This window comes from Polaribacter pectinis, from assembly GCF_014352875.1.
Taxonomy (GTDB): domain Bacteria; phylum Bacteroidota; class Bacteroidia; order Flavobacteriales; family Flavobacteriaceae; genus Polaribacter; species Polaribacter pectinis.
The window spans coordinates 1,630,514-1,688,184 of record NZ_CP060695.1 but is presented as its reverse complement, the minus strand read 5'-3'; the positions used below and the strand labels follow the sequence as shown (position 1 = coordinate 1,688,184).

General features: G+C 28.9%; 61 protein-coding genes (2 of these 61 running past the window's edge). 27 read left to right on the top strand and 34 right to left on the bottom strand.

Annotated features, from left to right (window positions below):
- A protein-coding gene (locus tag H9W90_RS07665; protein WP_187483850.1) for a helix-turn-helix domain-containing protein crosses the window boundary here: on the bottom strand, positions 1–527 show its 5' portion. Its footprint begins 358 nt before the window's first position; only the first 527 of its 885 coding nucleotides appear in the window; the start codon lies at positions 525–527; the stop codon falls past the left edge of the window.
- 206 nt (positions 528–733) lie between these two features.
- On the opposite strand from H9W90_RS07665, the gene hemA reads away from it, so the two are divergent.
- The 12 genes from hemA to H9W90_RS07605 all read left to right on the top strand — a co-directional run bounded on the left by hemA (position 734) and on the right by H9W90_RS07605 (position 14,963).
- A complete protein-coding gene (gene hemA, locus H9W90_RS07660) occupies positions 734–1,969 on the top strand; it encodes a glutamyl-tRNA reductase (RefSeq protein ID WP_187483849.1) in 1,236 nt (411 codons plus the stop codon).
- A 10-nt stretch (positions 1,970–1,979) separates the two neighbouring features.
- On the top strand, positions 1,980–3,572 hold the full coding sequence (gene hemC, locus H9W90_RS07655) for a hydroxymethylbilane synthase (protein ID WP_187483848.1): 1,593 nt from the start codon (positions 1,980–1,982) through the stop codon (positions 3,570–3,572).
- A 138-nt stretch (positions 3,573–3,710) separates the two neighbouring features.
- Positions 3,711–4,673 carry a porphobilinogen synthase gene (gene hemB, locus H9W90_RS07650; protein WP_187483847.1) on the top strand — a complete coding sequence of 321 codons (963 nt, stop codon included), beginning with the start codon at positions 3,711–3,713 and terminating at the stop codon, positions 4,671–4,673.
- Positions 4,674–4,754: 81 nt separating this feature from the next.
- Positions 4,755–6,044 carry a glutamate-1-semialdehyde 2,1-aminomutase gene (hemL, locus tag H9W90_RS07645; RefSeq protein ID WP_187483846.1) on the top strand — a complete coding sequence of 430 codons (1,290 nt, stop codon included), beginning with the start codon at positions 4,755–4,757 and terminating at the stop codon, positions 6,042–6,044.
- Between the two features lie 3 nt (positions 6,045–6,047).
- Entirely contained in the window at positions 6,048–6,494 is a 447-nt protein-coding gene (locus H9W90_RS07640; protein ID WP_187483845.1) for a protease complex subunit PrcB family protein, read from the top strand.
- Between the two features lie 5 nt (positions 6,495–6,499).
- Positions 6,500–7,528: a uroporphyrinogen decarboxylase gene (gene hemE / locus H9W90_RS07635; RefSeq protein ID WP_187483844.1), complete on the top strand. Its 1,029-nt coding sequence runs from the start codon at positions 6,500–6,502 to the stop codon at positions 7,526–7,528.
- A gap of 113 nt (positions 7,529–7,641) precedes the next feature.
- Positions 7,642–8,547, top strand: coding sequence for an oxygen-dependent coproporphyrinogen oxidase (gene hemF / locus H9W90_RS07630; protein ID WP_187483843.1), 906 nt, complete (start codon positions 7,642–7,644; stop codon positions 8,545–8,547).
- A gap of 547 nt (positions 8,548–9,094) precedes the next feature.
- Positions 9,095–10,384 (top strand): S41 family peptidase, encoded by a 1,290-nt coding sequence (locus tag H9W90_RS07625; protein ID WP_187483842.1) that lies wholly within the window; start codon positions 9,095–9,097, stop codon positions 10,382–10,384.
- A gap of 99 nt (positions 10,385–10,483) precedes the next feature.
- On the top strand, positions 10,484–11,881 hold the full coding sequence (locus H9W90_RS07620; RefSeq protein WP_187483841.1) for a sensor histidine kinase: 1,398 nt from the start codon (positions 10,484–10,486) through the stop codon (positions 11,879–11,881).
- On the top strand, positions 11,881–12,582 hold the full coding sequence (locus H9W90_RS07615; RefSeq protein WP_187483840.1) for a response regulator transcription factor: 702 nt from the start codon (positions 11,881–11,883) through the stop codon (positions 12,580–12,582). Before H9W90_RS07620 ends, H9W90_RS07615 begins: the two co-directional genes overlap by 1 nt.
- 309 nt (positions 12,583–12,891) lie before the next feature.
- Complete coding sequence (locus H9W90_RS07610; RefSeq protein WP_187483839.1) at positions 12,892–13,467, top strand: hypothetical protein; 576 nt, start codon at positions 12,892–12,894, stop codon at positions 13,465–13,467.
- Positions 13,468–13,649: 182 nt separating this feature from the next.
- Positions 13,650–14,963, top strand: a complete 1,314-nt coding sequence (locus H9W90_RS07605; protein ID WP_187483838.1) for a dihydrolipoamide acetyltransferase family protein — start codon at positions 13,650–13,652, stop codon at positions 14,961–14,963.
- A 204-nt stretch (positions 14,964–15,167) separates the two neighbouring features.
- On the opposite strand, the gene H9W90_RS07600 is transcribed toward H9W90_RS07605, so the two are convergent.
- Entirely contained in the window at positions 15,168–16,133 is a 966-nt protein-coding gene (locus tag H9W90_RS07600) for a DUF3887 domain-containing protein (protein WP_187483837.1), read from the bottom strand.
- Between the two features lie 231 nt (positions 16,134–16,364).
- Between H9W90_RS07600 and H9W90_RS07595 the strand changes: the two genes are divergently transcribed.
- Positions 16,365–19,958 (top strand): TraB/GumN family protein, encoded by a 3,594-nt coding sequence (locus H9W90_RS07595; protein WP_187483836.1) that lies wholly within the window; start codon positions 16,365–16,367, stop codon positions 19,956–19,958.
- Between the two features lie 20 nt (positions 19,959–19,978).
- On the opposite strand, the gene H9W90_RS07590 is transcribed toward H9W90_RS07595, so the two are convergent.
- The 6 genes from H9W90_RS07590 to H9W90_RS07565 all read right to left on the bottom strand — a co-directional run bounded on the left by H9W90_RS07590 (position 19,979) and on the right by H9W90_RS07565 (position 25,724).
- The gene (locus tag H9W90_RS07590) at positions 19,979–20,668 is read right to left on the bottom strand and encodes a GNAT family N-acetyltransferase (RefSeq protein ID WP_187483835.1); all 690 of its coding nucleotides are present in this window, start codon (positions 20,666–20,668) and stop codon (positions 19,979–19,981) included.
- A gap of 66 nt (positions 20,669–20,734) precedes the next feature.
- Positions 20,735–22,387, bottom strand: coding sequence for a pyruvate dehydrogenase complex dihydrolipoamide acetyltransferase (locus H9W90_RS07585; protein ID WP_187483834.1), 1,653 nt, complete (start codon positions 22,385–22,387; stop codon positions 20,735–20,737).
- Between the two features lie 3 nt (positions 22,388–22,390).
- The gene (gene pdhA, locus H9W90_RS07580) at positions 22,391–23,380 is read right to left on the bottom strand and encodes a pyruvate dehydrogenase (acetyl-transferring) E1 component subunit alpha (RefSeq protein WP_187483833.1); all 990 of its coding nucleotides are present in this window, start codon (positions 23,378–23,380) and stop codon (positions 22,391–22,393) included.
- 129 nt (positions 23,381–23,509) lie between these two features.
- The gene (locus H9W90_RS07575) at positions 23,510–24,124 is read right to left on the bottom strand and encodes a hypothetical protein (protein ID WP_187483832.1); all 615 of its coding nucleotides are present in this window, start codon (positions 24,122–24,124) and stop codon (positions 23,510–23,512) included.
- A gap of 139 nt (positions 24,125–24,263) precedes the next feature.
- The gene (locus H9W90_RS07570; RefSeq protein ID WP_187483831.1) at positions 24,264–24,932 is read right to left on the bottom strand and encodes a M15 family metallopeptidase; all 669 of its coding nucleotides are present in this window, start codon (positions 24,930–24,932) and stop codon (positions 24,264–24,266) included.
- A 24-nt stretch (positions 24,933–24,956) separates the two neighbouring features.
- On the bottom strand, positions 24,957–25,724 hold the full coding sequence (locus H9W90_RS07565) for a DUF1206 domain-containing protein (protein WP_187483830.1): 768 nt from the start codon (positions 25,722–25,724) through the stop codon (positions 24,957–24,959).
- A 105-nt stretch (positions 25,725–25,829) separates the two neighbouring features.
- Here H9W90_RS07565 and H9W90_RS07560 point away from each other — a divergent pair, with 105 nt between their 5' ends.
- Positions 25,830–26,240: a DUF2721 domain-containing protein gene (locus H9W90_RS07560; protein WP_187483829.1), complete on the top strand. Its 411-nt coding sequence runs from the start codon at positions 25,830–25,832 to the stop codon at positions 26,238–26,240.
- Between the two features lie 4 nt (positions 26,241–26,244).
- On the opposite strand, the gene H9W90_RS07555 is transcribed toward H9W90_RS07560, so the two are convergent.
- The 7 genes from H9W90_RS07555 to H9W90_RS07530 all read right to left on the bottom strand — a co-directional run bounded on the left by H9W90_RS07555 (position 26,245) and on the right by H9W90_RS07530 (position 31,216).
- The gene (locus H9W90_RS07555) at positions 26,245–27,111 is read right to left on the bottom strand and encodes a YkgJ family cysteine cluster protein (RefSeq protein WP_187483828.1); all 867 of its coding nucleotides are present in this window, start codon (positions 27,109–27,111) and stop codon (positions 26,245–26,247) included.
- Between the two features lie 213 nt (positions 27,112–27,324).
- A complete protein-coding gene (locus H9W90_RS07550) occupies positions 27,325–27,849 on the bottom strand; it encodes a nuclear transport factor 2 family protein (protein WP_187483827.1) in 525 nt (174 codons plus the stop codon).
- Positions 27,850–27,935: 86 nt separating this feature from the next.
- A complete protein-coding gene (locus H9W90_RS07545) occupies positions 27,936–28,661 on the bottom strand; it encodes a head GIN domain-containing protein (RefSeq protein WP_187483826.1) in 726 nt (241 codons plus the stop codon).
- Positions 28,662–28,766: 105 nt separating this feature from the next.
- Positions 28,767–29,717 (bottom strand): hypothetical protein, encoded by a 951-nt coding sequence (locus tag H9W90_RS15405; RefSeq protein WP_437440071.1) that lies wholly within the window; start codon positions 29,715–29,717, stop codon positions 28,767–28,769.
- Positions 29,718–29,722: 5 nt separating this feature from the next.
- Positions 29,723–30,439, bottom strand: a complete 717-nt coding sequence (locus tag H9W90_RS15400) for a PspC domain-containing protein (RefSeq protein ID WP_254712542.1) — start codon at positions 30,437–30,439, stop codon at positions 29,723–29,725.
- A complete protein-coding gene (locus H9W90_RS07535) occupies positions 30,432–30,776 on the bottom strand; it encodes a PadR family transcriptional regulator (RefSeq protein ID WP_187483825.1) in 345 nt (114 codons plus the stop codon). The genes H9W90_RS15400 and H9W90_RS07535 overlap by 8 nt, the downstream gene beginning before the upstream one ends.
- A 5-nt stretch (positions 30,777–30,781) precedes the next feature.
- The gene (locus H9W90_RS07530; RefSeq protein ID WP_187483824.1) at positions 30,782–31,216 is read right to left on the bottom strand and encodes a DUF4870 domain-containing protein; all 435 of its coding nucleotides are present in this window, start codon (positions 31,214–31,216) and stop codon (positions 30,782–30,784) included.
- Between the two features lie 235 nt (positions 31,217–31,451).
- Here H9W90_RS07530 and H9W90_RS07525 point away from each other — a divergent pair, with 235 nt between their 5' ends.
- On the top strand, positions 31,452–31,907 hold the full coding sequence (locus tag H9W90_RS07525) for a DUF4442 domain-containing protein (RefSeq protein ID WP_187483823.1): 456 nt from the start codon (positions 31,452–31,454) through the stop codon (positions 31,905–31,907).
- A 16-nt stretch (positions 31,908–31,923) separates the two neighbouring features.
- On the opposite strand, the gene H9W90_RS07520 is transcribed toward H9W90_RS07525, so the two are convergent.
- From H9W90_RS07520 to H9W90_RS07510, 3 genes are read right to left on the bottom strand one after another with little or no spacing between them, the layout of a single operon-like run.
- Positions 31,924–32,826 carry a DUF5777 family beta-barrel protein gene (locus H9W90_RS07520; RefSeq protein ID WP_187483822.1) on the bottom strand — a complete coding sequence of 301 codons (903 nt, stop codon included), beginning with the start codon at positions 32,824–32,826 and terminating at the stop codon, positions 31,924–31,926.
- Positions 32,816–33,361: a YceI family protein gene (locus H9W90_RS07515; RefSeq protein WP_187483821.1), complete on the bottom strand. Its 546-nt coding sequence runs from the start codon at positions 33,359–33,361 to the stop codon at positions 32,816–32,818. Before H9W90_RS07515 ends, H9W90_RS07520 begins: the two co-directional genes overlap by 11 nt.
- Entirely contained in the window at positions 33,354–33,785 is a 432-nt protein-coding gene (locus tag H9W90_RS07510) for an OB-fold protein (protein ID WP_187483820.1), read from the bottom strand. Before H9W90_RS07510 ends, H9W90_RS07515 begins: the two co-directional genes overlap by 8 nt.
- Before the next feature lie 154 nt (positions 33,786–33,939).
- On the opposite strand from H9W90_RS07510, the gene H9W90_RS07505 reads away from it, so the two are divergent.
- The 6 genes from H9W90_RS07505 to H9W90_RS07480 all read left to right on the top strand — a co-directional run bounded on the left by H9W90_RS07505 (position 33,940) and on the right by H9W90_RS07480 (position 37,940).
- Entirely contained in the window at positions 33,940–35,037 is a 1,098-nt protein-coding gene (locus tag H9W90_RS07505) for a LytR/AlgR family response regulator transcription factor (protein WP_187483819.1), read from the top strand.
- Between the two features lie 139 nt (positions 35,038–35,176).
- Positions 35,177–35,524 (top strand): c-type cytochrome, encoded by a 348-nt coding sequence (locus H9W90_RS07500; protein WP_187483818.1) that lies wholly within the window; start codon positions 35,177–35,179, stop codon positions 35,522–35,524.
- A 12-nt stretch (positions 35,525–35,536) separates the two neighbouring features.
- A complete protein-coding gene (locus tag H9W90_RS07495; RefSeq protein ID WP_187483817.1) occupies positions 35,537–35,953 on the top strand; it encodes an OB-fold protein in 417 nt (138 codons plus the stop codon).
- A gap of 10 nt (positions 35,954–35,963) precedes the next feature.
- Complete coding sequence (locus H9W90_RS07490) at positions 35,964–36,509, top strand: YceI family protein (RefSeq protein ID WP_187483816.1); 546 nt, start codon at positions 35,964–35,966, stop codon at positions 36,507–36,509.
- 6 nt (positions 36,510–36,515) lie between these two features.
- Positions 36,516–37,376, top strand: a complete 861-nt coding sequence (locus H9W90_RS07485; protein WP_187483815.1) for a DUF5777 family beta-barrel protein — start codon at positions 36,516–36,518, stop codon at positions 37,374–37,376.
- A gap of 141 nt (positions 37,377–37,517) precedes the next feature.
- Positions 37,518–37,940: a thioesterase family protein gene (locus H9W90_RS07480; protein WP_187483814.1), complete on the top strand. Its 423-nt coding sequence runs from the start codon at positions 37,518–37,520 to the stop codon at positions 37,938–37,940.
- 11 nt (positions 37,941–37,951) lie between these two features.
- Here the strand turns inward: H9W90_RS07480 and H9W90_RS07475 are convergent, their stop codons facing one another.
- The 9 genes from H9W90_RS07475 to H9W90_RS07435 all read right to left on the bottom strand — a co-directional run bounded on the left by H9W90_RS07475 (position 37,952) and on the right by H9W90_RS07435 (position 47,138).
- The gene (locus H9W90_RS07475; RefSeq protein ID WP_187483813.1) at positions 37,952–38,947 is read right to left on the bottom strand and encodes a glycosyltransferase; all 996 of its coding nucleotides are present in this window, start codon (positions 38,945–38,947) and stop codon (positions 37,952–37,954) included.
- 219 nt (positions 38,948–39,166) lie between these two features.
- Entirely contained in the window at positions 39,167–39,871 is a 705-nt protein-coding gene (locus H9W90_RS07470; RefSeq protein WP_187483812.1) for a DUF4369 domain-containing protein, read from the bottom strand.
- 38 nt (positions 39,872–39,909) lie between these two features.
- On the bottom strand, positions 39,910–41,214 hold the full coding sequence (locus H9W90_RS07465) for a DUF819 family protein (protein WP_187483811.1): 1,305 nt from the start codon (positions 41,212–41,214) through the stop codon (positions 39,910–39,912).
- A 2-nt stretch (positions 41,215–41,216) separates the two neighbouring features.
- Positions 41,217–41,897 (bottom strand): DUF2490 domain-containing protein, encoded by a 681-nt coding sequence (locus tag H9W90_RS07460; RefSeq protein WP_187483810.1) that lies wholly within the window; start codon positions 41,895–41,897, stop codon positions 41,217–41,219.
- 107 nt (positions 41,898–42,004) lie between these two features.
- A complete protein-coding gene (locus H9W90_RS07455; RefSeq protein WP_187483809.1) occupies positions 42,005–45,202 on the bottom strand; it encodes a WD40/YVTN/BNR-like repeat-containing protein in 3,198 nt (1,065 codons plus the stop codon).
- A gap of 110 nt (positions 45,203–45,312) precedes the next feature.
- Positions 45,313–45,483 (bottom strand): type II toxin-antitoxin system antitoxin, encoded by a 171-nt coding sequence (locus H9W90_RS07450; RefSeq protein WP_187483808.1) that lies wholly within the window; start codon positions 45,481–45,483, stop codon positions 45,313–45,315.
- Positions 45,484–45,578: 95 nt separating this feature from the next.
- A complete protein-coding gene (locus tag H9W90_RS07445; protein WP_187483807.1) occupies positions 45,579–46,082 on the bottom strand; it encodes a hypothetical protein in 504 nt (167 codons plus the stop codon).
- A gap of 1 nt (position 46,083) precedes the next feature.
- Positions 46,084–46,242 (bottom strand): DUF4177 domain-containing protein, encoded by a 159-nt coding sequence (locus tag H9W90_RS07440; protein ID WP_187483806.1) that lies wholly within the window; start codon positions 46,240–46,242, stop codon positions 46,084–46,086.
- A 35-nt stretch (positions 46,243–46,277) separates the two neighbouring features.
- Positions 46,278–47,138, bottom strand: coding sequence for an SPFH domain-containing protein (locus H9W90_RS07435; RefSeq protein ID WP_187483805.1), 861 nt, complete (start codon positions 47,136–47,138; stop codon positions 46,278–46,280).
- Positions 47,139–47,260: 122 nt separating this feature from the next.
- Between H9W90_RS07435 and H9W90_RS07430 the strand changes: the two genes are divergently transcribed.
- The 3 genes from H9W90_RS07430 to H9W90_RS07420 all read left to right on the top strand — a co-directional run bounded on the left by H9W90_RS07430 (position 47,261) and on the right by H9W90_RS07420 (position 49,280).
- Positions 47,261–48,043: a S1/P1 nuclease gene (locus tag H9W90_RS07430; protein WP_187483804.1), complete on the top strand. Its 783-nt coding sequence runs from the start codon at positions 47,261–47,263 to the stop codon at positions 48,041–48,043.
- A gap of 109 nt (positions 48,044–48,152) precedes the next feature.
- Positions 48,153–48,662: a TlpA disulfide reductase family protein gene (locus H9W90_RS07425; protein WP_187483803.1), complete on the top strand. Its 510-nt coding sequence runs from the start codon at positions 48,153–48,155 to the stop codon at positions 48,660–48,662.
- A 6-nt stretch (positions 48,663–48,668) separates the two neighbouring features.
- The gene (locus tag H9W90_RS07420; protein ID WP_187483802.1) at positions 48,669–49,280 is read left to right on the top strand and encodes a thioredoxin family protein; all 612 of its coding nucleotides are present in this window, start codon (positions 48,669–48,671) and stop codon (positions 49,278–49,280) included.
- 73 nt (positions 49,281–49,353) lie between these two features.
- Here the strand turns inward: H9W90_RS07420 and H9W90_RS07415 are convergent, their stop codons facing one another.
- Both H9W90_RS07415 and H9W90_RS07410 read right to left on the bottom strand, forming a co-directional pair.
- On the bottom strand, positions 49,354–49,905 hold the full coding sequence (locus tag H9W90_RS07415) for an acyl-CoA thioesterase (RefSeq protein ID WP_187483801.1): 552 nt from the start codon (positions 49,903–49,905) through the stop codon (positions 49,354–49,356).
- Entirely contained in the window at positions 49,898–50,281 is a 384-nt protein-coding gene (locus H9W90_RS07410; RefSeq protein WP_187483800.1) for a 6-phosphogluconate dehydrogenase, read from the bottom strand. The genes H9W90_RS07415 and H9W90_RS07410 overlap by 8 nt, the downstream gene beginning before the upstream one ends.
- Before the next feature lie 272 nt (positions 50,282–50,553).
- Here H9W90_RS07410 and H9W90_RS07405 point away from each other — a divergent pair, with 272 nt between their 5' ends.
- Positions 50,554–51,327: a choice-of-anchor V domain-containing protein gene (locus H9W90_RS07405; RefSeq protein WP_187483799.1), complete on the top strand. Its 774-nt coding sequence runs from the start codon at positions 50,554–50,556 to the stop codon at positions 51,325–51,327.
- A gap of 102 nt (positions 51,328–51,429) precedes the next feature.
- Positions 51,430–52,605 carry a GlmU family protein gene (locus tag H9W90_RS07400; RefSeq protein WP_187483798.1) on the top strand — a complete coding sequence of 392 codons (1,176 nt, stop codon included), beginning with the start codon at positions 51,430–51,432 and terminating at the stop codon, positions 52,603–52,605.
- An 80-nt stretch (positions 52,606–52,685) separates the two neighbouring features.
- Here H9W90_RS07400 and H9W90_RS07395 read toward each other — a convergent pair whose 3' ends face one another.
- From H9W90_RS07395 to H9W90_RS07375, 5 genes are all read right to left on the bottom strand, one after another.
- A complete protein-coding gene (locus tag H9W90_RS07395; protein WP_187483797.1) occupies positions 52,686–53,420 on the bottom strand; it encodes a head GIN domain-containing protein in 735 nt (244 codons plus the stop codon).
- 23 nt (positions 53,421–53,443) lie between these two features.
- Positions 53,444–54,526, bottom strand: coding sequence for a hypothetical protein (locus H9W90_RS07390; RefSeq protein WP_187483796.1), 1,083 nt, complete (start codon positions 54,524–54,526; stop codon positions 53,444–53,446).
- Complete coding sequence (locus H9W90_RS07385) at positions 54,510–55,034, bottom strand: hypothetical protein (protein WP_187483795.1); 525 nt, start codon at positions 55,032–55,034, stop codon at positions 54,510–54,512. The genes H9W90_RS07390 and H9W90_RS07385 overlap by 17 nt, the downstream gene beginning before the upstream one ends.
- Positions 55,024–55,590 carry an RNA polymerase sigma factor gene (locus H9W90_RS07380; protein ID WP_187483794.1) on the bottom strand — a complete coding sequence of 189 codons (567 nt, stop codon included), beginning with the start codon at positions 55,588–55,590 and terminating at the stop codon, positions 55,024–55,026. Before H9W90_RS07380 ends, H9W90_RS07385 begins: the two co-directional genes overlap by 11 nt.
- A gap of 116 nt (positions 55,591–55,706) precedes the next feature.
- Positions 55,707–56,558, bottom strand: a complete 852-nt coding sequence (locus H9W90_RS07375) for a hypothetical protein (RefSeq protein ID WP_187483793.1) — start codon at positions 56,556–56,558, stop codon at positions 55,707–55,709.
- A 262-nt stretch (positions 56,559–56,820) separates the two neighbouring features.
- On the opposite strand from H9W90_RS07375, the gene lon reads away from it, so the two are divergent.
- A protein-coding gene (gene lon / locus H9W90_RS07370) for an endopeptidase La (protein ID WP_187483792.1) crosses the window boundary here: on the top strand, positions 56,821–57,671 show its beginning. It continues 1,621 nt past the right edge of the window; the window shows 851 of its 2,472 coding nt (coding positions 1–851); it begins with the start codon at positions 56,821–56,823; its stop codon lies off the right edge, out of view.

Sequence of the window (57,671 nt, the reverse complement as noted above, 5' to 3'; positions counted from 1 at the left end):
TCATTACTTTCTTCATGCTGAAAATGTAAACTCAACAATTCGTAAACCTTTCCTTTTACATATAAATCTTTAATAGAACTATTAATATTAGAGTTGATAATTTGCTGTAAAACAATAGAAACTGTTGGTTTTATTTCAGTGTCATCGTAATATTTTTTATTACTATTTTCATCACTTAAAAATGGAATGTAGCCAGATTCTTTAGAGAATAAAGAATGAAATTTTTCAATAGAAATTAATAATGAAACCAACGTTGTTTTAGGTTGAATTTCTAAGTTAATTGGTAATGTTCTTTGCGGATTGTATAATAAAATAGATCGATTATCTAAAACATCAAAAGAATAAGAACCGTCGTTAAATAAAAATTTAGAATCTCCTCGTAAACAAAAATGAATCTGTATAAAAGTACTATTTATTTCTCTTTCGAAATTCTGAACTTCTTTGCTTTCGTTCTGAAAATGAAGAACATAAAAACCTTTATCAAGAATTATTTCTTCAAAAGTACTTTCTCCGACATTTTTAAACATATATTTAATCTGTTTTAAAATTCCATTTATTTAGAATCATTCTATATTGTAAATCAATGAATCCTTTAGAATACTGCAAAAATAAGGCTTTTAGGTAATTTAATTGCAAATAAAACTTAAAAAACATCTATCGTTATTAAAAGTTCTTTAAGCGATACTTTTTTGTAAATGTAGTTTTTACTTTTGTGTCATCTTTTTAAGATTTTATGAAAGCATTAGGGCAAGAGCACTTTTACAATATTGGCGTAAGTTACAAGAAAGCAGATGCAGAAATGCGTGGTAAATTTTCTGTATCTAAAGAAAATCAGGTAGAACTTCTAAAATCTGCCAAAGAAAAAGGTGTTTCTGGTATTTTTATAATTTCTACATGTAATAGAACCGAAATATTTGGTTTTGCAAATAGACCTTGTTTACTAATTGAATTGTTGTGTGATTTCTCTGAAGGAACTGCAAAAGAATTCGACAATATTTGTAATATTAACAAGGATCAAGAAGCCATTACTCATTTATTTAGAATGGGAACTGGTTTAGATAGTCAAATTTTAGGAGATTATGAGATTGTTGGTCAATTAAGACAATCTTTTAAAATGGCAAAAGCGCAAAAAACTACAAATGCGTATTTAGAAAGACTTTTAAATTGTGTTTTACAAGCAAGTAAAAAAGTAAAGAACGAAACAAAATTAAGTTCAGGTACAACATCTGTTTCTTATGCTGCTGTTCAATATATTATTAAAAATTTACCAGATTATAATTCTAAAAATATTTTAGTTTTTGGTTTGGGTAAAATGGGAAAACATACTTGCAAGAACCTTGCAGAATATACTCAAAATAAATCTGTTTGTTTAATTAATAGAACTGAAGAAAAAACGACTGAATTTATTAAAGAACACAATTCAATAAGAAAATCTTTAATAGAAAATTTAGCAGAAGAAGTTAATAATGCAGATGTTTTAATAGTTTCTACAGGGTCAGATAAACCAACAATTACAAAAGAACATATTTCTAAAAACAGAGAATTATTGATTTTAGATTTATCCATGCCAGAAAATGTAGCCAAAGATGTTGCAGATTATTCAGATGTTTCTTTAGTAAATGTAGATGAGCTTTCTAAAATTACAGATGAAACTTTAGCAGTTCGTTTACAAGAAATTCCTACTGCAGAAGCAATAATAGAAATACATAAAAGTGAGTTTAACGATTGGTTAAATCACAGAAGATTTACTCCAGCAATTGCTGCTTTAAAGAAATCTTTAGAAACTATAAAGAAAGACGAAATAAACTTTCAGAAGAAAAAAATAAGCAATTTTGATGAAGATCAGGCAGAAATACTTACTTCTCGCTTCATTCAAAAAATTACAACACAATTTGTAAAACATCTAAAAGATGAAGAAACTTCTGTAACGGAAAGTTTAGATGTAATTCAAAAAGTGTTTCAATCTTAACCAAAATATCATGCAAAAAGTAATTAGAATAGGAACTCGCGATAGCAAATTAGCGCTTTGGCAAGCTGATAAAGTACGCAAAGAGTTAACAGAATTAGGCTACGAAACTGTAATTGTTCCTATAAAATCTATGGGTGATATCGTTTTAGATAAACCTTTGTATGAATTAGGAATTACTGGTGTTTTTACTAAAAATTTAGATATTGCAATGTTAAATGGCGATATTGATATTGCTGTACATTCTTTAAAAGATGTGCCAACAGCTTTGCCAGAAGGAATTGTACAAGCTGCAGTTTTAAAAAGAGGAAATTACAACGATATTTTAGTTTTAAAAGACACTGAAGAATTTTTTGGACAACCAAATGGTATTATTGCCACTGGAAGTTTAAGAAGAAAAGCAATGTGGTTAAATCGTTATCCAACCCATAAAGTGGAAGATTTAAGAGGAAACGTAAATACGCGTTTGCAAAAATTAGAAGATAGCGAAACTTGGAACGGAGCAGTATTTGCAGCTGCAGGTTTAGAAAGATTAAAAATTAGACCAGAAACTTCAGTAGATTTATCTTGGATGATCTCTGCACCAGGTCAAGGTACAGTTATGATTGCAGCTTTAGAAAACGACGATTACGTTTTAGATGCTTGTGAACAATTAAATGACCACCAAACTAAAGTTTGTGTTGGTATTGAGCGTGAGTTTTTAAGATTGTTAGAAGGTGGTTGTACAGCACCAATTGGAGCTTTAGCCTATGTAGATGCAAGAACTGAAGAAATAAATTTTAAAGGTGTTTTGTTAAAAAAAGACGGTTCTAAAAAACTGACAGTTAATAAAACTGCAAAATTAGGAAGTCATAAATTTTTAGCAAAAGATTGTGCAGATTACATTATAAATAGAGGTGGTAAAGAACTTATTTTAGAAGATATTGAAGGAGAGTCTTTAATCGAAAATAAAGTATATTCTACAAAGAAATTATCTGAAATTCAGAAGAAAACATTACCAAGTGCTATTGGTATAGAAGATAGCGATTTTATTAAGATTCGATTTAATAGAATCCCTGCAAAAGTGATGAAAAAAACGCATGAAAATGTTGTAATTACAAGTCAGAATGGAGCAGAAGCAATTTTAAATTCTTTCACAAAAGACGAAATTAATTTTAAGAATATTTTCTGCGTTGGTAGAAGAACAAAAAAGTTAATTGAAAGAAGAATTGGAAAAGTAACACATGTTGCAAAAAATGCTTTAAAATTAGCTGAATATATAGCTAAAGAAACTGAAATTAAAGAAGTTTCTTATTTCTGTAGTGACTTAAGATTAGATGTTTTACCAACGTATTTACAAGCGCATGATATTGTAGTGAATGAGGTAGAAGCGTACAAAACAATGTTAAGTCCAGTAAAAATTGCAGATGATGTTGCTGGGGTTTTATTTTATAGTCCATCAGGAATCGAAAGTTATTTAGAAGAAAATAATACAGATAAAGTTGCTTTTTGTATTGGAGAAACTACAGCTGTTGAAGCAAGAAAACATTTCCAAAATGTTCAAGTTGCAAATATGCCAGATGTGGAAAGTGTTTTAGAATTAGTAAATACACATTTTTCTAACTAAAGCAAGTCCTAACCTTTCCAAAGGGAAGAAATGAGTAAGTTTATGTGTAAAATAACAAGAGAGAGTTTCTCTATTGTGAAAACAAATTATTAACCGCACAATTTTCATTGTGCTCCCCTTTGGGGAAACAGGGGCCATATGTTTAGAACAAGAAGATTAAGAAAAACAGAAGGAATTAGAAGATTAGTCAAAGAAACTAAACTTTCTGTAGACGATTTTATTTACCCACTTTTTATTGAGGAAGGCGAAAATATAGAAACAGAAATTGTTTCTATGCCAGGAATAAAACGTTGGTCTTTAGATACAATTTCTAAAGAATTAGACGAGGTTGTTGAACTAAATATTCCTGCAGTTCTACTATTCGGAATACCATCAAACAAAGACGAAGAAGGAACAGAAACTTGGAATGATAACGGAATTATGCAGCAAGCAGTTCGTTTTATTAAGAAAAATTATCCGAGTTTATATGTAATTACAGACGTTTGTTTTTGCGAATATACTTCTCACGGACATTGTGGAATTATCCACGATAATGATGTGGATAATGACGCAACTTTAGTCAATTTAGCAAAACAAGTAATTTCGCACGCAAAAGCAGGTGTAGATATGGTTGCACCTTCAGGAATGATGGATGGAACTATTGATATGGTTCGTCAGTCTTTAGATAATTCAGGTTTTCCAAACTTGCCAATTATGGCGTATTCTGTAAAATATGCATCTGCATTTTATGGACCATTTAGAGATGCAGCAGATTCTGCACCAACATTTGGAGATAGAAGAACGTATCAAATGGATCCATCAAACAGAGATGAAGGAATGCGTGAAGCAACTTTCGACGATCAAGAAGGAGCAGATATTTTAATGGTGAAACCAGCATTGTCTTATTTAGATATTATTCGCGATTTAAAAAATAATTTCGACAGACCAATTGCTTGTTATAATGTAAGTGGAGAATATGCAATGGTAAAAGCTGCTGCAGAAAAAGGTTGGATTGATGGCGAAAAAGTAATGATGGAAAGTTTACTTTCAATGAAAAGAGCAGGAGCAGATATTATTATTACTTATTTTGCGAAGGAAGCCGCAAAAGTTTTATTGAAATAAAGTTAGAATGTCTCCTCGAGTGCAGTCGAGAGGTCTTATTAGGTCTCGACTGCGCTCGACCAGACAAAAAAAAGCAACAAAATGAAATTCAAAAAATCAGAAAAATTATATAAAAAAGGTTTAAAAAACTTGGTTGGAGCAGTAAATTCTCCAGTAAGAGCTTTTTCTTCAGTTGGTGGAAATCCGTTGTTTATTAAAAAAGCAAAAGGAACTAAAATTACAGATGTAGATGGAAATGAATATGTAGATTTAGTACTTTCTTATGGCCCAATGATTTTAGGTCATCGTCATAAAAAAGTACAAAAAGGAGTAGATAAAGCATTAAAAAATGGTTATTCTTTTGGAGCATCTACAGAAGCAGAAATTAAGTTAGCAAAAATAGTTTGCGATGCTTTTCCAGGAATGGATAAAGTGCGTTTTGTAAATTCAGGAACAGAAGCTGTTTTAAGTGCAGTTCGTTTGGCAAGAGCATTTACAGGAAAAGATAAAATCATTAAGTTTTCTGGTTGTTATCATGGGCATCAAGATTCTTTATTAGTAGCAGCAGGTTCTGGTTTGGCAACTTTAAGCATGCCAGGAAGTAAAGGAGTTCCAGAAGGCGCAGTAAAAAATACGTTAATTGCAGAATACAATAATTTAGAAAGTGTAAAAGCACATTTCGAAAAACATGATGATATTGCAGGTGTAATTATCGAACCAATTTGTGGAAATATGGGTGTTGCCATTCCACAAAACGGATTTTTAGTAGAACTAAAAAAATATTTAGAATCTAAAAACGCCTTGTTAATTGCTGATGAAGTAATGACAGGTTTTCGTTCTAAATTTGGTGGAGCGCAAGAATTGTTAGGAGTTACAGCAGATATTACCTGTTTAGGAAAAGTAATTGGTGGAGGTTTTCCAGTGGGAGCTTATGGCGCAAGAGAAGAAATTATGCAAGAAGTTGCACCTTTAGGAGGCATGTATCAAGCAGGAACGTTGAGTGGAAATCCAATTGCAATGGCAGGAGGAATCGCAACTTTAACAGAATTGAAAAAACAAAATCCGTATAAAAAGTTCGAAGAAACTGGAAGTATTTTAGAAGTCATTTTATTAGAAACAGCTAAAAAATATAATGTAGATTTAGTGGTTAATAGATATGGTTCTATGTTAAATCCTTTCTTTACAAATATTGAAGTAACCAACTTTGAAAAAGCACAAACTTCAGATACAGAGAAGTTCGCAGTTTTCTTTTGGGAAATGATAAGAAATGGTGTGTTTTTACCTCCAAGTCAGTTTGAAGCTTGGTTTTTATCATCAGCTTTAAGTGATAAGGATATTAAGAAAATTGCAAATGCTGTTGATAAAGCAATGTTGGCGGTTTCAAAAATGTAAAAAATGAAAACATTCATTACAATTATTTTTACTTTACTATTAGTTGGTTGCCCTAATAATGGCGAAGGAGGTTTTACTCCCATTTCTAAAGGAAATTTATTTGGAGCAGGAGAAGAAGGTTTTAAAAAAGAGAATATCATTATATCCTCTAAAGAGGACTGGAAGGTTTTTCTTACTAAAGTTGATAAAACAAACAAAGTATCTAAAACTTTCGAAAACGCAATTGATTTCAATAAAGAAAAGGTAATTGTAGTAATAGATAAAGTTAGAAATACAGGTGGTTTTTCTGTTGAGGTTACAGATGTAGTTAATGAAGAAGACCAAACTATAATTAAGGTTAAAACAACTGGGCCAAAACCCACTGATATGGTTGTAACAGCAATAATGCAATCGTATCATATCATAAAAATTAAAAAAACAAATAAGAAGATAAAATTTCTAGAGCTATAAAAGTTATGATTAAAAACGACTTATTTTTAAGAGCATTAAAAGGAGAAACTGTAGACAGACCACCAGTTTGGATGATGCGTCAAGCAGGAAGATATTTACCAGAATTTCAAGAAATTAAAAAGAAATACGATTTCTTTACACGTTGTCAAACTCCAGAATTAGCATCAGAAATTACGGTGCAGCCAATCAGAAGATATGGAATGGACGCTGCAATTTTGTTTTCAGATATTTTGGTAATTCCACAAGCCATGAATATTCATGTGGAAATGAAACCTAATTTTGGACCATATTTACCAAATCCAATTCGTACTCAAAAAGATTTAGATTCAGTAATTGTACCAGATATTCAAGACACTTTAGGGTATGTTATGGATGCTATTAAAGCAACCAAAGAAAAACTGAATGACGAAGTTCCATTAATTGGTTTTGCAGGTTCTCCTTGGACAATTTTATGTTATTGTGTGCAAGGTCAGGGTTCTAAAAACTTCGATAAAGCGAAGGAATTATGTTTTACAAATCCTGTGGTTGCACATAGTTTATTACAGAAAATTACTGACACTACAATTGCGTATTTAAAAGCAAAAGTTGAGGCTGGCGTAAATGCAGTTCAGGTTTTCGATTCTTGGGGAGGAATGTTGTCTCCAGTAGATTATCAAGAGTTTTCTTGGCAATATATTCAGCAAATAATAGATGCTTTAAAAGATGAAATTCCGGTAATTGCTTTCGGTAAAGGTTGTTGGTTTGCGTTAGATAAAATGGCGAAATCAGGAGCGTCTGCTTTGGGTGTAGATTGGACGTGTTCCGCAAGAAATGCACGTTATTTATCAGGTGGAAATATTACTTTACAAGGTAATTTCGACCCGACAAGATTATTTTCTCCACCATCAGAAATCAAGAAAATGGTCACTCAAATGATTAACGAATTTGGCAAAGATAAATACATTGTAAACCTTGGTCATGGAATTTTACCAAACATTCCTTTAGACAATGCAAAAGCGTTTATAGATGCTGTAAAAGAGTATAAAGCAAATTAAAATAATTGTATTTTGGGCGTTACCTAAAGGTCGCGCTTTCCATTATATCTTTTGCTGAAAAAGCAAAAGGATGCCATTTCAATCGCTAACGCACCTGTTTAGAAGCAAAAGTTATGAAAGATAAATTTTTCGCCTACATAGAAAATCTACAAGATAAAATTACTTCAAAATTAGAAGCAATAGATGGAAAAGCTAAATTCCAAGAAGATAATTGGAAAAGAGCAGAAGGTGGTGGAGGTAGAACTCGTGTCATAGAAAATGGTGCAATTTTCGAAAAAGGAGGCGTAAATATTTCCAAAGTATTTGGTGAATTACCAGAAGCATTAAGAAAACAATTCGGAGTAGAAGAAGGTAATTTTTTCGCTTGTGGATTGAGTTTGGTTTTGCATCCAATAAATCCTTTTGTACCAACTGTACACGCAAATTGGCGTTATTTCGAAATGTATAATTCAGCAGGAGAAATTGTAACCCAATGGTTTGGTGGTGGACAAGATTTAACACCTTATTATTTATTTGATGAAGATGCAACGCATTTTCATACGGTTTGTAAAACAGCTTGTGACAAGCATAATGCTGAATTTTACCCGAGATTTAAAGAAACTTGCGATAACTATTTTTGGAATTCACACAGAAACGAAGCACGTGGAATTGGAGGTTTATTTTTCGATTATTTAAAAGAAACTGAAGATTTTACCATAGAAGATAGATTCAATTTTGTAACAGAAGTTGGAAATAGTTTTTTAGAAAGCTATGTCCCAATTGTAGAAAAAAGAAAAGAAATTTCGTTTACAAGAGAACAAAAAGATTGGCAAGAAGTAAGAAGAGGTCGTTATGTAGAATTCAATTTAGTGCACGATAGGGGAACTTTATTTGGTCTAAAAACAAACGGAAGAATAGAAAGTATTCTAATGAGTTTACCACCAATTGTTCAATGGAAATACGATCATCATCCAGCTGAAAATTCCGAAGAAGAGAGACTTCTTAAAATTTTAGCTGAACCTAAAGATTGGGTTATTTAATATCAGGTTTTTTCAAATCTACAATTTTATTGTTCTTTTATTTTTTAACTCTCTTTGTAGATTCTTCTTTTCAAAATTCGTGATGAAAAATTGAATCATTTTTCTAAAACTGATATTTTAAATTGTTAATAACGTTGGAGTTAATCCATTTAAAATCAATTTTTTTTGTTGTTTTTCAAAAATAAAATTGATGTTTATAAAATCAATTTTAATAGAATTTTTTTTTTCTAAAAACACTTTTTAAATTTCTAGGATTGCTTTATTCTTTGTTTGGTAAAGGTTCTATAGGTTTTTTTGAGTTGGATCTATCATTTCAATAAACATTTTTTTAATAAGACTGATTAAATAGCGGGTTTCAATCAGTTATAAATTATATCAATTTTAAAAATTCACTTAATTAACAAATCTAAAACATACTTATTAACAAATTGTTAATAAGTGTCTTTTAAGCATTATTATCATGTTGTCGAAATTAGTAACTTTATAATATAAGATTAGTATTCAAAACTAATTTTATAAACAAGATCTAAAATTATAAAACGACAAAATGAAAAATTTACTAACTCCACTTTTACTTTTTTTATACAGTATAAATTTTGCGCAAACGCACAATAATGTTGATACTTACAAATTGAGTCAAGATTTTGGTAAAATTATTCAAGATTTATCTGACAACTATATTTATTTAGAAGACAAAAAAACAGATTTCGATTGTGTAAAGGAAAAATATTCTGAAATTATTCCTAAAGTTAAAACGAATCAAGAAAGAGTGCTTTTTTTCGAGTATCTATTAAACGAATTTTATGATAATAATTTACAGTTAAATACAACTACAAAATCATCTTTTCGTTTACACTCTCCGTTTTATATTAAATTAAAAGAAGGTAAGTTTTATGTTCAGAATATTTGGTATTCGCAGATAAAGGATTTTGGTAAAAATATTGTTGGCGCAGAGATTATAAACTTCAATAGTAAAGAGTTTAATAAAGTAATTGATAATTTTCCAACACAATGTGCCAATAAAAATTTACCAGAAGTTAGAGAATGGATTGCAAATAAAATTATTTCTGGTAGATTAAACGAAAAAAGAATACTGACTCTTAAATTAACAGATGATAGAAAAATTAGTTTAGATGTTGATAATATTAAGATAAAAGAAGATAAAAAGCTTTTATCCGTTGAAAAGAAAAATGGAATTGCTATTATTAAAATAAACAACTCTTTAGGAAACATAAAGTTAATAAGACAATTTGATAATGAATTGAATAATCTTTTAAACACAAAAGGTTTAATTTTAGACTTAAGAAATACTGTAAATGGAGAAAATGGTTATGTTGCAAGAGCAATTTTAAGTAGATTTATTCATAAAGAATTACCTTATCAAAAAAACATTTCTAAAGAAAAATATGGTAATTACCCAGAAATTATAAAAAGTAGATTAGAATATGTGAGCCCAAGAGGAACACAATATAAAAAACCAGTAGTAGTTCTAGTTGGAAGATGGACAGGTAATGCAGGTGAAGCTTTGGCAATTGGTTTAGATGGAATGGAAAGAGGGAAAATAGTAGGTACAGAAATGGCTAAATTAGCGGGTTCAGTAGTTAATTTTTCATTTAAAAATAGAAAGAAAGGCTACAGAATTTCTACGGATAAATTATACCATATAAATGGTTCTTTAAGAGAGGATTTTGTGCCAGAATTTAATCTTGCACAGCAAAGTACCTTAAGTGATGGTGTTTTGAATAAAGCTTTTGATTTATTTAAAAATAATAATAACTCTGATTTTGCGTCTAAAGTTATAACAGCAAATAACATTGTTGCTAAAACAGATAAATAGTTATCTTACTTATAACTAGAACTTTTTAATAATAGGTTAATGCAAGGTTAACACAACGCTTTTTTTATCAGAAAGAAAAAGGAATTCTTATTTTTGAAAATGCTCAAAAAAATTAGACTTCTTATAATTGCTTCAATTCTTGGTTTACTAGCACTCTCTTTAGTACAAGGTTACTTAATTAATAATACCTATAAATTAAAAAAAGACGTCTTTATTTCAGACACAAGAAAGTCTATTTCTCGTATAGACGATTTATCGCCAAGTTTAGACTCTGTAAACGATATTTGGCAAAATCATTTTCTAAACCTTGTAGCAGATTATTATGTAAAAAAGATTTCTAAAGAGCAAATTTTAGAAAAGCTCAATCGTAAAACAGACTCAATAAATGTTTATTATATTCAAAAATATCAAAAAGAAATTGCGACAAAAAACATTGGCTACAAATTAAAATTTCAGAAAAAAGTAAAAACAATCATTCTTTTAGATAGTCTTGGAGTTAAAAATGATACTATTTTCGAGTCGAAAACAAAACCATCTTTTCTTCTATTAGGCGAAAATTTCACTGAAGAAGAAGGCCATAGAGTTAGTAATTCTTTATGGATGACAGACCATAAGTTTCAAAGAAATATAAATGGAGAGGAAACGTCTATTAAATTCGATTTGCAATTCGAAACTCAAGATAGAATGAATATTGATGGTTGGGAAAACATCGTTCTAAGTAGAATGACGAGTTTACTTGCGCTGTCTATTTTTATCTTTTTATTCGTTTTTGGTTTGCTGTATTATTCTATAAAGAATTTAATTACTCAAAAGAAAATTGCAGACATTAAAACCGATTTTGTAAACAATATTACACATGAATTAAAAACACCTTTGGCAACTTTAACTTTAGCAACAAAAATGCTTCAAAAAGAAGAAATAAAAACACAGCCAATTATTATTGAAAGTACTATAAACACTATTGAAAGACAAAATATTCGTTTGCAAAAATTGATAGACCAAGTATTGAATAATTCTTTAGGTTACCAAGAAATTAAACTGAATAAAGAAGTTGTAAATACAAACGATTATTTGAATATGATTGTTGATGATTTTCAGCTTTCGTTAGATTCAAAAAGTATAAAGTTTAACAAAAATATATCAGTAAATAATGAAATTTTAATCGATAAATTTTACTTTACAACTGCTGTTTTAAACATTTTAGAAAACGCAGTTAAATATGGTAAAGAAGATTTAGAGATACATATTTCAGCAACAACAAAAGAGAATTTTACAATTTCAATTAAAGATAATGGAATTGGGATTCCAAAAAAACAACAACAATTTTTGTTTGATAAATTTTACAGGGTTGGTAATAAGGAAGTCCACAATGTTAAAGGATTAGGACTTGGTTTGTATTACACACATCAAATTATAAAAGCGCATAAAGGTGATGTTTTTGTTGAGAGTGAAGAAAATATTGGAACCACATTTACCATTCAAATTCCTTTAAAATAATGAGCACAAACAAACATATTTTATTAGCAGAAGATGATGCAGATTTTGGAAGCATTTTAAAACAGTATTTAGAAATGTCTGGCTTTTCTGTAGAATGGGCAAAAGATGGTGAAGAAGCTCTTGAAACCTTTCAAAAAAGTGACTTTAATATTTGTGTTTTAGATGTAATGATGCCAAAATTAGATGGATTTTCTTTGGCTGAAAAAATTATAGAAATCAATCCAGAAATTCCTTTTATTTTCTTGACTGCCAGAAAGATGAAAGAAGATAAACTAAAAGGATTAAAATTAGGCGCAGACGATTATATTGTAAAACCTTTTGAAGCAGATGAATTGGTTTTGCGTTTGAATAACATTCTAAAAAGAACCCAAAAATCATCAATAATAATTTCTAAAAATGAAATTCTTACAATTGGAAATTACCAATTCAATACCAAGAGATTAGAGTTAAAAATTAATGATAATATTCAACAACTAACAGAAAAAGAAGGAGAATTGATTCGTTTTTTATATCAACATAAAAATCAATTATTAAAAAGAGAAGAAATTCTAAAAGCTGTTTGGCAAAACGACGATTTCTTTACAGGTAGAAGTATGGATGTTTTTATCAGCAGAATTCGTAAATATTTTAAAGAAGACGCATCAATATCAATAGAAAGCACTCGTGGAATTGGTTTAGAGTTTAAGGTTAATGAAACTTAACCTAAAAGAAGTTAAAACTTCTTTTAGGTTTTTAGTTGAATTAATCCCTCTGAAAAGCGGGATCCCATAATTATACTTCATAATGAATTTAAAAAATAAAAAGTAACTTCTTAAAATTGTAAGTTGAATTAATCCCGTTTAAAAACGGGATCTTTTTTTTTTTTAATTTTCAAAATTTTATAATTAATCTATACTTACGTTAATGCAGTATATGTTTAACGTTAATCGAAGGTTAACGGCTTGTAATTCTTTGTTTTAAGTGTGTTTCAGATTTACATTTGTAGCATATTAATCTTAAACCTAATTATTATGAAAACTTTATTATTACCATTATTAATCGCATCGTTTTTAACATCAAGTCTATTTTCTCAATCTACTCCAAAAACTCCAAGCACTCCTTTAAAAGTTACTACAACAAGTAAAGGAACTTCCTATTCAATTACTTTTGATACAGATGATAAAGAAGATAATTCATCAGTTTCCATTAAAAGAAACGACAATATCTACAAGTTTACTGCAAGTTTTCATGAAAGTAAAACTGGGAGTATTAAAAAATTATTAGTAGACAAATTGGGTAATTCTAATTTAACAGTTTCTGGTGATACTTATAGGTGGATTAAAACTGAAAATGGAGATAAATTATACGATTGTAAATTAACTGATGATAGTTTAAAAATATATGTTGACAAGGAATACGCAAACTCTAAAGTTGTAGATATGATGGACGAATTTGGAGAAGTTTTAAAAGATGCTATTTCTGGAACAGATTCTAAAGAAGAAGCTAAAAAGATTGCAAAAAGTGAGTTAAAAAGTGCAGAAAGAGAATTAGCAAGAGCAAAAAGAGCGTTAGAAAAAGTAAAAAAGAGATTAGAAAGAAATAACTAAATTGTTATTATATATTTAAAATATTTGCTAAAAACTGAATTATATTTAATATAATTTGTTTTTAGCTTTTTTAAATTACGAATAATTTAAAGTATTCGATTTTTAAAATTATCTTTTTCATGATAATTTTAACGAAAAGTCTTTCATTTTTTAGTATTTTTGCAGTCTTAAAATTGATATAAATGGCAAGATTCGAATTAAAATTACCAAAGATGGGAGAAAGTGTTGCAGAAGCAACTATTACATCTTGGTTAAAAGAAGTTGGTGAAACAATAGAATTAGATGAAGCTATCGTAGAAATTGCGACAGATAAAGTAGATTCTGAAGTGCCATCTGAAGTAGAAGGAACTTTGGTAGAAATTTTATTTGAAAAAGATGAAGTTGTTGCAGTTGGTGCAACTATTGCAATTATAGAAACAGAAGGTGAGGATTCTACAACAGAAGAAACTCCAAAAGTTGAAACTCCTAAAGAAGTTGCAGCTGTAGAAAAAACAATTGAAAAAGCAAATGAAGTAGTTGCTACACCAATATCTAAAACTTCAGATTCTGGTAAATTTTATTCTCCTTTAGTTAGAAATATAGCTAAAACAGAAGGAGTTTCTATGGAAGAATTAGAAACAATAGCTGGTTCAGGAAAAGAAGGTAGAGTAACTAAAGAAGATATTTTAGCTTTTGTAGAAAATAGAACATCAGCTCCAAAAGCTGTTTCAACTCTGGTACAAGAAACTAAAGTTGAAAAACCAATTCAAAAAGAGGTTCAAAAAGCAGCGCCAGTTTCTGTAAATGGAGAAGATGAAATAATTGAAATGAGTAGAATGGGTAAATTGGTTGCCAAACATATGGTAAACTCTGTACAAACTTCTGCACATGTGCAATCCTTTATTGAAATTGATGTTACCAATATTGTAAAATGGAGAACAAAAGTTAAAGACGCTTTCTTTAAAAGAGAAGGAGAGAAGTTAACTTTTACGCCAATATTAATGCATGCAGTTGCAAATACTATAAAAAAATACCCACTAATTAATATTGCTGTAGATGGTGAAAACATCATTAAAAAGAAAAATATTAATTTAGGAATGGCTGCTGCTTTGCCAGATGGAAATTTAATTGTGCCTGTAATTAAAAATGCAGATCAGTTGAATTTAGTTGGCATGACAAAATCTGTAAATGATTTGGCTACAAGAGCAAGAAATAATGCTTTAAAACCAGATGATATTCAGGGAGGAACTTATACTGTAACAAATGTTGGTAGTTTTGGTTCTGTAATGGGAACTCCAATTATAAACCAGCCACAAGTTGCTATTTTAGCTTTAGGAGCCATTAGAAAAGTACCTGCAGTTATTGAAACTCCAGAAGGAGATTTTATAGGAATTAGACAGAAAATGTTTGTATCTCATTCTTACGATCACAGAGTTGTAAATGGTGCTTTAGGTGGAATGTTTATTAAAACGTTAAAAGAAACTTTAGAAGCTTGGGATTTAAATGCCGACTTTTAAAAAATTACATAAATTTATATTTAAAAAAAAGAGCTTGATTTTTCAAGCTCTTTTTTTTTAGTTTTCGCAAACGTTGTTGTATATGGCTTGTTGCGTGTTTCAGCAACTAAATTAGTAAACTAAAACGAACCAGAGGAAATTCTGAAGGAATTTCCAAGTAGGTGAGTACTAGCAATGAATTATACACGTTGTTGTCAGTAGTTTTTATTCGTTTTTCACTTTCTCTCCTTTTATTGGCGAATAATCTTTTTTTAATTGTCCATCCACAAATATTTCGGAAAAATAACTTTTCGCTCCAGTAGCTTTGTTCATATCCTCTACATTTTGAATGTGAAAATGCAAATGAGCCTCTGATGAGTTTCCTGAATTTCCACAAAGTCCTAATAATTCTCCTTGTTTTACGATCTGCCCTTGTTTAACAACAATAGAATTTTGTTTGAAATGTGCAAAAAATAAAAATTCATCATTTTCTGTTTTTAAAATGACCGTATTTCCAGGTACGTAAATTGGATTTAACTCTCCAGGAATATTGTCTTTAACTCCATCTACAGATAGAACTACTTCTGCATCGCAAGGCGCAATTAGTTCTTTTCCAAAAGCATAATAATCTTCGTTTGTTTTTCCATCTGTTTTAAAGGACTTTCCATTTTTGTCGGTAATAACAATGTCAAAAGCGTTCTTTTGAGCTTTATTTTCTACGTGATAATTCAGTTCTTTAGTGTTTCCACCCCAAAATACTGTCCATTCTTCTTTAAATGGTAAAATCAATTCAGTTGTGTTTCTTTCAAGTTTTGGTAGGTTACTTTCTTTAAACGGTTTAACAAATAAACCATTTATTTTAGAGTTTTTGTCAAGTGATAAGTTTATGGAAAAAAGTGCTCGTTCAAAATTAGTTTTGTAAGAAGCATAAGTTCCTTTTTCGTATTTTACAAATTCTCTTTTTTTAATTTTTCCAGCTTGAGTTTTAAGTCCATTCACAAAATCAGTTGTCTTTTCAATTGGTAAAAAAGACTTCATATCGGTTGAAAACAGATCAAAAACTTTTTGGTAATCATTAGAATTATAATACTCCTCAAATTCAGCCGAAATTCTTTTATAAGTTTCTTTTTCAGTCTGCCCGAAACTCAGTAATGGAATTAAAAATAATATAATAAAGTTTAAATTTTTCATTTCTGTTGGTTGTGTGTCAAATTACAGGCAACTTTAACACGAATATGCAACTTTTCAATGTTTTATATTCGAAGTTAGCGAAGTTAGTTTTTTTAAAGAAGAAAATCAATAAGTAAAAACAACCGCTTTTTTATTATAACACAAAAGTTAAACTTATTCTTCATGCTTTTTTTTGCCCTCTCAATAAATAATCATTAAATTTATTTTTCTGATTGAATTGAAAAAAAAGCTATGAAAAAAAGACTTGTCTTTGTATTATCTCTATTATTATCATTTGTTATTAACTCTCAAGAAAACAATAGTTTATTGTGGAAAATATCTGGAAACGGTTTAGAAAAAGACTCCTATTTATATGGTACAATGCATGTGAGCCAGAAAATTGCTTTTCATTTAGATGATGTTTTTTACGAGTCATTATTAAAAAGCGATTTTGTTGCTTTAGAATCCGATCCAAGTTTTTGGCTAGACAATATGTTTGAATCTAATACTTTGGCAAGAACATTTGGAGGTTTAAATTCTTATGGAAGAAATTTTTACACCAATTCTTTTAAATTAGATTCGCCAAAATTAGAACAATTAATGTTTTTCATCTCTCGTGAAGACATGTTAATGAATGGAATTCTATATAGAACTAATAACTACAGTCAGAATTTTCAAGAAGACACATATTTAGATATGTTTATTTACCAAACTGGAAAAAAATACGGTAAAAAAATATTTAGTTTAGAAGATTTAGAGCGCTCAAGAATTTTAGTGCAAAGAGCACAAGTAGACGCTATGAAAACCAAGCCAGATGTTTGGTTACAGAAAAAAATGAAGAAAGAAAACTATTTTTCTTTATTATCTAATTCTTATAGAGACAGAAATATTCAATTTATAGATTCTTTAAATAAAGGAATGTACAAAGAGAATTATTTAAAAAACATGCTCTATATCAGAAATGAAGAAATGGCTAATAACATAGATTCAATTGCAAGAAAAGGAAGTCTGTTTTCTGGAATTGGAGCAGCTCATTTAGCGGGCGAAAAAGGAGTTATTAGTATGTTAAGAAAAAAAGGCTATACAGTTACTCCTTATACATCTAAAGAATCTAAAGTTGCTAAAGATTCTAAAAGTAAAATAGAAAACAAGTTTTTAAAAATAGATTATAAGCAAGATTTTAGTTCAGATAAATTCTTTTCAGCAAAACTACCTAACAAGTTGTATGAACTAAATATGCTAAATAACACCATTTATTTGAGCCCAGATTTGGCAAATGGTTCTTATGTTGTAATTACAAGAATTAATACTTTTTCTTATTTGAAAAAAGATGAAAACTTCGAGAATAAATTTAACAAACTACTATATGAAAGTATTCCAGGTAAAATAATTTCAAAAAAAGAAATTGAAAGACAAGGTTTTAAAGGGCTAGATATTATTAATAAAACCAAGTCAGGAGACTACCAACGTTATCACTTGTTTTTTACTCCATTAGAAATTTTAATTTTTAAAATGACTGGTAAAAAAGAGTTTGTAAATGATTTCGGAAATGAGTTTTTTAATTCCATTCAACTAAAAGAAAAGGAAATAAAATTAGAAATCGTTAGCCCAAAAGTTGGAGGTTTTTCAGTAGAAGTACCTAATAACTTCACATTTACTAATACAGAGAATATTGGTAATAGGTTATTACAAGCATATGATGAACGTAATAATTATTATTTTGTAAAAGAGGTAGTTTTAAATGACGTTAATTATTTAGAAGAAGACGCTTTCGAATTAGAAAGAATTCATAATAGGTTTTATAAGGAATTAGATTCAGAACAAGAAAAAGGTTCTTTTGTAAAAGGTTCTAAACAACAAAGTTATGAGTCTTTTGGCAAGCTTACTAAAGAGAATACTTACTTACATTTAAAAACAATTACCAAAGGTGGTCATTATTTTTTGCTTGGTTTTGTTAGCGCAAATAAAGACAAACCAACTGCATTTTTTAAATCATTTAAGGTGAATGATTTTAAATATAAAGAAGAAGATTTTACAATTAAAAAAGATACTTCATTATATTTTTCTGTAAAAACAAATGTAAAGCCAGAGTATGTTAATAATTTTAATCGAGCTAAAAAAGACGATAAAGATTATCAAGGCTTTTTTAGGTCTAAAACATATAAAAGTAAAACTAATGAAGAAATTTATGTTCAACTTAAAAAAGAACATGATTTAGTGAGCTATGCAAATTTAGACTCATTATCTAGTACACTTATTAAGAGAGAAAAAAGAAATTTTGTAACACCTTACTTTACAAATTCTAATTTTGAAAAGTTGAATAATCTTACTGAAAAAAGTAGAACTTATATTGCTAATTCAAGTTATGGTAAAGACCAAAATAATTTCAACTTTATTAAATATGATATTAAGGATTCTTTAAGCAGCAAAGTTGTAAAAGTGAAAAATATAATTTCTAACGGAGCAATTTATGAGTTAAAAACTTTAGTAGATACGACTTATGCCACTAGCAAATTTATAGAGGAATTTTACAGGACATTTGTACCAAAAGATACTATAATTGGTAAGCCTCTTTTTGTTTCTAAAACAGCTACATTTTTTAAATTGTTAAAAGAAAAAGATAGTATAGCTTTAGACGGTTATAGTTCTGTAAACTTTAATAAAAGTGATACAGATAAACTAATAGATGTTATTAATAATAGTGATTTTGATGATGATCAATTGAATATTAAAAGATATTTAATTAGAGAATTAGCGAATAATAAAAGTGATAAAATTGATGCTTACTTAAAAGAATTGTACATAAACTCTTACGATAATCCTCAATACCAAATTATTGTTTTTAATTATTTTGCAAAACAGAAAACTAAAAAATCTATTGAAACATTATTAGAATTATTAGAAGTAGATATTCCACTTTCTAATAATAATTTCGACATAACAAATATGTTTTTTAGTTTAGAAAATTCGTTATCAGAATCTAAAAAGTTATACCCAGACTTTTTAAATTATGCAACCATTACTGAATATAAAAAGCCAATTTATAGTCTGCTAGCTAAGTTGGTAGAAAAGAAAATGATAAAACCAAAAGTATATAAATCTTATAGAAAACAAATTTTAAACGAAGCTAAAATAGAACTAAAGAGGCAATTAGGTAAAAAAGAACAAGAAGAAAGTGGTATTAGTTATAACCGTTATAATAACAAATCTTCTGAAGATGATTTACTAAATTCTTTTGTTAAAATTTTATACCCATTTAGAAAAGATAAAGGAACAAATGAGTTTTTATCAAAAATAAAAAGGACTAATAACATTTATGCAAATACCAATTATTTGATGCTTCAAATAAAAAATAACGAAAATTTTGATAGAGAACTATTTTCATCAACTGAAAAAAGTTTAAATAGTAGTGGTTTATTGTATAAGAAATTAGAAAAAATTAATAAGCAAAACCTTTTTTCTAAAGAATTTAAAACAAAAGATAATATTTACAAATCATTATTGTTTGGTTACAATAATTCGCAAAAAATTAAAGACAGTATTGTTTTTGTTGAAGTTAGAAAATTTGAGTTTTTATCAAAAAAATATGAAGCATATTTCTTTAAATCAAAACCAGAGAAAAACGACAATTCATATAGGGCAGAGGAGTGGAAGCTAAACGTTATTGTTTTTAAAGATATAAATAACCTTATTTCTACAAAGCCAGTTTATATTCAAAAGAATGAAAATATCGATGAAACAAAACCTATTAAAGAAGTTATCGATCAAAATCTAGAGAAAATTCTATTGAATAATAGGAAAAGGGTAGATGTTAGTGAAGCTAATTTTAGAGGAGGAATATTTTGATTTTCATATAAGGATGAATACTATTTTTTTCTTCGGTAAAACCACCAGTTCATATCTCTAGAAACTTTAAAACCTAACTTTTTATAAAGTGGTATTGCCTTGTTTCCTTTATTAGTGTGCAGAATAGGAAGTTTTTTTTCTTTTAAAATTTCTTTTGTAGTATGGGTAATTAATTGTTTTGCTAATCCTTTTCCTGTGTAATCTGGATGTGTAACAACACCGCTAATTTCTATAAATTCATCAGTTTGCATTCGCTGACCTGTAATGGCAACTAATTTTCCATTTTTAAAAATGCCAAAATACAAACCCATTTCAAAACCTCTTTTTCTGTAAAAACCAGGCATTACCAACCATATTAAATCATAAATTTCATCAATATATTCTTTTGTAAGTGGTACAATTGTTTCAGTAATTTCAACTTCAATTAGATTTTCTAAAACCATCTGGCAGCCATTTATTTTCTTATCCAAGACAACAAAATTATTATCAATTTCTGGTGATTGGTTTTCTGAAACTAAAAAGAAGTTTTCAACTAATTCAGAATATGTACTTAAAGCTTTTGCAGTTTTTTTAGTGTCAAAAAAAGCCCCAAAATTACAGATGTTAGGGTCGTAAAACTGAACTCCATTATATTCAATAAGAAACTTTTTGTGTGTTTCATTTAAGGAATACCAAACTGGGTTTTTTAATTTGTCTTCTAAAGTTACCATCTAATTTTAAAAATAAAAAAAAACCAGCGAATTTCGCTGGTTTTATAAAGTATATTTAAAAGAAAACTATGCTAACATTGTAACAGGGTTTTCTATAAATGTTTTTAAGGTTTGTAAGAATTGAGCACCAACAGCACCATCAACAGTTCTGTGATCGCAAGTTAATGTTAAATTCATAGTATTTCCTACAACAATTTGTCCGTTTTTAACAACTGGTTTTTCAACAATTGCACCAACAGATAAAATTGCAGAATTTGGTTGATTGATAATCGACGTAAAGTTATCGATACCAAACATTCCTAAATTAGAAACGGTAAAAGTACTTCCTTGCATTTCTGCAGGCGTAATTTTCTTATGCCTTGCTTTTCCTGCTAAATCTCTAACAGTTGCACCAATTTGAGTTAAACTCATTTGGTTTGTATGTTTTATAACAGGTACTAATAAACCTTCATCTACAGCAACAGCAACACCAACATGAATATGACTGTGGTATATTGTATTATTATCTGTCCAAGAAGTATTTACTTGAGGGTGTTTCTGTAAAGCCATTGCACAAGCTTTTACAACCATATCATTAAAAGATACTTTTGTATCTGGTATTGCATTGATTGTTTTTCTTGAAGCCATTGCATTGTCCATATCAACTTCAATGTTTAAACTGAAGTCTGGTGCAGTAAATTTAGAGTTTCCTAAAGATTTCGCAATTGCTTTACGCATTTGCGAGTTTTTAACTTCTTCCGATTTTTCTTCTCCTGTAACAGAGAATGATGGAGTTGCAGCACTAGATGCTGGAGAAGGAGTTTCAACAGAAACTGTAGCTGTTGGAGTATAATTCTCTACATCTTTTTTAATAATTCTTCCGTTTTCACCAGAACCAGAAACATCTGCTAAATTAATTCCTTTATCAGAAGCAATTTTCTTTGCCAATGGAGACGCAAAAATACGTCCGCCAGAATTATTTGTAGTTGTATTAGAAGTTGAAGCTTTAGCTTCTTCTTTTTTATCAGAAGATTTTTCTTCTTTCTTTTCAGGTTTAGCTTCAGATTTTTTGTCAGAAGTGCTACTTGCAGAAGCACCACCACTTTTTACAATTTCAGAAACATCAGTTCCAGCAGGTCCAATAATGGTAAGTAAGCTGTCTACAGGAGCAGTTTCTCCTTCTTGCACACCAATGTAAAGAATGGTTCCTTCGTAGAAACATTCGAATTCCATTGTTGCTTTGTCTGTTTCAATTTCAGCTAAAATATCACCTTCTTCAACAGAATCACCTTCTTTTTTTAACCAAGTTGCAACAGTACCATCCGTCATTGTATCACTTAAACGTGGCATCGTAATTACATTAACTCCGTCAGGAATTTCTGCTGATTCATCAGAGCTTTCTTCAGAAGAATTTTCTTCGTTAGAATCTTCACTTTCGTTTTCTTTAGAATTTTCTTTTTCATCAGAAGAACCACCAGATAAAAGGTCAGAAATATCTTCACCTTCTTCACCAATAATTGCTAACAATTTATCAACAGGAGAAGTTTCTCCTTCTTGTACACCAATGTGTAATAAAACACCTTCGTGAAAAGATTCGAATTCCATTGTAGCTTTATCGGTTTCGATTTCTGCTAAAATATCACCTTCTTCAATTTTATCTCCAACTTTCTTTAACCATTGCGCTACAACACCCTCTTCCATGGTGTCACTTAAACGCGGCATATTTACAACTGTAGCCATATTTTAACTTATAAAAGGATAATCTTCTTGTTCATAAACCATATCATACATTTGTTGAGTTTCTGGAAATGGAGATTCTTCTGCGAATTTCTCACATTCTAATACCATTTTCTTAACCTCTTTATCAATTGCAGTAATTTCTTCTTCAGTAGCATAGTTTTTCTCTAAAATAACATCCTTTACTTGTGTAATAGGATCTATTTTTTTATATTCTTCTACTTCGTCTTTAGTTCTATAATGTTGTGCATCAGACATTGAGTGACCTCTATATCTGTATGTTTTCATTTCTAAAAATGTAGGTCCATCTCCACGTCTTGCTCTTTGAATCGCTTCATCTACAGCTTCTGCAACTTTAATAGGATTCATTGCATCTACAGGTCCACAAGGCATTTCATAACCTAAACCTAATTTCCAAATATCTTCATGATTTGCAGTTCTACCAACTGAAGTTCCCATTGCGTATCCATTGTTTTCTACAATAAAAACTACAGGTAATTTCCATAACATAGCCATATTAAAAGCTTCATGTAAAGAACCTTGTCTTGCAGCACCATCACCAAAACAGGTTAAAGTGACAGCATCACTTCCTTTATATTTATCAGCAAAAGCAAGTCCTGCACCTAAAGGTATTTGTCCACCAACGATTCCATGACCTCCATAAAAACGAAATTCTTTAGAGAAAATATGCATAGAACCACCCATTCCTTTAGATGTTCCTGTTACTTTTCCAAATAATTCTGCCATTACCTTTTTAGGATCTTCTCCCATTCCAATTGGCTGTACATGATTTCTGTAAGCAGTAATCATTTTATCTTTAGACAAGTCCATTGCATGCAATGCACCAGCTAAAATTGCTTCTTGACCATTGTATAAGTGAAGAAATCCTCTTACTTTTTGTTGAATGTAAACTGAAGCTAACTTATCTTCGAACTTACGCCAAAAAAGCATGTCTTTGTACCAATCTAAATAGGTTTGTTTGGTGATTTTTTTCATTCTAAATGAATTATTTTTTGTTTAATCGTTTAAGCAGACGTTATATTATCTGAAATACAAAAATAGCAGTTTTATATAGAATAAAAAAACATCATTTTTCGATTTAACTCAAACGTTTTCGTAAACGTGTTATTTGTCTTTTGCGATGACTAATGTTGCTTTAGCGCCCGTTGCTAAATTCCATTCGTTTGAGGAGATTAACATGCCTGCGTCATTATATACTTTAAATGCAGCTGTATTTGGCCCAGAAGTGCCTTGGTTAAGTGCTTTAAAAGCAATTTTATTAATACCTACTTCTAGAGGGATAGAAAATTTTTGATAGCGTTGTTCCAAAATAATATTTACAACTACAGGGATATCATTCACATAAATGGTAACTCTATCTCCATCAGGGTATTGAAAATCTCTACAAATAATGTTAACGCTTTTAGAGTCTGTTCTAAAACTTCCTAAATCTTGATCTATTACCGGGTAAATGTATTGTCCGTTTACTTTTTTAAATGCTTTTAAAAAACGTTCTTCACTTATTTTTGCTTCAGATTTAATGCCTTTATTATTTAAGTTTTCTTCTTCTTGCTTCTTTTTTAACTTTTTCTGTTCTTCATCATAAGCTTTTTTAAAGCCATTTGTTCCGTCTAATTCTATAGAACTTGGTTTTTTAACTTCTTTAGAGTTTTTTAAAACAATAGCTTTCGTTTTTCCTTTTTCTTTATTGTTGGTATTATTATCTAACTGCGCAGACATTTGTTTTGTGCACAAAAGACAAAATGTTAAGAGGAAAAATTTATTTAGTTGCTTCATTTTTTTTCTTGGTTTCTAGCAATTTATAATACAAATATAATGCCGATTTTTACTGAAGCCGTTTAGAAATTGTTAAAACTTATTATTCAATAGGAAAATTAAAATAAGTTTTAGGAAACGGCTCATTATTTAAAGTAAAATGCCACCATTCATTGTCATAAGGACGGAACCCGTTTGCTAGCATAATTTTACGTAAATAAAAACGATTTTCTTTTTGTTTTTTTGATATATCACTAAAATACGGATGTGATTGTTCGCCAAAAAAATCATAAGGACTTCCCATATCTAATTCTTTGCCAGTTTTTAAGTCTATAATAGTTAAATCTACTGTGCTACCTCTTGTGTGACCAGATTTTGAAGCTATATAACCAAGATTAAATAATTGTGATTTCGGAATTTTTGGATAGTATTCCTTTTTCATTAGAGTATCATTCAAAACTTTTGCCCATTTCACAAAATGATTAACAGCTTGTTGAGGTCTGTAAGCATCAAATATTTTTAAACTTAAGTTTTTTTTGATTAAAATTTTTTGAATTTTCTCTAATTTTTTAGCAGTTTCTAAAGTTACAATTACACAGTTATTGTTGTAACCATCAATTGGTTTACCTATAAAATTGTTGTTTGAAAAATAACGTAATTCAGATTTAATAGTAGCATCAATATTAGATAAATACACAAAACCTTTTGGAAGTTGTGCACTTAATGTTGAAAAACATACAAAAATAAAAAGCAATACTATTTTTTTAATCATCTTTCAAAAATAAGAATTTTGATTTTAATAAATAGAACTATATCTCGCCAAGAAATATTGGTAAATCCCGTAGCACAAAAAACCTAAAGACATAATTCCCATTAAAATATTTCCCCACGTAAATGTTTGTAAGAAATTAAAAACACCTTCAAGTCCTCTAACTGCATGGGTTTGATTATTATTTAAAGCCGTAAAAACAAAAAAAGCGAATATTAAAAAAGAAATTCCACGAGCTATAAAGCCAAAATAGCCAACTTTTTCTAACATTTTTTTAGATTCAATTTTAGAAGAAATTTTTATGTCATCTAAAAAGCTTTTTGTGTAACCTTTATAAATTTGATAAATACCAACAGCAGCTAAAATTACGGCAACTATGTACAAAATTATAACTCCTCCATTTGAAGACATTAGATTTTGTGTAACAGATTGTTTCGTATTTGAATTTGAGCTTAAACTAAATACTTTTAAAATTATAGAAGTAGAAAAGAAACCATAAATTAAACCACTAAAAAAGTATCCAATTCTCTTTAATATTCCAGCTTTATCTGTTCCTTCTTTTTTGCCGTCTAAAAAAGCTGAATAAAATTTCCAAAAACTATAAGCATAGAGACCTAGAGATAAAATAATTAGCAAAATAGCACCAAATAATTGTTCTTGTAAAAAAGTTATAACTTCATTTTTTCCAGAGATTTTTCCCCCAAAATTGATTGCAGCTAAAAAAGTTAATACACCAATAAGTGAATAAACAATACCTTTTGTAATAATGCCAGTTTTTCTAACGAATTTTATCATGATGTTAATTTCAATTCAAAAGTAATAGAAGAACGCTTTTATTTTTAATGCTATTACACTTAATGTTAATTCATTTAAAATTAATAACTAATTTTGCAATGAATTATGGAACAACTAACACTTACTACACCTGCGCTTTTATTTTCTGCAATTTCTTTAATTATGCTTGCATATACAAACCGATTTTTAGCCTATGCATCTGTAATTAGAAACTTACATGATAAATATTTAAAAGAACATGACGACTCTTTATTAAGACAAATAAAGAATTTAAAACTCCGTTTAAATTTAACAAGATGGATGCAGATTTTTGGTATTACAAGTCTGTTATTTTGTGTTTTAACAATGTTCTTGATTTATGTAAATCAACAAATGATAGCAGTTTATATTTTTGGATCTGCGCTTATTTTATTAATTATTTCTTTGGCACTTTTAATTAGAGAAATTCAAATTTCTGCGGAAGCATTAAAACATCATATTGCAGATATTGAAGAACATTTACAGAATAAGAAATAAAATATTATTCTTTTGCACCGTGGCTTTTAGCAGTTTCAATCCAATGTTCTGCAATCCCTTTTGTATCTGCACCTAAACCTTTTGCCAAATGTAACGCCACACCAATCATTAAAACTGAAGCTTCATGAAGTTCTTGTAGTGTTTGTATACTCCCAAAACTTTCTTGGGCTTTTAATAATAGTAAATCATTGTGTTTTTTTGCAAACGTTACTGGGTTTTCTGTTTCTATAGTTATTTCTGGTAGCATTAAACTATCTAGCCAATCTTTGCCAATTCTTTGTGCTAATTCTTCTGGAAGTTCATTTCCAATTTCCTTCCAAATTTTTAGTGTTTTGGTATCTCCAGATGCAGATAATCCTGAATCTAAAAGTAATTCAAAAGCAATATCTGCAATATTTTGCATAATTATTAAATATTCGTCTTGCGCTTTTTCGAATAAATCTGCTTCTTGTCCTTTAAGATAATCGCCAACACTTAATTTTGGTAGTTTTAATACTTCAGAGCAATCATTTAAACAAGGAAATGTATTTCCTTCGTAAATATATTGTGTTTCATTAAATTGTATTTGTCGACCTAAAGGGTACAAACGACAAGCTAATGGGCGACCAAGATGAACACTGCAACCAACTCCATCTATATATTGGCTACATGCTTTTTGCCCTTTTTTATCTTCTTTTCCGTCAAAACGTAATCGAATTCCTCCAAATTCACTATAAAGATCTCGAAACTCTCTAGGTGTAACTTTTTTCTCTTTACTAAAGCACAATAATTCCCAAGGATTTAACATTACAGCTTTGCCAAAACAGCATGTTCCAGATCTAGAGCAGGTAAGTGGTAATATACTTTTGGAAGTTAATTTAGTTGTTTGCATTTAATTTACCCTCGACAGTTAATAATTAAAAAAAATCCCTGTAAAATTTAGCGAAATATACTTAAAAATGAAGTTTAAAAAATATAAAAAGTAAGAATTAATTAAACTCTATAAAAAAGTAAGCGCCGTTTTTTACAAAACGACGTCTTACCAAGTAAACTAATAAAACCAAGTATTAGTAACATTATTAGAAGTTAGCTTTCTAATAAATTTTTATTCTGTGGCATCTTTATGATTAAAACTTAATACTCTTTTTAATTTCCAGATATTTTTTTCAAGAATCCAGATATGAGTAAAAAGAGCTGTTCCTGTTTTATGTATTTTATTGTTTTCTGTGATAAAAAAAATATGCTTTCCTCTTTGAATTGCTCCATAACGTTTACCATTATTTTTTAATTCAAAAACTTCTAAAGTAGATTCATCTAATTCTCTTGAAAATATACCAGGGTTTGTACAAAGATTAACTTTTACAGCCTCTACAAATTCATTCTTATTCTGAACTCCTGCAACATCATGATAAAATTCAAAATTTTCTGCAATAATTGGTTCTAGTTTTTCGGTTTCACATTTGTTAAATGCTCTTTCAAAAATAATGCTGTCTTTAGATTTTAAAGTTTTGTATAACTCTGTGTTTTTGTCAACTTGTGCATTTGTGATAAGAGAAAATAAAAACATAATAATTGCGATTAGAATTTTTATAATCAGAGAACCTTTAAAAGCGTCAAAAAAAGAATTCATAGTTGGTTGGTTTGGTTGTTGAATTTATCTTGAGACCATTTCTAGCCTCAAGATAAATTACTTGGGTTGATTGATGTTTTGGAGTTCTATCTTGCAGATACGCTTCCGCCAGAAGTAGATTTTTTGTTTATTTTTTTCGGATTTCCTCTAAAATCGATATCTCCACCACTTGTTGCTTTTGCTTCCAAGTTTACTGATGCATAAATATTTATATCTGCACCACTTGTTGCTTTCGCAATAGTGTTTTTACTTTCTAAATCATAGGCTTCAATTGAAGCACCACTTGTTGCACTAGAAGCATGATTTGTTGTTGTACCAGAAATTTTAATATCAGCACCACTTGTTGAACTCGTTTCTACACTTACAGCATCAACTGCAATTCTAATGTCTGCACCACTTGTTGCGGAAATTGAAATTTCGTCTGTTTTTATTACATTTTCACTATAAACATCGCTACCACTTGTTGCTTTTAATAGGTCTAAATTTGTAATTGTAACATATACTTTCCTGGCTTTTGCTTTCCAAATATTCTTTTCAGAATATATTTTTAAAACGCCATCTTCGATATCCGTTCTTATAATATCGTGCAAATTTTCATCTGCTTCTATGGTAATTTTATTTTTAGAACCTTGTGTTATGTACAAATCTATTCCTGTACTTACTTTAATTCCAGTAAAATTATCTGATGCTTTTCGTTCTTCTGTAACTACATTTCTGTTTCCGTTTACGCGGTTAAACATATCTACTCCACAAGAAGAGAAAACGCTTGCTACAAATAGAATTGCTATAATTTTTGTGATTGAATTTTTCATGAGTTTAAGTTTGGTTTAGATTAATTACGTTACAAATTTCTCTTAATAGACGCAAAAAATCAAAGGTTGGTTACTCAATTGTTGTTTTTTATGGTTGAATTGTTCTTAAATAGTTTCTTCTTCAAAAATGTCATCATCTTCATTATTACAATCTGTACATTTTAATGTTTTGTCTGTCATTATAAAATGATGATTCACCATTTCTGTATCATGGATACTTTCTTCATTTTTAACATCATCTAAAAAATGTTTTACAGAACTATCAAAATAAACAGTAGTACTTTCTGGAACGTATAAAGTGATGTTTATCTCTTCATCTTTCCAAAGATTTTTAAAGTCTGATAAAAAATAGGCATCTAAAACAATTGTATTATTTTCAATTTCGTAACCGTATTTAATTTTTTTAGCATTTCTATTTGCACTACTTCTAGTTTTTCCTTTAGATTCTTTTTGAAGAATTAAATAGGTTTCATTAGACTTGCTCTTTTTTACATCTACTTTAACATTGGCAGTGTAGACCATAGATTTACCATCTATTTCAACTTCATATTTACGAGAACTTCTTCTTAAATTATGTTGATAATAAATGTCATCATCATTTATCATTTTTAAAGAAATAGTATCTTTTTGAGCTATGTTAATGATGCTTTTATCTACAGTTTGCCCGTAATTAGCATGAGATGTTCCAAAATCTAATCCTGTAAAAATGATGGCTAAAAGTGCAACAATCCAAATTCCTAATAAAGTTAAAGATGAAGCTTTGCTTAATTTTTTTACACTGCTAGAAAGTATTCTTAAGCCTAAAATAAATAAGATTAAAAACGGAATACCAACTAATAAAAATAGACAAAGTGTTAATAGCCATTTTGGTAAAATAGCATCATAGAAAAATGGTGGATATTGTAAAAACTCTCCATCTACATTTAACCATTCTAAACTTCCCACAGAAAACCCTCCAATAATTAGAGATAAAATAACAGCTGCTGCAACAAAAACTAAAATTGCTCCGATAAACTTTCCTATCACTTTAAAAAAGACAAGAATAATTTTACCCAACGTATTTAGAAAATCTTGTAAGCCATTATTTTTCTTTGTCTTTGCTGAAAAAGTTTGCTCATTTTTTCTGAAAATTCGTTGGCACCATCTTTTATTTTTTCTGATGCTTGGTTTGCAACATTTCTAACGCTATCAGAAACATTACCAAACTCTTCACGAATTTTTTTCTCAATATTATCAATATTTACAGGTTCTCCTTCCATCTGCAATTTTTCTGCAGTAGTTTTTGCTTCTGGTAACAAAATCCAAAGAATTATGTAGATTAAGAACCCAAAACCTGCTCCAAAGAATAAGGCTAATAATCCAAGACGAATCCAAATGGCATCAACATCGAAATAATGTGCAATTCCAGAGGCAACCCCACCTAAAAATTTATCATCACCATCTCTAAATAATTTTTTTCCTGAAGCGCTGTTTCTTTTATAAGAATAACTTGCATCGTTGTAAGATTCTTCAGCTTCTGCATAATCTTCTGGTTGTCCCATAATTACAATAATATCATCGATATCACCTTCATTTACAACTTGTCTTGCATCTGTAATTTTTTCTGATAAAAGTTCGCTAATTCTAGCTTCTATATCTGCAATAATTTCATTTTTTCCTTGAGGATCATCGCTTAACGATTTAGAAATCGAAGCTAAATATCTATTCAGTTTCTGGTAGGCGACTTCGTCTATGTGGAAGAAAAATCCGCCTAAATTTATATTTATTGTCTTATTCATCTGTAGTTGGTTTTTTGCTAATTACTTGGTTTACTGATTTTATTAAATTACCCCATGTTTTATCTAATTCTTTTAAAAACATGCCGCCGTTTTCTGTTAAAACGTAATATTTTCTTGGTGGTCCAGAGGTAGATTCTTCCCATCTGTACGTTAATAAACCTGCGTTTTTTAGGCGAGTTAATAACGGATATATGGTTCCCTCAACCACAATCATTTCTGCACTTTTTAGCGTGGAAAGAATTTCAGAAGTGTATGCGTCTCCATGTTTTAAGATGGATAAAATACAGTATTCTAAAACACCTTTTCGCATTTGTGCTTTTGTGTTTTCTATTTTCATGTATGTTATTTTATAAATTTTATTGTAAAAGGATATTTATAATTTTCTCCTTCTTTTGCTTTTAAAGCGGCAATTATTACTAAAGCCATTCCTATTAAATAGACCAAACCTGCAAGTGAGCCTAAACCTAGAAAACCAAAAAAGTTGTCTGTATTAAAGTCTATATTAAAATGGTTAAAGTCGTTGAAATTATTAAAACCTCTAAAGAAGTTTCCGATAAAGAAAGAACCTACAAAAATGGTTAGTATAAACACATATAGTGAATAACTAATATTAAAGTTTACTGCTTCTTTACCTTGTTCATCTAAAAAAGCACTTCTGTCCTTTAATGTTTGCCAAGCTATTAATGGTGTAATTATATTACCAAAAGGAAATATAAAACCAGCAAATGCTGAAATATGAATTAAAAATGCGTTGGTGTTTTCTTTGTTATTTTTCATCTTTTTATAAACTATATAATACTTTCTTATGCAAATATATATCTTAAAGATAGTATTATGCAATACATAGTACTGTAATTAACATTTTTTTAACATTTTAAAATTCAGTAAATATGACATCAAAAAGGCTTGTGTCTGTTGTTTTTATTGAGTTTTGTTTCGTTTATTTTAACTATCTTGTCGGCAAATTAATTTTGATTTATAAAAATCAACAACCTTATAAAGTAGCTGTAAAATGAAAATGACTCCAAGAAAAGTGAACCTTTTTAACTTTTTAAAACTACCATTAGCATATTTAGGAGGTGTAAGAGTAAGAACAATTACAGATACAGAAGTTGTTGTTTCTATAAAACACAGATGGATGAATCAAAATCCGTTTAATAGTATGTTTTGGGCTGCACAAGGAATGGCAGCAGAAATGCCAACAGGAGTTTTGGTAATGCAAGCAATTGCACAATCTAAACGAAATGTGTCTATGTTGGTTACGCATCAAGAAGCACAATTTTTTAAAAAAGCTACAGGTAGAATTTTATTTACTTGTAAAAGTGGTAATGAAATAAGAGAAGCAATACAAGAATCTATTAAAACAGGAGAAGGACAAGTTATAGTGTTAACTTCCGAAGGAAAAAATAAAGATGGAGTAGTGGTTTCTAAATTCCAGTTTCATTGGAGTTTAAGAGTGAAGAATTAATTTAGAAATTAAAAAATTACTTCAATTTATTCTTACTTGTATGTAAAATAAAAGTTGCGTTAAAACCAAAATGAAAATTTGGATCTTTAAAGTTAAAATTATTTCTGGTTTGAGTTATAAAAGTGTCTTCGGCAAAATTACGAGCATTTGTAACGTGAAACTGTAACATTAAATCACTAACCTCCCAATTTATACCAACTGTAAATGCATTATAGGTATCTGTTGATTTTGTTGGATTAGCCACATAATAATATTCAGAAACTATAGAAGTATGACCACCGATTTTATGTCTTCCGCTAAAACCAATTGCAAAATGATTGTTAATATCCTTATCAATAGAATTTGATGCTCTATGAATAAAAGTAGGAGAAATTTGAAAAGATAAATTCGAATTGAACTTTCTAGCAATTAAAACTTGACTAGTAAAGGCATATTTACTCGAAGAAGTTGAGTACATAGTTGAATTATCATCAGTAATCTTTCTATGTGAAATACCTTGAATTAAGGTGACACTTACAGGTCTTTTTTTAACATTCTTTTGTTGTTTAAATAGTTTGTATTTTAAATAACCATCAGAAATTTTATCGAAATCAGTGTAACCCAATCCTAATGTTAAGTTATTTGAAATAGAGTAGCTTAATCCATAACGAATACTTACTTCATCTGCTAAAAAACTTTGTGAAGTTGGAGTTGGTGTATCCCAAAATCTATTATACATAGAAATTTCTAAAGCTCCTTTTTTTCGAGTTTCTATAGAATGACCTAATGCAATTCTGGTAGTTTTAAAAGTAGCGATTTCATATACTGGTTTATCTGGAAATTCGTTATCTAATTTGTCTAATAAATCTTGTGCATTTATAGAAGAAATAAATAATGTAAAGACCAAAATGAGAAATGGATATGTTCTTTTATTCTTCATAAGACTGGTATTGAAAACTAAAATTAACAGAAATGCTTTTGGCGATATTACTTGAAAGAATAGGTGGAATTTTAATATCGAAATCTTTTACTAAAAGATTAAAATCTCCAGATAAAGCATACGTTCCATTACTATTTTCTATGGTTGTTTTTATATCTATTTCTTTTGTAATTCCATGAATTGTAAGTTTACCTCTAACAATTTTAGTTTGAGTTTTTTCTGAAGCATTAAAATCTATTATTTTACCTATAAAATTTGCTTTAGGATGAATATCAGATTCAATATAACTTTCGTTAAAATGCTCGTACATTAAATCTTTTTTAAAGACAAAAGCACGCATTAACATGCTAATAGCAATTTCTTGTTTATCAACATCTAAAATACTTAAAACTTGATTGTTTTTTGCTTCTATATTTTCTACAGAAGTGTAAGAGAAAAAAGAAATTTGACCTTGACGTGCAATAAACTGATTTTCCTTAACATTAAAATTAGTTAAAAAAGTAATTAATAATAATAAAGACAAAATCTTATTCATAAATTTCTATGTAACAATTTAAAAGTACAACATCTTTTAAGAATCCCTTACAAATACCCTTTACTTTTATTTTTTGATGCTTCTGTAGATTTTTTACTTTATCTATTTGACTTATGTTTACATCGCAAATAACACCAGAAGTATTATTTTTAGAGAACAAAATTACGGTATTTCTATTGTTTAAAAAAGTAACTTCTTTTACAAACCCAAAAACCTCAATAACTTTACCTGCATAGAGTTGGTTAGATTTTTCTTCATTAGAAAGGTAAGAATTTACCAAATCATCAGAATTTATAGCAATATCATATGCCACCTTTTCTAAATTTGAGTTAGAATTTTTAAAAATTGGCATTACATAATAATATCCATTAACAATAAGTAGTAGGAAGATAAGAATGTAAAAAGGAGTGTTTTTTTTCTTCATAAAATAAGAAATAATTTCTCTTCTCAAAGAAACTGAATTTAAGCATTTTTTTTGCTATAAATATCCGTTAAAAGGAAAAATAGACTTTAAAGAGGAATTTTCAAATGGGAAAAAATAAAGAATAGTGTTATATTTCAACTCTCTAACAACACAAATGAAAAAGGACAAACTTTATTTTTTAACATTTTTATCTATTGCAATTATTTTTCTTTTAATTGCTTCAATTGCTACACAATATTTTATAAAAGTAAGTGCCAATCAGTTAATAGAAGTTCAAGTAGAATCTAGTAAAAGAGAAGCAAACGAGATTGCTAGCTTAATTGATTTTCAATTATTTTCTGGTGTTTCTAAAGAAGAAGTTGTTGTTAATATTCAAAAAATAATAAAAAATTCTAATACAGATAGTTGGTTTATTAGTGTTTTTAACTGGAGCGGGAAAGAGGTTTGTCACCCAGATATTACCAAAGTTGGTCAACCTGTAAACTCTAATCAAACTTTATTATCATCATTAAAAGAGAATAATAATTCTGATGATTTATATGATTTATTAGTAAATAGAAAAAGTATTTCTGGAGCAAAAATGGTATCAGAAATTATACATATATCACCTATAAAAAAGTCAGACTTAATTGTTGCTGCCAATGCAAATATTAAAAGTATTACTGCACAAATGGATACTTTAAAAACAAACTTCTATTTAATCTTTTCTATTATGGGAGTTGTAGTAATTTTATTATCATTTTTAGCTGTAAGAGTTATTGGAAGCGCTTATGAAAAACAATTAGAATTAAAGAATTCAACTTTAACAACTGAAGTGGTTAACTTATCTAAATTAAATACAGACTTAGTTTCTTACAGAGAAAAGGTGGTAGAAGTTTCTAATGATGCAATTGTAGAAGAAACTTTAGAAAAAAGCAAAAAAAGAATTCTAACATATATAAGAAATGAGTTGGTACCAATACCAATTAAAGACATTGCATATGTTTATACCGAAAATACAATTACCTACGTTGTTTGTTTCGATGGAAAAAAATCTACTACCAATGCTAGTTTAGATGATATGTATACAAACCTAGACACAACTTTATTTTTTAGAGCCAACAGACAATTTATAATTAGTATTGCTGCTATAGATAAAATTATAAAATATGGAAAAAGTCAACTTAAAATATTGTTGCAATCTAAAACTTCCGAAGAAATAATTATAAGTAAAAATAAAGCAGCTGAATTTAAACAATGGCTAAATATTTAATGTTTTTTGTTTTTTAAAAAGCACATTTTAACTCTTTTTTTTCCTTTTTAACCAATTTTATTTCCCTTTCATATAACATATTAGTAGTGGTTTTATTTAATAATAGTTAATTTGCTGTGTTAACCTTAAATAATAAACAATGAATTACAAAGTAAAATTTCAAGCAACATTATTTTTACTCATATTGGGTATGTTTTCTATCTCCTGTATTTCTAATGTTGAAGAACAATTAGAGGATCCAGATATAAATGTAGAAGTATCTTTTAAAAGTTCAGTAAAACCAATTATAGATGCTAGGTGCACTTCTTGTCATTCGCCAAGTGGTGGTACTTTTCCGAATCTAACAAATTATGATGAGGTTAAAGCAAAAGCGGAAAGAGTTAAAATTCGTGTAGATAATAGAGAAATGCCTCAAGGAAGTACTTTAAGTGATGCTCAAATTAAAACCATTGTAGATTGGGTAAATGAAGGTGCTTTAGATAATTAAATTTTTTAAATTATGAATAAAAAAAATATAATTATAGCAATTCTAGTTTTAGGAATCATTGGTCTATTTGTAGCTTATAAAATTTATAACAAACCACATGTAAATGTTTCTAAAGCAAAATCCGACATAACGTTAACTGCAGATACAATTATTAATGATTTTTCTTCGGATGAAAATGTTGCAAACTCAAAATATTTAGAAAAGATAATAGAAGTAAAAGGAGCCATTTCTGAAGTAAAAAATGAAAAAGGAAAAGGAATTGTAACTTTAAAAACAAATGATGATTTTGGGAGTGTAATTTGCCACTTATCAGCAGATGCAACTAAAAATATAAGCTCATTAAAAGAAGGACAAACCATAACATTAAAAGGAATTTGTACTGGATATTTAATGGATGTTATTCTTGTTAAATGCGAGTTAATCAACTAAAACTAAAAAAATGAAAATTATTTATACACTATTATTCTGCTTCTTATTTGTAAGTATTACAAATTCTCAAGAACGCTTTTTAACTAAAAACGGAGCCATAACTTTTTTCTCTGCGGCTGCAATGGAAGATATTAAAGCAGACAATAACCAAGTTTTAAGTATTATAGATGCTTCTTCAGGTAAAATGGCGATTTCTATTTTAATGAAATCATTTATGTTTGAAAAAGCCTTGATGCAAGAACACTTTAATGAGAATTATGTAGAGTCAGATAAATTTCCAAAAGCCACTTTTAAAGGTGACATTGTAAATTTTGAAAGTATAAAAGACACAGATACAAAAGTAACCGTTAAAGGAACAATGACTATTCATGGAATATCTAAGGAAATTATTATTGATGCAACTATGAATAGAACAGATAAACAAATTACCGCCATTGGTGAGTTTTATTTAGCAGTAGCCGATTTTAACATTGAAATTCCTGCAGTAGTTTCAGATAATATTGCAAAAAAAATAAAAGTTAATTTCGAATTTAATCATAAACCATACAAGAAATAAAATATTATGAAAAAAATATTCCTGACCATTTTTTTAATAATTGTTAATTTACAAGTTAACGCGCAAGATGATTTGTTAGACCTTTTAGATAGTGAAACACCAAAGACAGAAAATATTGTTTCTGCTACTTTTAAAGGAACAAGAATAGTAAATGGACATTCTATAGAAAATAGAAAAAAGAAAGAATTAGAATTTATTATTGCACATAGATTTGGCGCAATAAATACAGGGTTTGAAGAATTATTTGGTTTAGATATTTCTAATATTCGTTTTTCTTTTGAATATGGTTTAACAGATAATTTAACAGCAGGTTTAAGTAGAGCAAGTGTAGAAAAAACGTATGAAGGTTTTTTAAAATACAGTCTTGTAAAACAAAAAACAGGAGCTAATTCTTTTCCTTTTGCAATTTCTCTTTTTGGAAGTATTGCAGCAAAAAGCCAAAAAGCTATACCAGGATTTGAAAGGTCTTTTGCAGAAAGTTTATTTTATACAGCACAAGTTTTAATTGCTAAAAAACTAAACTCATCTGTATCTTTTCAACTAACACCAACGTATATTCATAGAAATTTAACAGCTATAGATGCAGATCCTCATGATATTTTTGCAATAGGTATAGGAACTAGAGTAAAATTGAGTAAAAGGGTTTCTTTAAATGCAGAATACTTTCCTCAATTCGATAAGTTAAAATCTATAGACGCAAGAAATTCATTGGCATTTGGTATAGACATAGAAACGGGAGGTCATGTTTTTCAAATTATTTTAGCAAATTCTAGACGTATGTTAGAAAAAGCTTTTATTACAGAAACTACAGGTAATTTCTTTGGCGGTGATATTCATTTAGGATTTAATTTGTCAAGAACTTTTTAAGTACATTTCGTTAAATGAAATGCAAATAGTAGATTGTTATATACTACACTCTTTATAAAAAAAAATAATATAGCAATCTACTTTTAATTACTAATTTTCTCGCTCTTGGGAAGTAGATAACTATATCTTAATTTAAAGAAAATGTTTCAAAGAATTTATAAAGTAAATGGTGAAGATGTAAATGATTTTATGGTGATGCAAAATGCAGCATATTTAAATTATTCTTCTAAATTAGTAGAAACATTTTTGTTTGTAAACGGATTTACAAAGCTAAAAATGAATGCCTTAAAGGTTGGTTTGCAGAAAAATAATGATCAGATAAAACAATACAAGCAACTCTTATTTACAGAAATTTTTTCTGTAAAATTAGAATTTAAAAATCTTGGCTTTTGCCAGCATAAAATGAACATTGCTATTCATTTTTTTAATGAAAAAGAAGAATTATGCGCAACTGTTATTAGAGAAGTTTATTGGTTCGATTATACTTCTTGGCAAACTATTTCTCCACCAAAAACAATTGCTAAATATTTTTTACAAGATAAAGAATTTGGAAAAGTAGGATAAGAAAACGGCAATTATTTAAAACGATGTTGGTGTAAATCTTTTATTTTTTTTATTATTTTTTCTGGAGATAGTTCTTCTTCAAAATAATTTCTAGCGTTTTCTTTCAGTGAATTTCTTAATTTCTTATCAGTTATAAGTAATTCTAATTTAGTTTCCATATCTTTTTGAGAACCATCAGTAAATAAAAGATGCTTTTTGTCTATTAATGCTGCAGGCAGTTTTCTAGATAAAGGTGTAGAAATTATTGCTTTTCCAAAACATAAAAATTCACCCAATTTCCATCCATGACAATCTTGAACGGCTGGTGTATTAAAAACTGAAATAGATTTTTTTGTTTTAAGAACAAAATTTTTCATATCATCTCTAGCTTCCATAGTTATATCTTCATAACCTGGAATATCGTTTCTTGTTCTTGGAGCAAAACCACCTTCAAAAGAAGCTTTACTTGCTAAACAAGCTCTTATAAAATTGGCTCTAAAGTTATTTGTTTTAAGCTCTTTTTTCCATAATGAACCAACAAAATAGATGTAATTCTCTTTTTCTAAATATGGAAAATAATCTGTAATTTTTGGTCTTTTTAATTGTGCTTTGTAATTTGAGAAAAAGGATCTTTTATTATGTATTCTCTTTTTTGATTTTATAAAGTTGCTTATTGCAAGGAATATAGTTTTTTGTAATGAGTAAATTTTAATTCCAAAACTAGGTCCAATAGAAATAATTTTATCAGAATTATAATCAATTTCATAATCAATATTTATTTTACAATAAAAGTCCGCCCATTTCAAAGCTTTTTCATCAATTTTAGAACTGTCTGCAAAATCAATTATTATTCTGCTTTCATTTCCTTTGTCTTTTATAATAAATGCAAAATAATGATTGTTAAATGAAAATTTAGAAAATGGCTTGTTTTTGAAAAACACTTTGCTTTTACCCCAAACATCTTCAATTCCTTTTATATAAAATGAGGAATATAAAATATCGCAAGAAGCATCAATGTAAATTTTCATAAGTAAAAATTCTAAAAATTAAGACGAATATAATAACTTATATTAAAGCTTGGCTTAATAGTTGGTTTTATGTTAAAAAAACAAATCTAATTCATTTTATCAATTTTATCTTTCATTAGTTTTTTGAGTAGAAGTATAAAAAAAATGCATTGTTTAAATCATAAAAAAAAACCGAGCAATTTGCTCGGTTTTTTTTGTGTCTTTTGTGTAAGAAAATATCTATTTTTTCTCGCTTTTTTTAATATTAGAAACATACTCTTGAAAGCGTTTTCCGTATACAGAGTTTTTAACCCTTTCAGACAACGAATTGTTTACGGTATCTAACATTTTAAGACTTGCATCATACATGTCTGTTAAACCTATATAAGGAGCAGCTTCAAAATCTGAATTATTAATAGCAAAGTTGGTAGTATAAAGAATTCTACGCTTTGTTAAGTTTTTGTAATCTTTTTCTAATTGTGCAATTAAAGCTGCATCATTCGCTTTTTTTGCTTCAAAATCCTTTTTAATAAACTCCAAACGTTCGTTTTGAAATTTGCTTCTTACTATATTATAATTATCTAAAACTTCTTGATTTTTAGAACCAGAAATTTCTGGAGCAAACCCAAATTGATCTACTTTATCATTAATTGTTATGGTTCCTTTTTCACCAAAAAAGAGAATTCTTTTATTAGTAGTATTTCCATCAAAAGTTAAAAAATACAAAATTGGTGAATCTACATTATCAGTTAAAGTGAATTTATCACTACCTAATAAAGCAATAGAATCTACAGAAACTAAAACAGTATCTTGCATTTTCTGAAGGTATAATGTTCCTTTTTTTAATCCTTTGATTGTACCATTTACAACCATGTTTCCTTCTTTTTTAGAAGAACAAGCAATTACTAATATCGAAAATGCTATTACAGCGATAATTTTCTTCATGTAAATTAAATTTTGGAGTGCAAATATGCTCATTTTATTTAAACCTTAGAAGCTAATTCCATTAAAATTGTACATAATATTGCACCAACTGTACCAATTGCATACCCAAAAACAGCCAATAGAACTCCAACAGTTGCTAATGATGGATGAAATGCTTGCGCAACAATTGGGGCAGAAGCAGCGCCACCAACATTTGCTTGACTCCCAACTGCTAAAAAGAAATAAGGAGCTCTAATTAATTTTGCTATTAAAATTAGTAAACCTGCATGAATACTCATCCAAACTAAACCAATAACAATTAATCCTGGGTTTTCGAAAGCTTGGTTTAAATCCATTTTCATACCAATTGTGGCAACCAAAATGTAAATAAAAACACTACCTAATTTACTTGCCCCAGCACCTTCGTAATTCTTTGCTTTTGTAAATGATAAAATAATTGCTACAATTGTAGATATGCTAATTAGCCAAAAGAAACTAGAACCTAAAAAAGAAAAGATATTTCGCCATGTTTGCGATGACATGGAAGCTACAACATCTGCAAAAAACTGACTTAAATACTTTGAAGCAAAGTGCCCAAAACCAACAGTTCCAAAAGCAATTGCTAGCATAATCATTAAATCTGTTAAAGATGGATTTCTTTTAACTTTTTGTGTAAAGTTAATGACCTTTTCTTTTAGTTCTTCTATGGCAGAAGTATCTGCTTTTAACCATTTGTTTATTTTATCTTTTTTGCCAATTCCTATTAATAAAATTGCCATCCAAATATTGGCAACAACAATATCCACAATTACCATTCCTCCATATTTTGCAGGATTGTATTGATAAATTTCTAGCATTGCAGTTTGGTTGGCTCCACCACCAATCCAACTTCCTGCTAATGTAGAAAGTCCTCTCCAAACAGCATCAAAATCTGCGCCACCAACTGTTTCTGGAGAAAAGATAGAGATTAATAAAATGGCTATTGGTCCGCCAATTATAATACCAACAGTTCCTGTAAAAAACATAATTAATGCTTTAGAGCCTAAATTAAAAATTGCTTTTAAATCTATACTTAACGTCATTAAAACCAACGATGCAGGTAAAAGAAAACGACTTGCAATAAAGTATAGTTGAGATTTTCCTTTTACAATTTCACCAGCAGTATTTGCGCTTTCCCATTCAGGAGAAATAACACCAACTGTTGTAAAAATTGCAGGAATAAAATAGGCCATAAATAAACCTGGAACAATTTTGTAGAATTTTGGCCAAAAACCTGTAGTTATACTTTCTGTATAAAAAACAAATCCTAAAGAGATCATTAAAATACCAAAAACAATGGCATCGTTTGTAAAAATTGGTTCCATAATTATTTGGTTTTTTTTGTAAAGTCTGTATTTAAAATAACTCCTAACTGTAGTCTTTTTAGAACAGTGTTAGGTAGTTTTATTTGAAAGTATCCTGTTTTTAATTTGATGTTTTTATTTAACTTATAAATAAATCCTGCACCTGTCCAATTTTGTGCAAATGTTTTAGATCTGTTTAGATTTAAAAATATTTCATTAAAAGCATAAACGCTCCAATTGTTAGAAAGAGGATAACTTACATTCAAATCATAACGTAACCAGTTTTGAAACTGGTCTACTGTTATATTTTTATGTATAAAACGTTGCTCTAATCTAAATCTGTGTCTTGCATTAAATTTCCCCCAAATAGATTTTAAATTTAAATCTTCATAAAAACGAGATTCATATAAATCAATAGAAGAAGTGTCATAAGCTAGATCTCCAGTTGAATAACTAACACCTAGTGTTAAATTTGTTTTAGGGTTAAATGCATAATTAATACCAAGTCTATAGATTTCTTGTTGAAACTCACTAGCCAATTCAAAATACCTGAAATGTGCCATGGTTTTAAGTGAATATTTTTCTGATAGTTTATGAGAACCATTATACATATACCAAGTACCTAATTGGTATTCAGCAGATTTTTGAGCTTGAATGCTATAGCTGCAAATTGCAAAACATAAAAGAAATCCTAATTTTTTCATTCAATAAAATTTTATTTAAGGCGAAAGTAATTCTTTTTAATAAATGTTATTTCTTGTGACAGTTTTATTATTTATCAGTTTAAAATAATTAATTAAAAATATATTCTTTACTTAATTTCATAAATTATTAGTTCTTTAAAAGGCGAAATTTTAATATTTTCAGTACTTTTTCTATATGTTTTCCAATCTGTATTTATAAATTTATTGGTTTGTGCTAAAGCTTTATTAAACCCTTCTTTAAACTGATTCATTAATACGGTTTCAGTAGAAGTTTGTTCGCCAAAACGAGAACGAATATATCTACTGGCTTGTCCAAAGCGTTGATTAACTGTAACTTCTGGATTTCTAGTTATTCCTTGCCTTTTATCTACTTTACCTAAATAAAGAGCCATCAAATCATCAATTTTTTTAATAACTTCTTCAGATGATTTAATTTCTAGTTTATATTTATTTTTATCTTCTTTAGATAATTGAGATTTAATAGAAGTTGCAGTGTTTTTACTTTCTACCAATTGTTTTACAATATTTGCAATCTTTTCTTGATAGCTTTCTAACTCTTTACTTGCATTGTATTTTTGATTAATTGCAGTTTGAGAAATTTGTAGTCTTGGGTCGAATTCAACTTTTATGTTTTGTTCAGAAACTTCATTACCAAAACTCATTTTTAAACGATAAATTCCTGGTTTTACTGTAACTCCAGAAGGTTCGTTTCTAGATTTACGAATACTTCTAGAAGCTCTTGCAACTCCTTTTTCTCTTAAATACCAAGTGGTTTTATGAATTCCACTTTCTTTAGGTGTCTTAAATTTAAGCGTTCTAATTAGACGAGTTCCATCAAAAATTTCTAATTTAATAGAATCGTATTTTATTTTACTTTCATCCTTTTTATCATTCTCTAATTCTTGTTTCTTAACATTTTTTTCTGTCTTTTTATCAATTGGTTTATCGATATAATAAGAAATTAGTGCACCTTTTTTTCTGTTTTCTCCTTGATACATTGCGTCTGCACCAAACCTACTTCCTGTTGGCTGTTGTGTTGCAGATTGATAAGCTGTTGGAGGTTCGAATAAGTGTATTTTTTTTGAAGAAACATTGTTACTTGCCAATGCTCTTAAAGGGCGAATATCATCTAAAACCCAAGCTGCACGTCCAAAAGTTCCTATAACCAAGTCGTGTTCTCTTTCTTGAATTACTAAATCTTTTACAGGAACAGTAGGAAAACCTTCTGTCCATTTTGTCCATTCTTCTCCTGCATTTACTGAAACGTACAGACCATCATCAGTTCCTAAAAACAGTAAGTTTTTATTGATAGGATCTTCAATAATACACAAGGTATAACTTTGCACATCGTTTTCATCTACAATTCTTTCCCAAGTTTTTCCGTAGTTTTTTGTTCTATATGCGTAAGGTGTATAGTTAAATCTTCTGTAATCATTTGCAACTAAAAGTGCTTCACCTTTATTTTTATTGGATGCTTTTATTTGAGTGATCCAAGAGAATTCTGGTAACCCTTTTATGTTTTTTGAAACGTTTGTCCAAATTGCGCCACCATTTTTAGTAATATGTACCTGGCCATCATCTGTTGCAACCCATAAAACGTCTTTTTCTAAAACGGTAGGTTCTACAACTAAAACTGTACAATGATTTTCTGCACCAGTTGCATCCATTGTTAAACCGCCACTTTCTGCTTGCTTTAATTTTTCTGGGTTATTTGTTGATAAATCTGGAGAAATAACTGTCCAAGTTAATCCTTTATCAGTTGATTTATGTACAAACTGACTTCCGAAATACAATGTGTTATTATCAAAAGGATCTATATTTATAGCGGCATTCCAGTTGAAACGCAATTTTACATTAGGATCCTTATGTGTTGGTTTTATTGAGTAATTATTACCAGTAATATAATCGTATCTTAAAACAGATCCTTGTTGACTCATGGACCAACCATATCTAGAATTGTCTTTATCTGGAACTACATCAAAACCATCACCAAAACTAATTTCTTGCCAATAAGAATTTCTAATTCCTTGATCTCTCCAAACATAAGCAGGTCCTCTCCAAGAACCATTATCTTGCATACCACCATAAACATTATAAGGAAATTCATTATCAACATTTATATGATAAAATTGCGCCACAGGAATATTGCCAATAAAACGCCAAGATTTTCCACCATCTTTAGTAATGTTTAATCCGCCATCATTTCCATCAATCATAAATTTACCGTTATTTGGGTGAATCCACCAAGCATGATGATCTGGATGAACTCCATTATTTGCGCGATAAGCAGGCATTAATTCTTTAAAGTTTTTTCCACCATCTTGAGAAACGTTTACATAAGTAAAAACCGTATACAATCTGTTTTCATTTTGCGGGTCTACATAAATTTCTGAATAATAAAAAGGTCGATTTCCAATACCTGGCTTATCGTTAATTTTCTTCCAGGTAAAACCTCCATCTTCACTTTTATATAATGCATTTTTCTTTGCCTCTACTAATGCATAGATTACATCTGGCTCACTTGGTGCAATTGCCACACCAATTCTACCTAAATCTCCTTCTGGAAAACCTTCTTTTTCAGTAATTTTTTTCCAATTATTTCCACCATCATGTGTTATATAAAGGCCACTTCCTTCGCCACCAGATTTAAAAAACCAAGGATCTCTTTTGTGTTCCCACATTGCAGCTATAATTTTATTGGGGTTTTTGGGATCCATAATTAAATCTGCAGCGCCAGATCTAATATTTGTAAATAGGATTTGTTTCCAAGTTTTTCCACCGTCAATAGTTTTGTAAACTCCACGCTCTTTATGTTCTCCCCAAGGAGAACCAATTGCGCCAACATAAACCACTTCTGGGTTGGCAGGGTCTATAATAACTCTATGAATGTGTCTTGTTTTTTCTAAACCCATTGCTTTCCAGGTTTTTCCAGCATCTAAAGATTTGTAGATTCCGAAACCACCATTTAAACTATTTCTTGGGTTTCCTTCTCCAGTTCCTGCCCAAATTACACTTGGGTTCGATTGCTGAATTGCTACTGCACCAATAGAAGCCGTTAGTTCATTTTCGAAAATAGGTTCCCATTTAATTCCACCAGAAGTAGATTTCCATATTCCGCCAGAAGCAGTTCCAACATACATTATTTCAGGATTATCTTCTACAACATCTATAGAAGTTACACGCCCAGACATTCCTCCAGGACCAATATTTCTAGGTTTCATGTTTTTTACCAAATCCATAGAAAATTCTTGAGAAAAGAGTAGAGAAGTGGTGCATAAAAAAAGTAGTGTAATTAATTTTTTCATTGGTGTAAGTTTGTTGGTTTTAAATAATAATGAACAAGATACAAAATAGAAAACGCTCAATATATATTGAGCGTTTATTTTAACAGTTTTGTTTTAATTTTATAGTACTATTAAGATTGGTTATCTTTCTTTTTGGGTTCTCTTTTAGCATCTTTTAAAGCCTGCATTAACATCCATTCTATTTGTCCGTTAGTAGAACGAAATTCGTCTGCAGCCCATTTTTCAATTGCCTTTATCATATCTTCATTAACTCGCAACGCGAAAGCTTTTTTCTTTGCCATTTTGTTTATTTACTAGTTGTAAACGTTTACTTGAGTTTACAAAAATGATAGTATTAAATAAATAATACTAAAAACTATGTATGTTATAATTTTTATCATTTTGATATTTTGTTATTGTATGTTTTTAAAACTCTTTTAGCATCTTCTTTTTTTTGAGTTCCAATTAAAAGTTTTGTATTGTTTTTTAGTTCTAATTGAATACCAACATCACCAGAAACATTTATGCATTTTCCTTTAGATTTGTTCCAAAGAAACCCGCCTTTTAAACCCCAGCCACCATATTCGCCAATAGGGTCGTAAGTTCTTACTTTTGCTGAACTTATCTCATTCCAGCTAATAGTTTTCATAGAAAAGTGAAAAGGGAAGAACTGATAATGAACTCCTAATTCATCTATTCTTGTTTTTAATTTTAAGAAGAAAATAAAAGAAATAGATAATACTATTGCAGAAATTGTAAGAACAAATTCATTGGTTGTCATTTTGGTGTTTTCATCTAAATATTCATTAAAAATAATATAAATGGGTACTATTAAACTGAAACCTAAAACAATGTATAGCCATACTTGTGTAAAACGTTGTTCTTCTTTAAAAATTTTCATTTTATCTATTTTTTTCTCTTTCGAGTAAAATACCTCCAGTATTTTGAAAAATTGAATTTACAACCCAACCTTCTCTAGCATATTGGTTTAACAAGTCTTCATATTTCTGACTTCTATTTTTCCAACCTAATTTAGGAGATACTACTTTATATTCTTTCATCTTTTTTAATTTCTATTATGGTCTATTGATAATAATTAATGACTTAAAGTTCCTGCATTTACAATAGGTGAAGCCTCTTTATCTCCGCATAAAATAACTAATAAATTACTAACCATTGCAGCTTTTCTTTCATCATCTAGTTCTACAATTTGTTTTTTATCTAATTCTTCTAAAGCCATTTCTACCATTTCTACAGCTCCTTGTACAATTTTATGCCTTGCAGCTACAATAGCTGTTGCTTGTTGTCTTTTTAACATGGCAGAAGCAATTTCATTTGCATACGCTAAATAACCAATTCTAGCTTCTAAAACTTCGATTCCTGCAATTGTTAAACGCTCGTCTATTTCTTTTTCTAAAGCTTCAGAAACTTCATTTACACTAGAACGTAATGTAATATCTTCATCATGACCTTCATCCGCAAAATTATCATAAGGGTACATACTAGCCAATTTTCTAACAGCAGCATCTGTTTGTACACGTACAAAGTTTTCATAATTATCTACATCAAAAGCAGCTTTGTATGTGTTTGTAACACGCCAAACTAAAATAGTAGAAATCATTATAGGGTTTCCTAATTTGTCGTTTACTTTTAAACGTTCGCTATCAAAATTACTTGCTCTTAAAGAAATTGTTTTCTTTCTGTATAAAGGATTCGCCCAATACAGTCCGTTTTCTTTAATTGTACCAACATATTTTCCGAAAAGTAGAATAACTTTAGATGTATTTGGGTTTACAAGAATAAAACCAAAGAAACCAATAAAACCAATTAAAGTAGCTAGTAAGAAAGTTGGGTTTTCAGTTTTTATAACCATAATAATACCTCCAAAAAATAAGAGAGCTATTATAAATAACATTAGATAACCGTTTGCGAGTTTGATAATTTTTTCTGCTTTCATTGTAGTTGATTTAAAGTGATATTAAAATGATATCATAAAGATATGTATTATTTTTTGATATTTCCAAATATTTTGATGATTATTTTTATATTTTAGCTGAAAATTAATTTTAAAATTAACTGATGAGAATTACATTACTTTTAATGATAAGCTTTATATTTTTAGCTTCTACACCTATTGATGAAGCTGTAGTTTGGGGACAAAATGGGCACAGAGCAACTGGTAAAATTGCCGAAAACCATTTAACAAAAAGAGCAAAAAAGAAGATAGATAAATTGTTAAAAGGGCAAAGTTTAGCTTTTGTATCTACTTATGGAGACGAAATTAAATCTGATAAAAAATATAATAAATATTATTCTTGGCATTATGTAAATATGGGTTTAGATGAAAGCTATGCAAAAGCTGAAAAAAACCCTAAAGGAGATTTGGTTACAGGAATTAATAAATGTGTAGAAGTTTTAAAAGATAAAAATAGCACGGAAGAAGATAAAGTATTTCATCTAAAGATGTTAGTCCATTTAATTGGAGATTTACATCAACCTATGCATATTGGACAAAGAGAAGATAAAGGAGGAAACACCATACAAGTTCAATGGTTTGGTAACGGAACTAACTTACATTCTGTTTGGGATACTAAAATGATTGAAGAATGGAATATGAGTTATTTAGAATTGGCTGATAACGCAGAAGATTTATCAAAAAAGCAAATTGAAGTTATCCAAAAAGGAACTATTGTAGAATGGGTAGATGAGGTACATAATCTTACTAAAGAGGTGTACAAATCTGTAAAAGTTGGAGAAAATTTACGTTACCAGTATTCGTATGATCATTTTGGAACAGTAAGAACTCAATTGCAAAAAGGAGGAATTCGTTTAGCAAAAGTGCTAAATGAAATATTCTGTTAATTAGTTAATAATAAAATTTAAAGCCTCATAAATTATTTTTTATGAGGCTTTTTTGTTAATAATGAGTTAATTATTGATGTTGTATTTTAAAAAAATGTAATTTTATATAATGATTAAAAAATCAATATTTATTGCAATTCTTTTTTTAGGACTTTTTTCATGTAAAAAAGAAGAGAAAGTTGCTGATTTCAAAAAAGTAACTTCAGTAGAATCTTATACCTACAACGAATTAAAACCGTTGTTAGAAAAGAAAGATTCTAAAACTTATGTTATAAATTTTTGGGCAACTTGGTGTGGGCCTTGCGTAAAAGAATTACCATATTTCGAAAAAATAAACGAGGAGTATAAAAATAAAAATGTTGAAGTTATTCTAGTGAGTTTAGATTTTCCAAAACATGTAGAAAAGAAATTAATTCCTTACATAAATACCAAAAAGTTACAATCTAAAGTAGTGTTGTTAGATGATGCTAATGAAGATTTTTGGATAAAAGATATAGATTCTACTTGGTCTGGTGCAATACCTGCCACTATTATTTATAATAAAAACAAACGTAAGTTTTATAAAAAATCTTTCGATTTTGAAACTTTAGAAAATGAATTACAAACCTATTTAAAATAATAAATTATGAAAGTACTTAAATCAATTTTAGTTTTATTGGTATTTATTTCGGCAACAGCTTTTACATTTAAAACTGCTGACAGTGGTTATAAAATTGGTGATACAATAGAAGATTTTACTTTAAAAAATGTAGATGAAGAAATGATTTCTTTATCAGATTATGAAGAGGTAAAAGGATTTATCATCATTTTCACATGTAATACTTGTCCATATTCTGTGGCGAATGAAGATAGAATAAATGCGCTTTATAATAAATATGAAAATAAAGGATTTTCAGTAATTGCAATAAACCCTAACGACCCAAGTGTTGTGCCTGATGATAGTTTCGAGAAAATGCAAGTAAGAGCAGAAGAAAAGAAATTTAAGTTTCCTTATTTATTAGATGAAGGTCAAAAAGTTTATCCAAAATTTGGGGCAACAAAAACACCTCATGTATATATTGTTACTAAAAATGATATGAAAGTACAGTATATTGGAGCTATTGATAACAATTCTAGAAACCCAGAGGCTGTTACAGAAAAGTATGTAGAAAATGCAGTTGATGCTTTGTTAGCTGGAAAAAAAATAGAAAAAACTGAAACAAGTGCAATTGGTTGTTCTATAAAGGTAAAGCGCTAAAAAGAGTTTATTATAAAAATTAAAATCCCAAGTTTTACTTGGGATTTTTTTTGTCTTTATAATGATAGTTGGATTACTTTTTTAATTCAATTTTAGAATTGCTTTCTTTTAAAAGGTGAATGTAATCTTCAGTTTTAAAAATTTTGCTACTAAATCTAGAAGTTCTGTGTTTTCCTTCATTTTGTCTAGTAATACTTCTAGCAAAACGTCTAACTTCATCTTTACAAGTTAAAATAATACCAGGAATTGGTGCACTTTTCCCATTTTCATCTTTTGCAACCATAGTAAAATAAGAAGAGTTACAATGTTTTTTTTCGCCAGTTCTAATATTTTCAGACTCTACACGCAAACCAACTACCATAGAAGTTCTACCTGTATAATTTATAGAAGCTTTTAGGGTTACTAACTCGCCAACTTCAATAGGATTTAGAAAATCTACTTTATTAACAGATGCAGTAACACAGTAATTGCTAGAATGTTTAGAGGCGCAAGCAAAAGCAATTTGATCCATTAAATTTAGAATATGACCACCATGAATTTTACCACTAAAATTAGAGTGAGATGGTAACATTAACTCTGTAATTGTTAATTGAGATTCTTTAATACTCTTATATTTTTTAATCATCTGTATTATTTTTACTTCTAAAATGTGGTGAGTTTTCTTTTTCTACTTTTGTTATAAAATACTTGGTGTCTCCTAACCAGAAGAAAGTTGCATAGCGTTCTTTATAGGTTAGTTTTACATATTTTCCTTGAAACTTTTGTAAATCATTTGCTACTTTTTCATTTTTATCTTCAACAGAAAATGCAAATATTTGTGCTCCAGAAATACCTTGACTAATTTCTCCTTCCCAAGTTTTTATTAGTACTCCTTTTCTACTAATTTTAATTAATTCGCCAGATCTAACACCTGTACTATATGTAATAAAGTATACAAAAAGATAATACAAAGCAGTTATTATAATTGTAGTACTTATTAAAACGCCAATAATTTTTTTCATAACTCAAAAATACAATTATAATTTATTGAGTTCCTTTTTTTATTAATTAAATGAATAATTCAACATTAATTTTTCCTTTTTAATACCTTTTTTTTCCCTTTCAGACTTTTTTTGTTTTTTAAAAGATTAAATATCAGTTAATTTACGTAGTTGTATAGAAAAGATACTTATTTTGTATTAATTTCATAATTAATATTCAAATTTATGTTTGAACAAGAATATTTAATTAAATTTATAGAAAACTGAATTACAAATAACTAAACCCAATACCAATGAAAAAAAATTACATCTTTAAATTCTTATTATTAATGATTCCTTTATCTGCTTTTTTGCTAATGTCTAGTTCTGGTGGTAGAGGAGATGCAAGATCTGGTTCTCCAGGAGATGGTGGTGCTACTTGTGCTTCTTGTCATAGTGGAGGAAACTTTAATGCTTCTGTGGCTATTACTACAGATATACCATTTAATGGCTATTTATTAAATACAGACTATACTATAAATGTAAATACAAGTTCAACTTCTTCTACACATGGTTTTCAATTAGCAGCAGAAAATAGTTCTAATACAAAAATAGGAACTTTTACAGCGGGAACAGGTTCTAGAGTTAGTGGAGATAGAATAACTCATACAACACCTTCTAATTCTGGAGATTGGTCATTTACATGGAGATCACCTTCATCCGATTTAGGTAGAGTAACTTTCTACACAGCTGTAAATGCAGCTAATGGAAATGGAAATGCTTTTGACGGACAAGACCAAACAGTTACGGGCTCTACTTCTGCACCTTCATTAAGTATTGCAGAAGCAAAACGTTTAGATTTTGATATGTATCCAAATCCTGCGTCAGATAACTTAACTATTCAGTTAGCTTCTAGTTCAGAAATAGCAACAGTAAATTTTTATGATTATACAGGAAGATTAGCTTTATCTAAAGATATTTCTACTAATGATAACAAAATTGATGTTAATAACCTTGCTTCTGGAGTTTACATTTTAAAAGTTGTAACTGATGACAAAATTGGAACTCAAAAATTTATAAAAAATTAATAGATTTTACTTTAAAATATTTAAAACCGATTGTAATTCATACAATCGGTTTTTTTTGTGCGCATTTTTAAAGTAAATTTGTAGCTTCTTAAAAAAGAAAAAATGAACTATATTTTATTTGATGGCGATGTAAGAGATTCTTTATTACCATTTACGTATACAAGACCGGTTGCAGAGATTAGAGTTGGTATTTTAACCATTAGAGAAAAATGGGAAAAACATTTAGGTTTAACAACTACTACAATTACGCAAGAATATTTAGAAGAAAAATATCCGATGGTAGAGTTGGAAGAAAATATTTTAATTAATTCTTCATTTTGTCCATCAGAAAGTTTGGTAGAAAAAATTAAAAACTTATCAAAAAATGAAGCCATCTTTAAAGGTGAAGATGTAATAGCATTTTACACATCCGACTCGCAAGAAGAAGTAGATTTTGATGAATATACTCATATTGAATTTGAAGAAAACCTGATTCAAATTAAAAATACTTGGGATATTTTTTCATTAAATGGAGAAGCAATTCAGCAAGATTTCGATTTAATTACAGAAGGTAGAACTTCGCAACCAATTCCAGATGGAGTTCAAGTTTTAAATAGAGAAAATATTTTTATTGAAGAAGGTGCAGAAATAGTTTTTGCTACTTTAAATGCAACTTCAGGACCAATTTATATTGGTAAAGATGCTTTAGTAATGGAAAATTCCTCTATTAGAGGACCTTTTTCTATGAGCGACAATGCAGTTGTAAAAATGGGAACTAAAATTTATGGAGACACTACATTAGGACCTCATTGTAAAGTTGGAGGGGAAATTAGTAACTCTGTTTTATTTGGATATACAAGTAAAGGTCATGATGGTTATTTAGGAAACTCTGTACTTGGAGAATGGTGTAATCTAGGAGCAGATACTAACAATTCTAATCTTAAAAATAATTATGCTGAAGTAAAATTATGGGATTATGAAACTGGTCGTTTTGCAAAAACAGGATTACAGTTTTGTGGATTAATGATGGGAGATCATTCTAAATGCGGAATTAACACCATGTTTAATACAGGAACTGTTGTTGGGGTTAGTGCAAACATTTTTGGTAGCGGATTCCCAAGAAATTTTATACCGTCTTTTAGTTGGGGTGGTGCTTCTGGCTTTACAGAATATAAAACAAACAAAGTTTTTGAAGTAGCAGAGGTTGTAATGAAACGTAGAAAGATTGTTTTCGATGAAAAAGAACAGCGTATTTTAGAACATGTTTTTGAAGAAACAAAACAATATAGAAACTATTAATTTTTAGTTTTTAAAAGTCAAAAAAAAGACCCAAAATGAGTTATCATTTTGGGTCTTTTTATATTGCTATTTTTTTATTTTTAATTTCTCTCTAAAACACTACCTGAACCAACAGATTTGCTGTCTATATGTTTTGGGTTTCCTTTGTAGTAAACACTTCCAGAACCAACTAATTTTGCGTTAATTTTAGATTTTACAGTGGTTTTAATGCTTCCAGAACCTGCAACGTTTGCAGATAACTCGTCTGTTGTTAATTCATAAGCTTTTACGCTTCCAGAACCTGCAATAGAGCAAGTAAATTCGTTTGTGTTTCCTTCTAACTCTATGTTTCCAGAACCACCTATAGAGGCTTTTAAATCATCTGCATCTACTTTTAACTGAATGTTTCCAGAACCGCCAATACTAGCGCTAAATTTTTTGCTTTTTATTAGTTCTTTGCTAGAAATATTACCAGAACCACCCAATGCCACACTCTCAATATCATTAAAAGTAACGGTTACAGTCATTCTTTTTGTAGTTCTAATATTAACATTATTTTTATACTTTATTTTTAAAGTACTTCCAGAAATTTCAGTTTCTATATAGGGTATAATATTTTCCTCTCCTTCTATTTTAATATTACCTTCTTTTCCTTTAATAAGTATAACATCAAAAGAGCCACCAACAGAAACACCATCATAATCATCAGTTGTTCTGTTTACAGTTACAACATTTCCGTTTCCTTTAATTTTTTTGCTTTTCCCCCACCATTCTTGTGCATTAACAACAAAAGTTAAGGTTAAAAGTAAACTAGTAAAAAATATTTTTTTATTCATAATATAAGTTATTTGATTGTTTTTTAATTGTTTTCTGTGATACTTACACCACCATATTGCGATTTAATTTTTAATCTAGAACTGCTATTTCCTTTTCCGTATTTTCCTTCGTAATATTTTTTAGTAGATTTAGAAATACTTTTAAAAAATTCCATTTTATCATTATCTCTTTTAAAACCTGCATATTGCAAATCTAATTCAAAGTTAAAAACTGCTCCTGGCTCTACACCAATTCTAATACCAGCATATTCACCGTTGATAACTACATTTTCGAAATTTTTAGCTAACTCTTTAACAGTCACAGAACCATATTCTGTATCTATGTTAAGGTTTTTTCTAATGGTTCCAAAACGCATGCTTGTATAATCTGAATTGATATTGATATCATCTGCATCATTTACAGAAACAGAACCATAATCGCAATTAAAATCTATAGTGCCAGCTTTACCTAATTTTAAAGTTGAATAATCTGCGTTTACTCTTAAGTCTTTAGAGTTGTCTATATTTAGTTTAGAATAATCGATATTAACATCTCCGCTATTCATGTAATTAATGGTAGAGGTAGAACAGTAGTCTAAATTGATGTTATTATTAGTTGCTAATAATTCTCCAACAGAAATCTTACCATAATCGCAATTTATATCTGCTTTTCCAAATAATTTGTCTAAATAGATATTTCCATAATCGTTATCTAAATCTACAGAATTTGTTTTTGGCATTTTTACAACATAATTAATTCTATAATTTATGTTTTTGCTTCTTTTCCACCAAGACCAATTATTTTTTTTATCGCCAAAAATAGTTTCTGCTTCAACAGATGATGAACTCGAGTTAAAAGCAATATGAATACTAGAAAGTTTGTCTTCAACAGCATCTAAATCATCACCTTTTACAGTAATTGTAACTTCAATTTCTACTCGATTTTTATCCCAAGTTGTAATATTTAAATTACCATACCTATTGTTTAAAGATACTCTAGCATCAGAGTTTACTGTAAATTCTTTTTTAATAACTCTGTCTTTTTCGTGTTTCTTTTTATCATTATTAGCTATTGCTATTAATGGAAACAATAAGAAGAGTAATGTAATTTTATATATAGATTTCATTGTTTAATAGGTTAGGATTTTTTATTTGTTCAATTTGTTTTAACGTGTTTTCTAAAATGTCTAAACGTCTTTGATAATTTTTTATCATTGCATTTATAATTCTTCTTTGTTTGCCATTTTTAGTCAAATCTTTTACAAACACTTTATAGTTATCTTCTAATTCTTCTAATTCATTTAAAGCACTTTCTATGATGCTTTCTGTATCTAAATTTCTGTTTTTTTCAAGGGTTTTTAATTCTTGATGAATTGTAGACACAAAATAACTTTGTACTTCTTCCATTTTTGGAGATACATCTGCCAAATCTAGTTGTCTTTTTTGATGATTGCTACCCAACCAAAATCCAAAGATTAAAACAACAGAAGCAGCAACACTTAACCATTTCCATGAGGTCTTTTTATATTTTGTAGGCTGATTCAACTTTCGCTCGAAACGTTCTAAATGATTTTGATGCGGTTCGTTAAAATCGAATTCATTTTCAGAAAAAAATTGATGTAATTTATCTTCCATATGCTTGTGCTTTTATATTTTCGGCAAGTAGCACTTGCTTTAATTTCTTTTTTGCTCTAGAAACGGTTGTTCTAACATTTTCATTGGTATAATCTAAAATTTGCGAAATTTCTTCATAATCATAACCTTCAATTAAATGCAAATTCAATACCAATCTATAATTTTCTTTTAAACTCTGTAGGCAACTTAATACGTTTTTGGCTTTTAAACCAGAGTAATCTATTGCTTCTTCTTCAAAATCATCATTAGGAATTACTTCCATTTTAACCTCTTGATATCTAGTGTTTTTCTTTAACTGTGTCAAACTTTTATTAATTACTATTCTTTTTAACCACGCGCCAAAAGTAACTTCACCTTTATAAGAATCCATTTTAGTGAAAACTGTTAAAAATGCTTCTTGCATTATATCTTCGGCTTCAAATTCATCTTTTAAAATACGATAAGAAACATTATACATGGCTTTGTAATACCTTTTATAAATTTCTAATTGCGCGTTTTTATCCGACTTTTTGCAGCGTTCTATAAGGTTGGTTATATGTGGTTGATTAGCTTCCAATAAAACGTTTCTATACTAAAGACAAAACTGTTTTTGAGTTGTGACAGTTTTGCGGAAATAAAAGTAAACTTTTTGTTTTTAGGAAATATTGAAGGAGATTTCCGGTAAAAAAAGAACTATTCTTTCATTGGAAGGGAATTATTTTTTGGCTTGCTTTTATTTTGTGAATATTTATAAATATATTCAGATGATTGTATTTTTTCTGCTAAATAAAAATTTTCATATAGCTGTTTTTCTGTAATTCTTTCTTCTTGAAATGCGGTTTCTATTTGTAGTGTACTTTTTATTTTATTTAATGCCATCATATAAAATAGTGTCTCGCCATTAGACTCTTTTGTAAATTCATAAGTACGCTGTAAATTAATATAATCTTCATTAAGTGTTAACAAGCTTTTTTTACTTAAACCCTTTAAAAAATCAGGATTGTTCAGTAAGGCTCCAATATAATCTGGAAAAGGTAACTTCATATCTCCTAATATGACAGCACCTAAATTGTTTTCATTTTCGGTATCTAAAGGTTTTATTATATTTTTTTTGAATACAATTTTTAAACTGTCTATTCCCTTTTTAATAGAATCAAAAAAATGATCTTGATTATTTGGTTTTATATTCTTTTTTTGATAAGACATTAAACTTTTTAAAGAATCTCTCTCTTTAGTATTTTTAGCTTTAGTAAGATTTGAGGCGATTTGCTTGTAATCAGTGGTTTTAGAATCTGTACTTTCAACATATTTCGATACTTTTTCAATCACGTAAACTCCAGATTCTAAAATTTTAACTAAATCTTCTTTTTCTTTTTCCATTTCATTATCTACACTTACATTTATTGCCATAATTACACCAATAAGTGTAGCAACAGTAGTTAATAAGAAATTTACTAGATTAGAATAACTTTTATTTTTTCCTTTAAGGGAAATAAATAGTAAAATAATACCTGCTAAAACAAGAAAAACATATACTAAAACCATAAAAACGTATTTTTAATTATAACAAATATAAGATTATGGCTTAATTTAAATAGGTTACTGATTAGAATATTAGTTTAAGATTTAATTTGTTTTAAAATATATTTTTAAGGTTAAAGTATTTATTAGATTAAAATTCCTTTGGCACAACAATTGTTTTTATAAAGTAGATTATCAATTTAGGTAAATTTATCTATTTGATAATCAGAATTTTAAAAACAAATAATTGATATTGATTTCTCATCAAAAATAAATCAATGTCAGTATGACACATATAAAGCACATGAGCAAACCAAAAGTATTAAGTATGGACAATTTGTCGCTTCAAAACATGATGAATGAAGATTCGGAGTTAATTCCTTTAATGACGCCAGAAGATGAGGAAATCATCAACAAAGAAAGTGTACCAGAAATTTTACCAATTTTACCGTTAAGAAATACCGTTTTATTTCCTGGAGTTGTAATTCCTATTACTGCTGGTAGAGATAAATCTATTCAGTTAATAAAAGATGCAAATAAAGGAAGCAAAGTAATTGGTGTTGTTGCACAGAAAAATGAGGAGGAAGAAGAACCTGGTTTAAAAGATATTCATACTACAGGTGTTGTAGCCCAGATTTTACGTGTTTTAAAAATGCCTGATGGAAATACAACTGTTATTATTCAAGGTAAAAAACGTTTCGAGATTGATACAATTATTCAAGATGAACCGTATTTAAAAGCAACCGTAAAAGAAGCTGTAGAAGATAGAGAAGTAGATGACCAAAAAGAGTTTGATGCTATTATAGATTCTATAAAAGAACAAGCTTTAGAGGTAATTAAAGAAAACCCAATGTTGCCTTCAGAAGCTTCATTTGCTATTAAAAATATTCAGTCTAATTCGTTTTTGGTGAATTTTATTTCCTCAAATATGGATTTAACTGTAGCGCAAAAACAAGTAATTTTAGAAAAAGACAATCTAAAAGAACGTGCTTTATTAGCGTTAAAAAACCTAAATAAAGAACTTCAAAAATTACAATTACGTAATGATATTCAGTCTAAAACTCGTGAAGACTTAGACCAACAACAAAGAGAATATTATTTACATCAGCAGTTAAAAACCATTCAAGAAGAATTGGG

Coding starts and splice junctions, on each gene's coding strand:
- hemA (WP_187483849.1), top strand. CDS start 734: ATGAAAGCATTAGGGCAAGAGCACTTTTACAATATTGGCGTAAGTTAC.
- hemC (WP_187483848.1), top strand. CDS start 1,980: ATGCAAAAAGTAATTAGAATAGGAACTCGCGATAGCAAATTAGCGCTT.
- hemB (WP_187483847.1), top strand. CDS start 3,711: ATGTTTAGAACAAGAAGATTAAGAAAAACAGAAGGAATTAGAAGATTA.
- hemL (WP_187483846.1), top strand. CDS start 4,755: ATGAAATTCAAAAAATCAGAAAAATTATATAAAAAAGGTTTAAAAAAC.
- H9W90_RS07640 (WP_187483845.1), top strand. CDS start 6,048: ATGAAAACATTCATTACAATTATTTTTACTTTACTATTAGTTGGTTGC.
- hemE (WP_187483844.1), top strand. CDS start 6,500: ATGATTAAAAACGACTTATTTTTAAGAGCATTAAAAGGAGAAACTGTA.
- hemF (WP_187483843.1), top strand. CDS start 7,642: ATGAAAGATAAATTTTTCGCCTACATAGAAAATCTACAAGATAAAATT.
- H9W90_RS07625 (WP_187483842.1), top strand. CDS start 9,095: ATGAAAAATTTACTAACTCCACTTTTACTTTTTTTATACAGTATAAAT.
- H9W90_RS07620 (WP_187483841.1), top strand. CDS start 10,484: ATGCTCAAAAAAATTAGACTTCTTATAATTGCTTCAATTCTTGGTTTA.
- H9W90_RS07615 (WP_187483840.1), top strand. CDS start 11,881: ATGAGCACAAACAAACATATTTTATTAGCAGAAGATGATGCAGATTTT.
- H9W90_RS07610 (WP_187483839.1), top strand. CDS start 12,892: ATGAAAACTTTATTATTACCATTATTAATCGCATCGTTTTTAACATCA.
- H9W90_RS07605 (WP_187483838.1), top strand. CDS start 13,650: ATGGCAAGATTCGAATTAAAATTACCAAAGATGGGAGAAAGTGTTGCA.
- H9W90_RS07600 (WP_187483837.1), bottom strand. CDS start 16,133: ATGAAAAATTTAAACTTTATTATATTATTTTTAATTCCATTACTGAGT.
- H9W90_RS07595 (WP_187483836.1), top strand. CDS start 16,365: ATGAAAAAAAGACTTGTCTTTGTATTATCTCTATTATTATCATTTGTT.
- H9W90_RS07590 (WP_187483835.1), bottom strand. CDS start 20,668: ATGGTAACTTTAGAAGACAAATTAAAAAACCCAGTTTGGTATTCCTTA.
- H9W90_RS07585 (WP_187483834.1), bottom strand. CDS start 22,387: ATGGCTACAGTTGTAAATATGCCGCGTTTAAGTGACACCATGGAAGAG.
- pdhA (WP_187483833.1), bottom strand. CDS start 23,380: ATGAAAAAAATCACCAAACAAACCTATTTAGATTGGTACAAAGACATG.
- H9W90_RS07575 (WP_187483832.1), bottom strand. CDS start 24,124: ATGTCTGCGCAGTTAGATAATAATACCAACAATAAAGAAAAAGGAAAA.
- H9W90_RS07570 (WP_187483831.1), bottom strand. CDS start 24,932: ATGATTAAAAAAATAGTATTGCTTTTTATTTTTGTATGTTTTTCAACA.
- H9W90_RS07565 (WP_187483830.1), bottom strand. CDS start 25,724: ATGATAAAATTCGTTAGAAAAACTGGCATTATTACAAAAGGTATTGTT.
- H9W90_RS07560 (WP_187483829.1), top strand. CDS start 25,830: ATGGAACAACTAACACTTACTACACCTGCGCTTTTATTTTCTGCAATT.
- H9W90_RS07555 (WP_187483828.1), bottom strand. CDS start 27,111: ATGCAAACAACTAAATTAACTTCCAAAAGTATATTACCACTTACCTGC.
- H9W90_RS07550 (WP_187483827.1), bottom strand. CDS start 27,849: ATGAATTCTTTTTTTGACGCTTTTAAAGGTTCTCTGATTATAAAAATT.
- H9W90_RS07545 (WP_187483826.1), bottom strand. CDS start 28,661: ATGAAAAATTCAATCACAAAAATTATAGCAATTCTATTTGTAGCAAGC.
- H9W90_RS15400 (WP_254712542.1), bottom strand. CDS start 30,439: ATGAATAAGACAATAAATATAAATTTAGGCGGATTTTTCTTCCACATA.
- H9W90_RS07535 (WP_187483825.1), bottom strand. CDS start 30,776: ATGAAAATAGAAAACACAAAAGCACAAATGCGAAAAGGTGTTTTAGAA.
- H9W90_RS07530 (WP_187483824.1), bottom strand. CDS start 31,216: ATGAAAAATAACAAAGAAAACACCAACGCATTTTTAATTCATATTTCA.
- H9W90_RS07525 (WP_187483823.1), top strand. CDS start 31,452: ATGAAAATGACTCCAAGAAAAGTGAACCTTTTTAACTTTTTAAAACTA.
- H9W90_RS07520 (WP_187483822.1), bottom strand. CDS start 32,826: ATGAAGAATAAAAGAACATATCCATTTCTCATTTTGGTCTTTACATTA.
- H9W90_RS07515 (WP_187483821.1), bottom strand. CDS start 33,361: ATGAATAAGATTTTGTCTTTATTATTATTAATTACTTTTTTAACTAAT.
- H9W90_RS07510 (WP_187483820.1), bottom strand. CDS start 33,785: ATGAAGAAAAAAAACACTCCTTTTTACATTCTTATCTTCCTACTACTT.
- H9W90_RS07505 (WP_187483819.1), top strand. CDS start 33,940: ATGAAAAAGGACAAACTTTATTTTTTAACATTTTTATCTATTGCAATT.
- H9W90_RS07500 (WP_187483818.1), top strand. CDS start 35,177: ATGAATTACAAAGTAAAATTTCAAGCAACATTATTTTTACTCATATTG.
- H9W90_RS07495 (WP_187483817.1), top strand. CDS start 35,537: ATGAATAAAAAAAATATAATTATAGCAATTCTAGTTTTAGGAATCATT.
- H9W90_RS07490 (WP_187483816.1), top strand. CDS start 35,964: ATGAAAATTATTTATACACTATTATTCTGCTTCTTATTTGTAAGTATT.
- H9W90_RS07485 (WP_187483815.1), top strand. CDS start 36,516: ATGAAAAAAATATTCCTGACCATTTTTTTAATAATTGTTAATTTACAA.
- H9W90_RS07480 (WP_187483814.1), top strand. CDS start 37,518: ATGTTTCAAAGAATTTATAAAGTAAATGGTGAAGATGTAAATGATTTT.
- H9W90_RS07475 (WP_187483813.1), bottom strand. CDS start 38,947: ATGAAAATTTACATTGATGCTTCTTGCGATATTTTATATTCCTCATTT.
- H9W90_RS07470 (WP_187483812.1), bottom strand. CDS start 39,871: ATGAAGAAAATTATCGCTGTAATAGCATTTTCGATATTAGTAATTGCT.
- H9W90_RS07465 (WP_187483811.1), bottom strand. CDS start 41,214: ATGGAACCAATTTTTACAAACGATGCCATTGTTTTTGGTATTTTAATG.
- H9W90_RS07460 (WP_187483810.1), bottom strand. CDS start 41,897: ATGAAAAAATTAGGATTTCTTTTATGTTTTGCAATTTGCAGCTATAGC.
- H9W90_RS07455 (WP_187483809.1), bottom strand. CDS start 45,202: ATGAAAAAATTAATTACACTACTTTTTTTATGCACCACTTCTCTACTC.
- H9W90_RS07450 (WP_187483808.1), bottom strand. CDS start 45,483: ATGGCAAAGAAAAAAGCTTTCGCGTTGCGAGTTAATGAAGATATGATA.
- H9W90_RS07445 (WP_187483807.1), bottom strand. CDS start 46,082: ATGAAAATTTTTAAAGAAGAACAACGTTTTACACAAGTATGGCTATAC.
- H9W90_RS07440 (WP_187483806.1), bottom strand. CDS start 46,242: ATGAAAGAATATAAAGTAGTATCTCCTAAATTAGGTTGGAAAAATAGA.
- H9W90_RS07435 (WP_187483805.1), bottom strand. CDS start 47,138: ATGAAAGCAGAAAAAATTATCAAACTCGCAAACGGTTATCTAATGTTA.
- H9W90_RS07430 (WP_187483804.1), top strand. CDS start 47,261: ATGAGAATTACATTACTTTTAATGATAAGCTTTATATTTTTAGCTTCT.
- H9W90_RS07425 (WP_187483803.1), top strand. CDS start 48,153: ATGATTAAAAAATCAATATTTATTGCAATTCTTTTTTTAGGACTTTTT.
- H9W90_RS07420 (WP_187483802.1), top strand. CDS start 48,669: ATGAAAGTACTTAAATCAATTTTAGTTTTATTGGTATTTATTTCGGCA.
- H9W90_RS07415 (WP_187483801.1), bottom strand. CDS start 49,905: ATGATTAAAAAATATAAGAGTATTAAAGAATCTCAATTAACAATTACA.
- H9W90_RS07410 (WP_187483800.1), bottom strand. CDS start 50,281: ATGAAAAAAATTATTGGCGTTTTAATAAGTACTACAATTATAATAACT.
- H9W90_RS07405 (WP_187483799.1), top strand. CDS start 50,554: ATGAAAAAAAATTACATCTTTAAATTCTTATTATTAATGATTCCTTTA.
- H9W90_RS07400 (WP_187483798.1), top strand. CDS start 51,430: ATGAACTATATTTTATTTGATGGCGATGTAAGAGATTCTTTATTACCA.
- H9W90_RS07395 (WP_187483797.1), bottom strand. CDS start 53,420: ATGAATAAAAAAATATTTTTTACTAGTTTACTTTTAACCTTAACTTTT.
- H9W90_RS07390 (WP_187483796.1), bottom strand. CDS start 54,526: ATGAAATCTATATATAAAATTACATTACTCTTCTTATTGTTTCCATTA.
- H9W90_RS07385 (WP_187483795.1), bottom strand. CDS start 55,034: ATGGAAGATAAATTACATCAATTTTTTTCTGAAAATGAATTCGATTTT.
- H9W90_RS07375 (WP_187483793.1), bottom strand. CDS start 56,558: ATGGTTTTAGTATATGTTTTTCTTGTTTTAGCAGGTATTATTTTACTA.